This window comes from Rhizobium sp. NZLR1b, from assembly GCF_019685155.1.
Classification (GTDB): domain Bacteria; phylum Pseudomonadota; class Alphaproteobacteria; order Rhizobiales; family Rhizobiaceae; genus Rhizobium.
In genome coordinates, this window is record NZ_JABDWC010000006.1 from 1 (window position 1) to 55380 (window position 55380).

The 55380-nt window shown below is 60.1% G+C and carries 58 protein-coding genes and 6 pseudogenes (1 of these 64 only partly in view); 32 read left to right on the plus strand and 32 right to left on the minus strand.

Annotation, left to right across the window (positions count from 1 at the left end; translation table 11 throughout):
• Positions 1-126: 126 nt before the first annotated feature.
• Together HJB84_RS33525 and HJB84_RS10590 are read right to left on the minus strand one after the other, a co-directional pair.
• Positions 127-531: pseudogene (locus HJB84_RS33525) on the minus strand (MOSC domain-containing protein); the annotation flags it as partial.
• Positions 532-596: 65 nt separating this feature from the next.
• Positions 597-1142 carry a GXWXG domain-containing protein gene (locus tag HJB84_RS10590; protein ID WP_221115881.1) on the minus strand — a complete coding sequence of 182 codons (546 nt, stop codon included), beginning with the start codon at positions 1140-1142 and terminating at the stop codon, positions 597-599.
• 250 nt (positions 1143-1392) lie between these two features.
• On the opposite strand from HJB84_RS10590, the gene HJB84_RS10595 reads away from it, so the two are divergent.
• On the plus strand, positions 1393-1593 hold the full coding sequence (locus HJB84_RS10595; protein ID WP_221115882.1) for a hypothetical protein: 201 nt from the start codon (positions 1393-1395) through the stop codon (positions 1591-1593).
• 1 nt (position 1594) lies between these two features.
• On the plus strand, positions 1595-1801 hold the full coding sequence (locus tag HJB84_RS10600) for a hypothetical protein (protein ID WP_221115883.1): 207 nt from the start codon (positions 1595-1597) through the stop codon (positions 1799-1801).
• A gap of 54 nt (positions 1802-1855) precedes the next feature.
• On the opposite strand, the gene HJB84_RS10605 is transcribed toward HJB84_RS10600, so the two are convergent.
• Complete coding sequence (locus HJB84_RS10605; protein ID WP_221115884.1) at positions 1856-2545, minus strand: hypothetical protein; 690 nt, start codon at positions 2543-2545, stop codon at positions 1856-1858.
• 594 nt (positions 2546-3139) lie between these two features.
• Here HJB84_RS10605 and HJB84_RS10610 point away from each other — a divergent pair.
• The 3 genes from HJB84_RS10610 to HJB84_RS10620 are packed head-to-tail and all read left to right on the plus strand — an operon-like array spanning position 3140 to position 8604.
• Positions 3140-3892 (plus strand): ImuA family protein, encoded by a 753-nt coding sequence (locus HJB84_RS10610; protein WP_221115885.1) that lies wholly within the window; start codon positions 3140-3142, stop codon positions 3890-3892.
• Positions 3813-5324 carry a DNA polymerase Y family protein gene (locus tag HJB84_RS10615; RefSeq protein WP_221115886.1) on the plus strand — a complete coding sequence of 504 codons (1512 nt, stop codon included), beginning with the start codon at positions 3813-3815 and terminating at the stop codon, positions 5322-5324. Before HJB84_RS10610 ends, HJB84_RS10615 begins: the two co-directional genes overlap by 80 nt.
• A gap of 16 nt (positions 5325-5340) precedes the next feature.
• Positions 5341-8604 carry an error-prone DNA polymerase gene (locus tag HJB84_RS10620; protein ID WP_221115887.1) on the plus strand — a complete coding sequence of 1088 codons (3264 nt, stop codon included), beginning with the start codon at positions 5341-5343 and terminating at the stop codon, positions 8602-8604.
• 468 nt (positions 8605-9072) lie between these two features.
• Here HJB84_RS10620 and HJB84_RS10625 read toward each other — a convergent pair whose 3' ends face one another.
• Positions 9073-9645: a TetR/AcrR family transcriptional regulator gene (locus HJB84_RS10625; RefSeq protein ID WP_221115888.1), complete on the minus strand. Its 573-nt coding sequence runs from the start codon at positions 9643-9645 to the stop codon at positions 9073-9075.
• A 134-nt stretch (positions 9646-9779) separates the two neighbouring features.
• On the opposite strand from HJB84_RS10625, the gene HJB84_RS10630 reads away from it, so the two are divergent.
• Entirely contained in the window at positions 9780-10130 is a 351-nt protein-coding gene (locus HJB84_RS10630; protein ID WP_221115889.1) for a DoxX family protein, read from the plus strand.
• 100 nt (positions 10131-10230) lie between these two features.
• Entirely contained in the window at positions 10231-10815 is a 585-nt protein-coding gene (locus tag HJB84_RS10635) for a flavodoxin family protein (protein WP_221115890.1), read from the plus strand.
• A gap of 202 nt (positions 10816-11017) precedes the next feature.
• On the opposite strand, the gene HJB84_RS10640 is transcribed toward HJB84_RS10635, so the two are convergent.
• Positions 11018-11413, minus strand: coding sequence for a DUF1236 domain-containing protein (locus HJB84_RS10640; protein ID WP_221115891.1), 396 nt, complete (start codon positions 11411-11413; stop codon positions 11018-11020).
• A 51-nt stretch (positions 11414-11464) separates the two neighbouring features.
• Between HJB84_RS10640 and HJB84_RS10645 the strand changes: the two genes are divergently transcribed.
• A complete protein-coding gene (locus HJB84_RS10645; RefSeq protein WP_259671063.1) occupies positions 11465-11848 on the plus strand; it encodes a hypothetical protein in 384 nt (127 codons plus the stop codon).
• A 131-nt stretch (positions 11849-11979) separates the two neighbouring features.
• Here the strand turns inward: HJB84_RS10645 and HJB84_RS10650 are convergent, their stop codons facing one another.
• The 9 genes from HJB84_RS10650 to HJB84_RS10685 all read right to left on the minus strand — a co-directional run bounded on the left by HJB84_RS10650 (position 11980) and on the right by HJB84_RS10685 (position 16915).
• A complete protein-coding gene (locus tag HJB84_RS10650) occupies positions 11980-12285 on the minus strand; it encodes a transposase (RefSeq protein ID WP_259671064.1) in 306 nt (101 codons plus the stop codon).
• 193 nt (positions 12286-12478) lie between these two features.
• Positions 12479-12850, minus strand: coding sequence for a hypothetical protein (locus HJB84_RS10655; RefSeq protein WP_221115893.1), 372 nt, complete (start codon positions 12848-12850; stop codon positions 12479-12481).
• Positions 12851-13267: 417 nt separating this feature from the next.
• The gene (locus HJB84_RS10660) at positions 13268-14059 is read right to left on the minus strand and encodes an SDR family NAD(P)-dependent oxidoreductase (protein WP_221115894.1); all 792 of its coding nucleotides are present in this window, start codon (positions 14057-14059) and stop codon (positions 13268-13270) included.
• 318 nt (positions 14060-14377) lie between these two features.
• Positions 14378-14902, minus strand: coding sequence for a cytochrome P460 family protein (locus HJB84_RS10665; protein WP_221115895.1), 525 nt, complete (start codon positions 14900-14902; stop codon positions 14378-14380).
• A 1-nt stretch (position 14903) separates the two neighbouring features.
• The gene (locus tag HJB84_RS33535) at positions 14904-15035 is read right to left on the minus strand and encodes a hypothetical protein (RefSeq protein WP_259671065.1); all 132 of its coding nucleotides are present in this window, start codon (positions 15033-15035) and stop codon (positions 14904-14906) included.
• Positions 15020-15601, minus strand: coding sequence for an aquaporin (locus HJB84_RS10670; RefSeq protein WP_259671066.1), 582 nt, complete (start codon positions 15599-15601; stop codon positions 15020-15022). The genes HJB84_RS33535 and HJB84_RS10670 overlap by 16 nt, the downstream gene beginning before the upstream one ends.
• Positions 15583-15915, minus strand: coding sequence for an SH3-like domain-containing protein (locus tag HJB84_RS10675; RefSeq protein WP_221115896.1), 333 nt, complete (start codon positions 15913-15915; stop codon positions 15583-15585). Before HJB84_RS10675 ends, HJB84_RS10670 begins: the two co-directional genes overlap by 19 nt.
• Positions 15912-16568 (minus strand): nitrile hydratase subunit alpha, encoded by a 657-nt coding sequence (locus tag HJB84_RS10680; protein ID WP_221115897.1) that lies wholly within the window; start codon positions 16566-16568, stop codon positions 15912-15914. The genes HJB84_RS10675 and HJB84_RS10680 overlap by 4 nt, the downstream gene beginning before the upstream one ends.
• Positions 16565-16915, minus strand: coding sequence for an SH3-like domain-containing protein (locus HJB84_RS10685; RefSeq protein WP_221115898.1), 351 nt, complete (start codon positions 16913-16915; stop codon positions 16565-16567). The genes HJB84_RS10680 and HJB84_RS10685 overlap by 4 nt, the downstream gene beginning before the upstream one ends.
• A gap of 176 nt (positions 16916-17091) precedes the next feature.
• Between HJB84_RS10685 and HJB84_RS10690 the strand changes: the two genes are divergently transcribed.
• The 5 genes from HJB84_RS10690 (at position 17092) to HJB84_RS10710 (ending at position 19884) form a co-directional block, all read left to right on the plus strand.
• Positions 17092-17301: a CbtB-domain containing protein gene (locus HJB84_RS10690; protein ID WP_221115899.1), complete on the plus strand. Its 210-nt coding sequence runs from the start codon at positions 17092-17094 to the stop codon at positions 17299-17301.
• A gap of 10 nt (positions 17302-17311) precedes the next feature.
• Complete coding sequence (locus tag HJB84_RS10695) at positions 17312-18058, plus strand: CbtA family protein (protein ID WP_221115900.1); 747 nt, start codon at positions 17312-17314, stop codon at positions 18056-18058.
• A 147-nt stretch (positions 18059-18205) separates the two neighbouring features.
• Positions 18206-18862 (plus strand): response regulator transcription factor, encoded by a 657-nt coding sequence (locus HJB84_RS10700; RefSeq protein WP_221115901.1) that lies wholly within the window; start codon positions 18206-18208, stop codon positions 18860-18862.
• An 81-nt stretch (positions 18863-18943) separates the two neighbouring features.
• On the plus strand, positions 18944-19339 hold the full coding sequence (locus tag HJB84_RS10705; protein ID WP_221115902.1) for a response regulator transcription factor: 396 nt from the start codon (positions 18944-18946) through the stop codon (positions 19337-19339).
• Between the two features lie 137 nt (positions 19340-19476).
• Complete coding sequence (locus tag HJB84_RS10710) at positions 19477-19884, plus strand: DUF6130 family protein (RefSeq protein WP_221115903.1); 408 nt, start codon at positions 19477-19479, stop codon at positions 19882-19884.
• A 279-nt stretch (positions 19885-20163) separates the two neighbouring features.
• On the opposite strand, the gene HJB84_RS10715 is transcribed toward HJB84_RS10710, so the two are convergent.
• From HJB84_RS10715 to HJB84_RS10730, 4 genes are all read right to left on the minus strand, one after another.
• Positions 20164-20712, minus strand: coding sequence for a carboxymuconolactone decarboxylase family protein (locus HJB84_RS10715; RefSeq protein WP_221115904.1), 549 nt, complete (start codon positions 20710-20712; stop codon positions 20164-20166).
• Positions 20713-20765: 53 nt separating this feature from the next.
• A complete protein-coding gene (locus HJB84_RS10720; protein WP_221115905.1) occupies positions 20766-21716 on the minus strand; it encodes a helix-turn-helix domain-containing protein in 951 nt (316 codons plus the stop codon).
• Positions 21717-21767: 51 nt separating this feature from the next.
• Positions 21768-22541: an alpha/beta fold hydrolase gene (locus tag HJB84_RS10725; protein WP_221116022.1), complete on the minus strand. Its 774-nt coding sequence runs from the start codon at positions 22539-22541 to the stop codon at positions 21768-21770.
• 247 nt (positions 22542-22788) lie between these two features.
• Positions 22789-23622, minus strand: a complete 834-nt coding sequence (locus HJB84_RS10730; RefSeq protein WP_221116023.1) for a response regulator — start codon at positions 23620-23622, stop codon at positions 22789-22791.
• 386 nt (positions 23623-24008) lie between these two features.
• Here HJB84_RS10730 and HJB84_RS10735 point away from each other — a divergent pair, with 386 nt between their 5' ends.
• The 6 genes and pseudogenes from HJB84_RS10735 to HJB84_RS10760 form a co-directional block, all read left to right on the plus strand.
• The gene (locus tag HJB84_RS10735) at positions 24009-24983 is read left to right on the plus strand and encodes an alpha/beta fold hydrolase (RefSeq protein WP_405049240.1); all 975 of its coding nucleotides are present in this window, start codon (positions 24009-24011) and stop codon (positions 24981-24983) included.
• A gap of 80 nt (positions 24984-25063) precedes the next feature.
• A complete protein-coding gene (locus tag HJB84_RS10740; RefSeq protein ID WP_221115907.1) occupies positions 25064-26032 on the plus strand; it encodes an MBL fold metallo-hydrolase in 969 nt (322 codons plus the stop codon).
• Between the two features lie 55 nt (positions 26033-26087).
• The gene (locus tag HJB84_RS10745; protein WP_221116024.1) at positions 26088-26717 is read left to right on the plus strand and encodes a pyridoxamine 5'-phosphate oxidase family protein; all 630 of its coding nucleotides are present in this window, start codon (positions 26088-26090) and stop codon (positions 26715-26717) included.
• A 21-nt stretch (positions 26718-26738) separates the two neighbouring features.
• Positions 26739-26898 (plus strand): annotated as a pseudogene (locus tag HJB84_RS10750) (DUF1348 family protein); the annotation flags it as partial.
• 26 nt (positions 26899-26924) lie between these two features.
• Positions 26925-27380, plus strand: coding sequence for a hypothetical protein (locus HJB84_RS10755; protein ID WP_259671069.1), 456 nt, complete (start codon positions 26925-26927; stop codon positions 27378-27380).
• Positions 27381-27432: 52 nt separating this feature from the next.
• Positions 27433-27546 (plus strand): annotated as a pseudogene (locus HJB84_RS10760) (DUF1348 family protein); the annotation flags it as partial.
• A 253-nt stretch (positions 27547-27799) separates the two neighbouring features.
• On the opposite strand, the gene HJB84_RS10765 reads toward HJB84_RS10760, so the two are convergent.
• Entirely contained in the window at positions 27800-29734 is a 1935-nt protein-coding gene (locus HJB84_RS10765; RefSeq protein ID WP_221115908.1) for a PAS domain S-box protein, read from the minus strand.
• Between the two features lie 171 nt (positions 29735-29905).
• Here HJB84_RS10765 and HJB84_RS10770 point away from each other — a divergent pair, with 171 nt between their 5' ends.
• From HJB84_RS10770 to HJB84_RS10795, 6 genes and pseudogenes are all read left to right on the plus strand, one after another.
• Complete coding sequence (locus HJB84_RS10770; RefSeq protein ID WP_221115909.1) at positions 29906-30298, plus strand: DUF983 domain-containing protein; 393 nt, start codon at positions 29906-29908, stop codon at positions 30296-30298.
• Positions 30299-30309: 11 nt separating this feature from the next.
• Positions 30310-30744, plus strand: a complete 435-nt coding sequence (locus HJB84_RS10775; RefSeq protein WP_221115910.1) for a DUF302 domain-containing protein — start codon at positions 30310-30312, stop codon at positions 30742-30744.
• A 76-nt stretch (positions 30745-30820) separates the two neighbouring features.
• Positions 30821-31506, plus strand: a pseudogene (locus HJB84_RS10780) (SDR family NAD(P)-dependent oxidoreductase).
• 274 nt (positions 31507-31780) lie between these two features.
• A complete protein-coding gene (locus HJB84_RS10785; protein WP_221115911.1) occupies positions 31781-32611 on the plus strand; it encodes an alpha/beta fold hydrolase in 831 nt (276 codons plus the stop codon).
• A gap of 184 nt (positions 32612-32795) precedes the next feature.
• Positions 32796-33548, plus strand: a complete 753-nt coding sequence (locus tag HJB84_RS10790) for an SDR family NAD(P)-dependent oxidoreductase (protein WP_221115912.1) — start codon at positions 32796-32798, stop codon at positions 33546-33548.
• A 100-nt stretch (positions 33549-33648) separates the two neighbouring features.
• Positions 33649-39144 (plus strand): AAA family ATPase, encoded by a 5496-nt coding sequence (locus tag HJB84_RS10795; RefSeq protein ID WP_221115913.1) that lies wholly within the window; start codon positions 33649-33651, stop codon positions 39142-39144.
• A 25-nt stretch (positions 39145-39169) separates the two neighbouring features.
• Here HJB84_RS10795 and HJB84_RS34075 read toward each other — a convergent pair whose 3' ends face one another.
• A complete protein-coding gene (locus tag HJB84_RS34075; protein WP_405049241.1) occupies positions 39170-39613 on the minus strand; it encodes a PAS domain-containing protein in 444 nt (147 codons plus the stop codon).
• Between the two features lie 139 nt (positions 39614-39752).
• Here HJB84_RS34075 and HJB84_RS10805 point away from each other — a divergent pair, with 139 nt between their 5' ends.
• From HJB84_RS10805 to HJB84_RS10815, 3 genes and pseudogenes are all read left to right on the plus strand, one after another.
• Positions 39753-40631, plus strand: coding sequence for an MBL fold metallo-hydrolase (locus HJB84_RS10805; RefSeq protein ID WP_221115915.1), 879 nt, complete (start codon positions 39753-39755; stop codon positions 40629-40631).
• 67 nt (positions 40632-40698) lie between these two features.
• Positions 40699-40923: pseudogene (locus tag HJB84_RS10810) on the plus strand (transposase domain-containing protein); the annotation flags it as partial.
• 373 nt (positions 40924-41296) lie between these two features.
• Positions 41297-41516, plus strand: a pseudogene (locus HJB84_RS10815) (hypothetical protein).
• 409 nt (positions 41517-41925) lie between these two features.
• On the opposite strand, the gene HJB84_RS10820 reads toward HJB84_RS10815, so the two are convergent.
• Both HJB84_RS10820 and HJB84_RS10825 read right to left on the minus strand, forming a co-directional pair.
• A complete protein-coding gene (locus tag HJB84_RS10820) occupies positions 41926-42111 on the minus strand; it encodes a helix-turn-helix domain-containing protein (protein WP_221115916.1) in 186 nt (61 codons plus the stop codon).
• Positions 42112-42175: 64 nt separating this feature from the next.
• Positions 42176-42358, minus strand: a complete 183-nt coding sequence (locus tag HJB84_RS10825) for a hypothetical protein (RefSeq protein WP_221116028.1) — start codon at positions 42356-42358, stop codon at positions 42176-42178.
• A gap of 307 nt (positions 42359-42665) precedes the next feature.
• Between HJB84_RS10825 and HJB84_RS33540 the strand changes: the two genes are divergently transcribed.
• Both HJB84_RS33540 and HJB84_RS34080 read left to right on the plus strand, forming a co-directional pair.
• Entirely contained in the window at positions 42666-42848 is a 183-nt protein-coding gene (locus tag HJB84_RS33540) for a hypothetical protein (RefSeq protein ID WP_259671070.1), read from the plus strand.
• Between the two features lie 352 nt (positions 42849-43200).
• On the plus strand, positions 43201-43506 hold the full coding sequence (locus HJB84_RS34080; protein WP_221115917.1) for a hypothetical protein: 306 nt from the start codon (positions 43201-43203) through the stop codon (positions 43504-43506).
• Between the two features lie 143 nt (positions 43507-43649).
• Here HJB84_RS34080 and HJB84_RS10835 read toward each other — a convergent pair whose 3' ends face one another.
• From HJB84_RS10835 to HJB84_RS33980, 5 genes are all read right to left on the minus strand, one after another.
• Complete coding sequence (locus HJB84_RS10835; protein ID WP_221115918.1) at positions 43650-44024, minus strand: thermonuclease family protein; 375 nt, start codon at positions 44022-44024, stop codon at positions 43650-43652.
• On the minus strand, positions 44021-44242 hold the full coding sequence (locus HJB84_RS33550) for a hypothetical protein (protein ID WP_405049242.1): 222 nt from the start codon (positions 44240-44242) through the stop codon (positions 44021-44023). Before HJB84_RS33550 ends, HJB84_RS10835 begins: the two co-directional genes overlap by 4 nt.
• 3 nt (positions 44243-44245) lie before the next feature.
• Positions 44246-45001, minus strand: coding sequence for an SOS response-associated peptidase family protein (locus HJB84_RS10840; protein ID WP_221115919.1), 756 nt, complete (start codon positions 44999-45001; stop codon positions 44246-44248).
• A gap of 411 nt (positions 45002-45412) precedes the next feature.
• On the minus strand, positions 45413-45667 hold the full coding sequence (locus HJB84_RS10845) for a hypothetical protein (RefSeq protein WP_221115920.1): 255 nt from the start codon (positions 45665-45667) through the stop codon (positions 45413-45415).
• Positions 45667-45876: a hypothetical protein gene (locus HJB84_RS33980; RefSeq protein ID WP_311044995.1), complete on the minus strand. Its 210-nt coding sequence runs from the start codon at positions 45874-45876 to the stop codon at positions 45667-45669. The genes HJB84_RS10845 and HJB84_RS33980 overlap by 1 nt, the downstream gene beginning before the upstream one ends.
• Positions 45877-46632: 756 nt before the next feature.
• Here HJB84_RS33980 and HJB84_RS10850 point away from each other — a divergent pair.
• Entirely contained in the window at positions 46633-48408 is a 1776-nt protein-coding gene (locus HJB84_RS10850) for a hypothetical protein (RefSeq protein WP_221115921.1), read from the plus strand.
• A 365-nt stretch (positions 48409-48773) separates the two neighbouring features.
• Here the strand turns inward: HJB84_RS10850 and HJB84_RS10855 are convergent, their stop codons facing one another.
• Complete coding sequence (locus HJB84_RS10855) at positions 48774-49100, minus strand: helix-turn-helix transcriptional regulator (RefSeq protein ID WP_245510236.1); 327 nt, start codon at positions 49098-49100, stop codon at positions 48774-48776.
• Positions 49101-49309: 209 nt separating this feature from the next.
• On the opposite strand from HJB84_RS10855, the gene HJB84_RS10860 reads away from it, so the two are divergent.
• On the plus strand, positions 49310-50245 hold the full coding sequence (locus tag HJB84_RS10860; protein ID WP_221115922.1) for an AAA family ATPase: 936 nt from the start codon (positions 49310-49312) through the stop codon (positions 50243-50245).
• On the opposite strand, the gene HJB84_RS10865 is transcribed toward HJB84_RS10860, so the two are convergent.
• The 4 genes from HJB84_RS10865 to HJB84_RS10880 all read right to left on the minus strand — a co-directional run.
• Entirely contained in the window at positions 50236-51534 is a 1299-nt protein-coding gene (locus HJB84_RS10865) for an epoxide hydrolase family protein (RefSeq protein WP_221115923.1), read from the minus strand. The two genes, HJB84_RS10860 and HJB84_RS10865, sit on opposite strands and share 10 nt — an antisense overlap.
• 179 nt (positions 51535-51713) lie before the next feature.
• Positions 51714-54716, minus strand: coding sequence for a PAS domain-containing protein (locus tag HJB84_RS10870; RefSeq protein ID WP_207584020.1), 3003 nt, complete (start codon positions 54714-54716; stop codon positions 51714-51716).
• A 131-nt stretch (positions 54717-54847) separates the two neighbouring features.
• On the minus strand, positions 54848-55222 hold the full coding sequence (locus HJB84_RS10875) for a response regulator (protein ID WP_207584021.1): 375 nt from the start codon (positions 55220-55222) through the stop codon (positions 54848-54850).
• A protein-coding gene (locus HJB84_RS10880) for a PAS domain-containing sensor histidine kinase (protein WP_221115924.1) crosses the window boundary here: on the minus strand, positions 55219-55380 show its 3' portion. The gene runs 2499 nt beyond the window's last position; only the last 162 of its 2661 coding nucleotides appear in the window; its start codon lies beyond the right edge, outside the window; the stop codon is at positions 55219-55221. The genes HJB84_RS10875 and HJB84_RS10880 overlap by 4 nt, the downstream gene beginning before the upstream one ends.

Genomic DNA, 55380 nt, shown 5'->3' on the forward strand with positions numbered 1-55380 from the left:
TGTTGCAAGCGGCGCGGCAGGTATGGGACACCAGTCGGGCAGGTCGTAACTACATTCCAGCCGCAGGAGTGCGCCAACTACTTCAAATCCTGCGGATATGACCCCGAGTAAAGTGGACGCGCTCTAGGAGCAGGGATTGCGAAGTCCGGTGACTTGCAGTTCGACGTCGGCTCCCAACCTCAGGACGGTGCCACGAGGAAGCGCCAGAAGATCGACGCCGCGCGTCGTCACGTTCTCGCCGAGGTCGGCCGGGGCGACATCGAACCCTTGTCGGCAAGCTCGTCCAGCAGCTCCGGTTGGATCAGATGGACCTGTCTGAGATTTGGCTGGCTCGGGTCGGCTCGTACTCGAGAACGGTGCTTGACCGTCACGCCCAGATGCGCGTCGCCCTCGACGCCGACCCGTCAGGATTCGGATTTCCTTCACTGACCTCTTCGAGAACCGGTGCCGGTCGTCGGTTGCGACTGCGATAACTGTCCGCCTTCCGTAGGAGCCTCCGCGCGTATCATCGACGCGTCTCCATAGCGTCAAGCGCTCGCAAGGGGAACTGACAATGCCGCTTAGAAGGCCGCATCATGATGTCATCGACGCTTTCCCTACGCGTCCGCTATCAACGCCGCCTCCGAGCCGGGAAGGTCGACGCGCCGGAGCCGGAAGAAGTACCGCCGGTCGTCGCCTTCGACGACCATCATGCCTGCAAGTTCGTCGTCACCAATTCGTCGAAAGTAGTCGACGATGGGCTGCCGGTCGTAGACCATCGCGGCCGTCTCTTCGACGTCGACGGCCTGCAGCTTTACCGACGCTGTCGTTCCCCGTGCGCGGAAAGCTTTCTGAAGATATGAAAACCAGTTGCGGGCGACGAACGAGCGCCCAAACCTCGCCAGACGGAGCGATAGCCTGATCGGAAAGAATGACGGCTCTATCGGAACGAGACGGCCGGGCCGCCACTGGAAGAGAAGGGCGTCCGCCCTTAGGTCAGGGTGAAACCTTTTGCCGAACCACTGCAGGTTTTCGAGCACGCCGTCGAGCGGATGTCCGGACGGTATGCCTTCGCCGCGCCAGAGGCCGACCATTTCGGCTGGAAGCACGGGCGGCAGACCGTCGAACCAGGCGATCCTCGTCGATGGCTGATCGTCGGTCATCCTTACTCCAGATGAAAAAGGGGTTGAGGCGATACCGGACAGGTGGGGCGCTCGACTGCCGTTTCGTTGGCCGCAGGGAGAAACCGGAAAAATCGCTGCGTTCACCATCCCTGTCGCGTCCGGTTGACACGGCCCGCGCTCGGAAAAAGGAATGCCGATCAAACGAGATGGTTCCGATTGTCTCTTCCACTAACGAGGAACAAGCAGGGAGTTGCCGAGGTTACCTGTTATCCAACAGGGAGATTTAACGATGGGAATTGACAAACCACAGGACGGTGCTCCGGGCACCACCGACCAGTCGCCACGCTGGGAAGGTCCGCAGGAGAACACGCCGCGCGGCTACATGCCTGCAAAAGATGATCCCGACAGAACGAAGGACGCCAACGGCGAAACCAACGCCGACCCGCAGGTAAAGAAGATCTCAGACGGCCTGAAGCAGAAGGGCGAATGACATGTCAGACGGCGAAAAAGATGCCAAGGGCCAGTATGCCAGGTCGGTCGGGAACCGCAAATCAACGGGCGTCCATAGTGCGAAGCCGACCGTGATCACCGGCTCGGAGGACGCAACCGAACATAAGACGCCTCCGGGGAAGAGGCCCGTCAAGGACTGGGATATCAACTTCGATCCCACCGATGAGAACGAAGGCCGGATGCGGTAGTTGCGTCAGTGTCGAAGCCGCGTTCAGCGCGCGGCTTCGACAGTAGTTGTTCGCCTAGCGGTTGCCCGGCAACACCTGGCTCTGCCGTACGTCGTCGATCGACTGGCTCTGCGACAGCCGATCATCGGCAGTGCGATCGCCTTCTGACACGTCCCGCTGATGACCCGTCGGAATCACGTCGTCGACGACGTCGTTCGGCAGATCTTCGGCGAGATCATATCCCCGCACGCGCGGAGACGTCGCTTGCGTGCTTCTGGTGTAGCGACCGACGCCCGCGGCGCTGCCGGCAGCCGCATCCGCCTGGAAGACGTCTTCCTTCGACGCCGCGGACTGCTGCCCGCCGGCGGTCCAGCCTTCTTCCCGCCAAAGATCCGCCCGTTCGTCGAGGTCGATCGATCCTTCGTCGTCGAGGATGTCGTGGGCAGTGTCGTAGTTGCTCTCGTTAACGGAAACCGAGACCAGGAAGCCGCCGCGGCGAAGGCCCTCGGCATAGACGTCTCGATCCTCGTCAGGGAAGAACCAGTCTCCCAGTCGCGACCAGAATCCAGAGCCTTCTGCTGCGGCTGCGGAACCTTCGCCATCGGCTTCATAGCCGGGCATGAGGCGAACGTCGGCGACGCCTGCCGACTTCAGCTTGTCGATGGCCGTCTCGGCGTCGCTTCTGCTGTCGAAGAATGCGGTCAACGTGTTCTTGGCGGGTCCGCCCGCAAAGTTGGGTGCGCCGTCGTTGTATAGGTTTGTCATTGAGTGCTCCTCCATGGTTGGTGGGGAGCGAACGAGTGTAACAGTCGAATGTTCCGGCAACGCCCTACGGGTCTAGACACGGGGAGCGCGTCCCGTACAGGTCGCCATCCGGATGGCACATTCGTTCGCATCCCATCGCGAACCGACGCCGTAGCCTCGCGAAGCTCGCTCTTGCTCCGAACTGTTCGACGAGGGCCTTGCGCTCAAGGCTGTCCCGAGACGGCATTCGACTTCGATGATCGCCACCCGGACGTCTTTCAATTAAGGCCAGGAGGTTTTCCGGCGCTGTCGTCGTTTTTCCACTTCTTCTCCGATGCTCTTCATGCCCGTCGGCGGCTAGCTGTCCGAAGGGAATTCCACAGGCGAGGCGCCGACGATGACAAAAATATTTTTCAATGACGACGCCCACTTACAGGTCCGGCTACGGTTTTGATTCATCTCGCTAATCTTCTGACTCCCTAATTCTCAGGAATAGATTCCTACTTTTCGCGCGTCTTGACGCCGCGATGATTAAGGAACAGAAAGGGAACAATCAAGTTTCCACGGCATGATGTCGTACCTGTTCCACCGCGATTTAGGAAGGATTCGTGACCGATGTCGGCTGCACGCGAGCTAGCCATCGCCGAGCTGCGCGACCGCATCTCCGCTCTCGAGGGTGGCGTCGCGAAGAAGGCCGGCAGCCTGCCGTTCGGCGTGCCGGATATCGATATGCGTCTTCCGGGAGGCGGTCTGGCATATGGAGCGCTTCATGAATTCGCGGGTGGGGGAAACGGCACCGTCGACGGCGCGGCGGCCGCATTGATCGCCGCCGGGATAGCCGCTCGGACCAAGGGGAAGGTCGTCTGGTGTCTGACGCGGCCGGATCTCTTCATGCCGGCGCTGGCGCAGGCGGGCCTTCATCCGGACAGGGTGATCTTCGCGGAGGCCGACAAGGAGGAGGACGTGCTCGCGAGCATGGAGGAGGCACTCAGCTACGGCGGCCTCGGCGCCGTGGTCGGAGAACTCGTCCGTCTGCCAATGGTCTCCTCGCGACGGCTGCAGCTTGCCGCCGAGAAGACTGGAACGATGGGCATCGCCGTTCGGCGCTGGCGACGGCAGACGGAAGCGAATGACTTCGGTCAGCCGACGGCGTCGACGACGAGATGGAGAGTGAGCGTGATGCCGAGCGATCCCTTGCCGGTGCCCGGCGTGGGACGGGCGAGGTGGCTTTTGGAATTGATGAGATCGCGTGCGGGCGAGTGTGCTGAGTTTGAAGTTGGAGCCTGCGATGACAAGGGTCGTATCCATATATCTACCAGATTTGGCGACAGACAGGATACGTCGGGCCGATCCCGCCATTCCGCCTGAACAGGCGATCGCGGTCATCGCGAGGTCGGGCTCGAAGCGATGGGTCGCGGCCGCCGACGCCGCCGCCATGAAGGCCGGCCTCCGCGTTGGAATGCCCGCCGCCAAAGCCCAGGCGCTGTTCCGGGGACTGACGATGGTCGACGCCGACCCGGTTGCCGACGCCGCTGCCCTCGAGCGCATTGCTTTATGGGCACTCGGAATCTACTCGCCCATCGTGGCGGTCGACGGCACGGACGGCCTCGTCCTCGACACTGAAGGCGCTGACCATCTCCAAGGCGGCGAGGAACTGATGCTGACGGGCGTCGCCAATCGGTTCCGGTCGACCGGCCTGACGGCAAGGGTGGCGATCGCCGACACGTGGGGTGCGGCCCACGCGTGCGCTCGGGCTATCACAAGAGAAACTGTCATCGTTCCCCGCGGTGAGATCGTCCGCGCCGTCGAGAAGCTTCCGCTCGCTCTGCTGCGGCTTCCGCCGAAAGTCGTCGATGATCTCCGGGTGTTGGGCTTCCGGACGATCGGCGAATTGGCCAACACTGCGCGGGCACCGCTCGCCATGCGCTTCGGCCCCGAGCTCGGCAGGCGTATCGACCAGATGTTCGGCCGCACGTCGGAACCGATAGAGCCGGTCCGCAGCCCGGAATGGATCGAGGTGACCCGCCAGTTCGCCGAGCCGATCGGGGCTGCGGAAACCATCAACAGATACGTCGGCCGTCTCGTGATCGAACTGGTCGCCAAGCTACAACGCAAGGGCTTGGGCGTCCGTCGTACAGATCTCATCGTGGAAAAGGTCGACGGGACGCGTCAGGCCATCCGCGCCGGAACCGCCAAGCCGGCCCGCGACGTCGCCTGGCTCACCAAGCTCTTCAAGGACCGCACGGAGAAGATCGAGCCGGGCTTCGGCATCGAACGCCTGACGCTCGTCGCAGTCGTGTCGGAGGCGCTCGAGGAAGAGCAACGCTCGTCGTCCCTGGTCGAAGAGGAGGAGGACGACGTTACGCCGCTGATCGACATTCTGGGGAACCGAGGGAACAAGGTCTATCGCCTCGCGCCCGTCGCTTCCGACGTGCCTGAACGCAGCGTCCAGCGCATCGCCGCGGCCGCCGAGCCGACGAACGAGACATGGCTTCACGACTGGAAGCGGCCGGTGCGCCTGCTGCACAATCCTGACATCGTGGAGGTGATGGCATTGATGCCTGACCATCCGCCAGCCTGGTTCTCCTGGCGCGGCAAGCGCCGCCGCGTGAAATGTGCCGACGGTCCCGAACGCGTCTTCGGCGAATGGTGGGTCCGCACGTCCGAGGTCGAGGCCGTGCGCGACTACTTCGTCGTCGAGGACGATGCGGGAGAGCGCTTCTGGCTCTATCGCTCCGGAGACGGCGTCGACGGGGGTACGAATTCGCACAAGTGGTTCATCCATGGAATTTTCGCTTGAAGGAGACGGACGTGCGATGAGATACGCCGAGCTTCAAGTCACCACGCACTTCTCGTTTCTTCGAGGAGCGTCGTCGGCCGACGAGCTGTTCGCCACCGCGAAGGAGCTCGGCATCGACGCCATCGGTGTGGTCGACCGAAATTCGCTAGCGGGAATCGTCCGAGCGCTGGAAGCCTCCCGCGCGACGGGCGTCCGCCTCGTTGTCGGATGCCGCCTCGATCTAACCGACGGGATGTCTCTTCTCGTCTACCCCACCGACCGCGCCGCTTACTCGCGGCTGACCCGTCTCCTGACGCTGGGGAAGTCGCGCGGCGGCAAGGGCAACTGCATACTATCGCTGGACGACGTCGCACTCTATGCCGAAGGACTTCTCGCGGTCCTCGTTCCCGACCTCCCGGACGAGGCATGCGCCGTCCAGCTCCGCAAGATTGCCGACCTGTTCGGCGACCGCGCCTACCTGACCCTTTCGCTGCGACGCCGCCCTAACGACCAAATGCGGCTGCACGAACTCTCCAAACTCGCTACCCGCTATCGCGTCCGCACCGTCGTCACCAACGACGTCCTCTTCCACGAGCCCGGTCGTCGCCAGCTTCAGGACGTCGTCACCTGCGTCCGCGAGCATACGACCATCGACGACGTCGGCTTTAAGCGTGAGCGCCACGCGGACAGATATCTCAAGCCGCCCGAGGAGATGGAACGCCTGTTTCCCCGCTATCGGGAAGCCCTGGGAAGGACGATGGAGATCGTCGACCGCTGTCGCTTCAGCCTCGAGGAACTGACCTACCAATACCCCGAAGAAGCCATTATCCCCGGCAAGACCGCGCAGGAATCCCTCGAGCACTATGTCTGGGAATGCATCCCGAACCGATATCCGGAAGGCCTCCCGCCCGACGTTTTGAAGACCGTTCGGCACGAACTTGATCTCATCAAGACGATGAAGTATGCGCCGTACTTTTTGACGGTGTTCTCGATCGTGCGCTTCGCGCGTTCGCAGGCAATCCTTTGTCAGGGCAGGGGATCGGCGGCCAATAGCGCGGTCTGCTACATCCTGGGCGTGACGTCCATCGACCCCAGCACGAACGACCTTCTGTTCGAGAGGTTCGTTTCGCAGGAACGCGACGAGCCGCCGGACATCGACGTCGATTTCGAGCACGAAAGGCGGGAAGAGGTCATCCAGTGGATCTACAAGACCTACACTCATCAGAAGGCGGCACTCTGCGCCACGGTCACGCGTTATCGGGCCAAGGGTGCGATCCGCGACGTCGGCAAGGCCCTCGGCCTGCCCGAGGACGTGATCAAAGCTCTTTCATCGGGCATGTGGTCTTGGTCGGAGGAGGTAAGCGATCGGAACGTCCGGGAGCTTAACCTCAACCCTGAGGACCGCCGTCTCGTCCTGACGCTTCGACTCGCCCAGCAGCTCATGGGCGCGCCCCGGCATCTAGGGCAACATCCTGGCGGATTTGTTTTAACGCACGACCGCCTCGACGACCTCGTGCCGATCGAGCCGGCGTCGATGAAGGATCGCCAGATCATCGAGTGGGACAAGGACGACGTCGAAGCTCTGAAGATGATGAAGGTCGATGTCCTCGCCCTCGGAATGTTGACCTGTATGGCCAAGGCCTTCGACTTAATCAGGGAGCACAAGGACGAGGATCTTGACCTGGCGAAGATCAAGCAGGAGGACAGCGCCACCTACGCGATGATCCGGCGCGCGGACACGCTCGGAACGTTTCAGATCGAATCCCGCGCTCAGATGGCCATGCTTCCACGCCTAAAGCCCAGGACGTTCTACGACCTCGTCGTGCAGGTGGCGATCGTCCGGCCTGGGCCTATCCAGGGCGACATGGTCCATCCCTATCTCCGCAGGCGCGAGGGCAAGGAGAAGGTCGAGTATCCGACGCCGGAACTTGAGGCGGTTCTCGGCAAGACGCTCGGCGTGCCGCTTTTTCAGGAGTCGGCCATGAGGGTCGCCATGGTCTGCGCCGGATTCACCGGCGGCGAGGCTGACCAGCTCCGCAAGTCGATGGCGACCTTCAAGTTCACCGGAGGCGTCTCCCGCTTCGAGGACAAACTCGTCGGCGGCATGGTGAAAAACGGCTACACCGCCGAATTCGCGGAGAAGACCTTCTCACAGCTCGAAGGGTTCGGCTCATACGGCTTCCCGGAATCGCACGCCGCAAGCTTCGCCTTGATCGCATACGCATCGAACTTCGTGAAGTGCCATCACCCGGATGTCTTCTGTGCCGCCTTGCTGAACAGCCAGCCGATGGGATTTTACGCGCCCGCGCAGATCGTCGGCGACGCCGCCAAGCACGGCGTCGAGATCCGCCCGGTCTGCATCAACCGGTCCCGCTGGGACTGCACGCTCGAGTGTATCGGGAACACGGAGCGCCACGCAGTGCGGCTCGGCATGAGGATGGTCAAAGGCTTGGCGGTCGCCGACGTCGCCCGGATCGTTGCCGCGCGCATGAACAAGGATTTCGAGAGCGTCGACGACGTTTGGCGACGGTCGAACGTGCCGACCGAAGCGCTCGTTCAGCTCGCCGAGGCCGACGCCTTCCTGGCCTCGCTGAAGCTGCAGCGCCGCGACGCGCTTTGGGCGATCAAGGCGTTGCGCGACGAGCCGCTTCCTCTCTTCGCAGCCGCCGTCGAGCGCGAAGCGGCAGTCATTCCTGAGCAGCAAGAGCCGGAAGTCGAGCTGCGGCAGATGACCGAGGGGCATAACGTCGTCGAGGACTACGGCCACGTCGGCCTCACCCTTCGCGAACATCCGATCGCGTTCCTTCGCCGCGATCTCGAAAAACAGAACATCGTCACCTGCGCGCATGCGATGAACGCCCGCGACCGCCGTTGGGTGTGCACCGCTGGATTGGTGCTCGTACGCCAGAAGCCGGGCAGCGCCAAGGGCGTCATGTTCCTGACGATCGAGGACGAGACCGGGCCGGCGAACGTCGTCGTCTGGTCGAGCCTGTTCGAGAAGCGGCGTCGCGTCGTCCTGGGCGCCAGCATGATGGCGATCCACGGCAAGATTCAGCGCGAGGGCGACGTAGTCCATCTCGTCGCCCAGCAGCTCTTCGATCTAAGCGGCGACTTGTCTGGCCTTGCCGACCGCGACATGGAGTTCAAGCTTCCGACGGGCAGGGGTGACGAGTTTGCGCACGGTTCGCCGGGAAGTCCGGATTCCCGAGACAGACCAAAGCCTGTTCCACAGCCACGGGACATCTTCGTCAGAGACCTTCACATCGACACGTTGAAGGTGAGGGCACGGAATTTCCACTGAGAGAGACCACCAGGAACTCGCCGGCATTCCCCACGTTGAGACTGCGAGGAGGAATACCAATGTCAGTTCCATTCGAGCCTATCGTGCCACCGAAGTTCGTGCCCCCGCTCGACAATCCGCCCGATCGAGGACGAACTTGGCCGCGAAGGATTCGAGAGCCCAAACAGGTTCCAGAAGTGGGTCGTAGTGGTGAGCGTTCAGCCTGCTTTGCGCGGGCGGGATCGATGCCCACCAATCATAAGTGAAACGGAGAGCCACTTGTCGCATCATCACTGGAAAGCCCAATGATGAGGTGATTTCCAATGCAGGCGTTTTATCAGGCCAATGTCCGCGTTGCGCCAATTGCGGTCATTGCTTCAATCAACAAGTTCCTTGTCGGAAATCACCAGGAGTATGTTCGACCGCGCCTAACCCGCCAACGACCTCAAGTCGGGATGCTTATGCTGAAAGGTCTCCCGTACTTGTAGGTCAGCTCCCACGCGAAAACATACCGACGATATGCTTCGCTCGCTCTTTGCGAAACGCCGCCCTGATCCGGCCGTGTCGCTCAAGTTCCGCGAGACCGTGAAGGGTAGCCCAGAAGGCCTCAGTCGCGACCTCAGCGTCAGCGCAAAATGGCTCAACGACTGCCATCATGGCACCGAACGTATCGCGCAAGACCTGAGGTGTATCGGACTTTGCAAACCGCAGACCGCTTGGAAGGATGAACATGGCTTCATACAAAGCCGGCCGTTCAAATGCGAATTCCAGGTAGGCGATCGCAACGTCTTCCATTGCTTCTGCCGGACTTGCGCCGCGGCGGACAGATGCCCGCAGCGCCGGCCCTAGCTCCCCAAACCCGTCCAGCGCGACTGCTCCGACAATTGCGTCGCGGCTTTCGAAATGGGCGTACAGGACAGGCTGGCTGTATTCGATCTCCTGAGCAAGTCGGCGGACGGTCACTGAGACCCAACCATCCTTTTCGGCAAGCATTCTTGCCGCGCCGATGATCCGCTGCTCCCGCGCCGCTTTCTCCCGCTCTTTACGTTCACTTATGCCCATACTTTCACCTTCAACCCGTCATCAAGGATTGTAGCGGCATAAATAATCCGACGCAATGGTTGACATTATAGCGTTGCTATATTTATTATCATCGATATTGTCACGCTGGTGATAAACACCGTTGGGGTTATTCAATGTCTCACTTCATCTCCTTCTCAGCAGGCAACGCTGCCACACTTGTGGCAGCCGCAGCATTTCTTCTCGGCGCGGTCATCAACGCGTTCGGCCGCAAGGGTGTCCAAGAAGAATTCGTTCGGTACGGATTTCCATCGTGGTGGCGCTGGGTCACCGCGATGCTTGAATTCGTAACCTCCGCTTTACTGGTCCTGCGCCCGACTTTCGCAATCGGCGCGGCACTCGGCGCCTGCATCATGGTCGCCGCAATCTTCGCTGTCGTTCGTGCCCGTGATTTCCGCCACATCCCCCCGCCAGCAGCGTTCCTGCTGCTTCTAATCATCGCAGCTTTCTTCCAGTTCTCATCGTAGCTGCGGCGGGAAACCGCCAGCTTCAATCATAGCAACCACCAAATCCAACCGCGCTGAATTCCATCGGCGAGGCGCATAACCACGGCATAAGGAGCCAGTCATGACCACATCGAATTCCGTCCCAGGCACCGTCATCGTCTACCATTCCGGCTACGGCCATACTCAACGCATGGCGGAGGCCGTCGCAGAAGGTGCTGGCGCAAAGCTCCTTGCGATTGACGCCGACGGCAACCTTTCCGACGACGGATGGACGGCTTTGGATGCCGCCGATGCCATCATCTTCGGCTCGCCGACTTACATGGGCGGACCAAGCTGGCAATTTAAGAAATTCGCAGATGCATCCTCAAAGCCGTGGTTTTCCGCGAAGTGGCAGGACAAGGTCTTCGGCGGCTTCACCAACAGCGCCAGCCTCAATGGGGACAAGCTGAATACGCTCCAATATTTTGTCCTTCTTTCGGGACAGCATGGTGGCCTATGGGTAAGCTTGGGTATCAAGCCATCGAACGTGAAGGCATCCGAGCGCGACGATGCGAACCGCATGGGATCATATGTCGGTCCGATGGCGCAATCGGACGCAGATGCGGCACCGGATGAAATGTCTGTGGGCGATCTCGAAACAGCGCGTCTCTACGGGGCGCGGGTTGCCGGTGTCGCTCGGCAGTACAAATCAGCTCATGGGGCATGACGTGGATTGCCTACCACCCTTAACATTGAGGTGAGGGGACCGGCCGGGCAATCACCTTCCGCGCAAGGAGCGCGGCAGGTTTAATCCCAGACCAGGTGTCCGCTTTGGGCCGATTGCGGCCATTGCGCTCGCGGTGTCTAGCGTTTACCTCAGCAGCCCGTCGCTTCCGAACTCCTCCCAAGGGCGGTTGTGGCCCCGCTGGTCATTGGATGACCTGGATGACCTTCCTGGAGGAAGGCTCGACGATGACACGCTGATCGTTGACAATCGCGTATGCATATGTTTGATCATCGGGAATCGACGTCACGACCACGGTCTCCGGCAGGGGCTGTCCGACGACGACCTTCTGCTTCACCACGACACGTTTGGTCGGGGCGGGAGCTTGCTGGACATAGGTCACCACCTTCTGCGGCGGCGGATCAATGACGCTACCCGCCACGCCACCGACGATACCACCGACGGCGGCACCGACCGGGCCGCCGACGACCGCGCCCGTTGGAGCACCACCTGCTGCGCCGGTTACCGTCGATGACTGCGCAAAGGCGGACGCCGATGCCAGCAAGATACTGGCGGCAATTCCTACTGCTTTGATATTCATCTGTTTTTCCTCCTTTTGGGCGGTTGACTGCCTAATGACATCGAGGACGAAATGGACCGCCTCGTGACGATCACAGACGATGATGTCGAAAAGGGTGCGACACGTATCCGCAATATCAGAGACACGAACTATGCCAACGCTAGGCGACGAGGGCAGAAAGTCGCGCCTCCCGAGATTGTCCCGCCGGAAATTGAGCTGGCGCTCGCGCGTGCTAGCGTCGAGCATAGCCGGTCAGGCACACTCGACTGGCTATTCTACCGACGCTGGCGGTTGTCCGAAGGCTGGCTATCAGATGAAGAGACTCGACGAGCGCTCGAAATATTCCACGATTGGCTTGCCCAGAATATGAGACGCGCCGTCATCAGCAAGCGGTACGAAGGCCTCGTCATGGCCGAACTGGGCTGGAAGCCACCGGCCAAAACGTTCGCCTCATAACTCTCGGCAACGATCTGTTCCCCTTGCTCGTCCCTCCACGCGCGCCACCAGCCGCTGGCAAGACCTACCCGGCGCACCGGCTTTTCGTATTTGAGTAAGCTGTAAAATCGACATAGGCCGAAAATCGTCAATCAAGCACTGATCCGGAAGGTGCGATCAGAACACCGCTTACCCTTGATCGGCGGCTCCGAAGCGGGCGGATCGACGATCACCGATGCGAACTCCACCGCATCATCGGGTGCAGGCAGGACCAACTTGCCCTGCCGCGCCATCGTTCTCCAAGTCGAGAGGTGGTTTGGCTTCAGGCCGTGTCGCTCTGCGACCTCATTGACCATCACGCCTGGCCGAAGACTTTCCGAAACGATCTGCGCCTTGACGTCGTCCGGCCAATGCCGATTCACCTCACGTCCAGACTTCCTGGTCGTGAGAACCTCCAATGTACTCTCCATGGAGAAACTCCCGCTGCTCGTCCATGAAAAGGCGATCGCAGATTAGGACGACGGGGGAACGTGGGAGTGGAACACCGGTTACCTATGATCCATCCGCGTGCGCGCCTCATTCCAGTCCGACATCGAGACAATCAAGTTTGGAGCCTTTCAATTCAGCCCTGAAAGGCTCCAGTGCGCCGGGCTACTTGGCGACATGCCAAACTCCGCCGACGCCGTCGCCGGTCATATCGCCAGGCTTCTTGTCTGCGGCGAAGGTGTAAAGCGGCTTTCCTTCGTAAGCCCACATCTCCTTGCCGTCGGCCGCCTTGACGAGTGACCATTCGCCTTCGGCCTTGGCCTTGGCGGCGGCGTGGAAGGCCGGCCATTTCTTCAAGCAGGCCTCGTCGCAGTTTGATTTGCCCATGGCGTCCTTGTCGAACGTATAGAGTGTCATACCTTTGGCGTTTGCCAGGATCTTACCCATTTTCGTGTCGACCATTTTGGCCGGTTCCGCTGCAAAGGCCGAAAAGACGGTTGCAGCCAACAGGCCCATGGAGACGATCAGCGTTTTCATGAATACCTCCAGTTCGGGAGTGCCAGCGGGATGCTGGTAGCGTCCGATGTGAGCAAGAAACGCTCCGGCGAAGTGGCGGTTCCGTGATCTGACTGACGGCGATACAGATTCGGATTTGTCTTGTGACCGGCAGAAGCGCGCGCATTTCCTTGCCCTAAGAGACCGCGCCGAAGGCCAGTATCAAGCCGATCTCGTCATTCTTCGCTGGAATACCCACGCCCCACGTCCGCTACCGGCGTCAGCGGATTGCCGGCTTCGTCGACGCTCGTGCGGATCACCATGTCCCGAGGTCGTCCCTCCACCACGGCCATGGCGTCTGCCGCGTTTATGGGTCGACCTCCGAGAGCCGGTCGCCGCCGTTGTCGAACAAGCGATCGAATAGCGGCGACGGGTAAACGACCAGAGGAGAGGATCGCATCAGAGGGTGTCGATCAGCCCTCCGTCGACGCGCATCGAAGCTCCAGTCGTTGCGGACGCCAACGGCGAGGCCAGGTAGGTGACGAGATTGGCGATTTCCTCGACGCTCGCAGCCCGTTGGATGATCGAGCTGCCGCGATGCTTCTTGACGAAGTCCGCCGCGACCTCCTCGATCGGCTTCCCCGTCTTCGCACGCTCGTCGGCGAGCATCGCCTCGACGCCTTCGGACAGCGTGGGGCCGGGGAGGACGGAGTTCACGGTGACGCCCGTGCCAGCCATGCGCTTGGCGAGGCCGCGGGCAACTGCAATGTCTGCGGTCTTGCTGACACCGTAGTGAATCATCTCGACCGGAATGTTGAAGCCGGATTCCGACGCGATGAAGACGACGCGGCCCCAGTCGAGCTTCTGCATGCCCGGTAGATAGGCGCGCGAAAGCCTGACGGCCGACATGACGTTTACCTGCCAGTGGCGGTCCCATACTTCGTCGTCCGTGTCGAAGAAATCGAGCGGCTGGAAGATGCCGGCGTTGTTGATGAGGATGTCCACATGAGGAACTTTGCCGACCAGGGTGCCGCATCCTTCAGCGGTCGCGACGTCGGCTGCGACGAACCTCACGCTTCCCTTGGCACCTTCGCCTTTCAGGCGGTCCGCCGCTTTCGCTGTCTTTTTTTCGGACCGGCCGTTGACCACCACGTCCGCGCCCGCCCTCGCGAGTTGGCGGACGATCGCGTATCCAATGCCTTCGGTCGATCCCGTGACTAGCGCGGTCTTGCCTGTGAGGTCGATTTGCATCTTCAGCTCCTGTGTGGTTGGAGCACAAAACGTATGAACTGCCGAGCGGTCTCACAACAGTCCAGCATGCGAATAATCCTTTCTGGCAGGGGAAGGAACTGAACGAAACCAATCAGGTTTGTTGTCAACGGGCCGCACACTAGGCTAGCTCCGAGATGGATTATATTAGTCGAAATCGCCGATACGGCCCGACTGGAAGACGATCATTGAATCGCCTTCCTCACCAACGGCGGGCTTTCCGTCCCGCGAGCCGACAAGGACGCCGACATGAGCTCGGGCTAGTTTCTTCGCTTCTTGACGGCCTCGGCGAGAGGCTGCTCACGGCGAATAGTGGCTGAACACGAAGTCCTTCGAGCGGTCCAGTTTGGTATGGCAGGCAAAACAGGACTTCAGGAGCGGCTCACTCTGGTTGGCGACGGCGTTCTCGAACTGGCCATATCCCCAGCCGCCACTCTCGGCGTATTTTTTCGAATCCTTTACGCTGATCTGCACGTTCGTGGGGTCGCCGGCCACGAAGGACTGCGGCGCCGGGAATACCGCATCGTTTTCAGGGGACGACTTATAAACGTACGCCAGGCGGGCAATCACCGTTCCATCCGGGAAGGGCCGCGTGCCGTCGCGGAAGGCCTTCACGGCGATGTCGTTTCCAAGGATCCCGCGGATGTCGTTGTTCTTCCCGGCTTCATGGGCGACCGTTATCATCTGCCAGCCGCGATATCCTTCGGGAAGACCGACCCCGTAGATCGGTGAGACGTTATCCGACACGCCGCTGGCCGCACTGACCGACACACCGATTGCGGCGACACCCGACCCCAGCAAACAGAACGCTGTGGTTTTTCGCATTTCAACCTCCCTCTGGATAGATCGTCGATACTGTCAGCGCTGCGAGGCTTCCTCCAATGATCTGGACGACCACGAAGAGCGTTACGGCCACCACCGACGCCCCCTGGGGCGTTGCGATCAGACTGATAGCCACCGCTGGGTTCGCGATCGACCCCGTCGGCGTCGAGAGGTCGCAGCCAGCAGCCATAGTCCGACTGCGAACGGCCCCACGAGTTTGTTCGTGCTTCGCGAGCAGCAGAAGACGACCGTCATCAAGCCGAACGATGACACGCCTTCGCTCGCCAATAACGAGACCGCTGGAAAATCGAAACCCGGTCGACCAGGCGGGGCACCGAAGACGATGGCGGAAACGAGCACTCCGGCCAGTCCTCCTGCGATCTGGGACACGATGTACCATAGGGTGCAGTCCAGCCTTCGTTGCCCCGAGAGCCACTGCATCAACGTGATCGTCGGATTGAAGTGTCCACCGGAGACCGCGCCGAAAGCCAGTATCAAGCCGATCAGACTTCCTGAGATCGCCATCGCAGACGAAAGCTCCGAGCTGCCGACATGCAGGCCGGACCCGACGACCGCGATCATCAGCATCGCAGTGCCTACGCCTTCCGCCAGCGACCGCCGGAGCAGCGATACGGTGCCGTCGTCCTCGACGAAGCATTTGCGTGAGGACGTCCTGCCAGGCCCTAGGCGTGCGACGCCCATCTCGCCTCCACGACGTCCATCTTCACAGCAAGTTCCTCGGGCGTGAGCAGTCCTTTCTGAAAAGCGATGTTTGCGAAGGCGGCGATCCATCTCTCGTAATAGGAAAGCTTGCCGACCAAGTCGGAGCCCAAGGACTCGACGCCGCGACGTTTCTCCTCGGTGTTGATGATCTTGTGGAAGTCGAGGACGTCCGCCAGCGCGTGGCAACGTTTCTCCCAGGGGAGCAGTTCGTGCTCGACCCTTTCGATCTTCGGCGCTTCCAGGCCCCCAATGTCGTTCGGAAGGCGCTTCAAGAGCTGTTCACTGCCGGTCATACCGCAACTCCCTTCGCTGGCGACTGGATCTGGATGACGCCGATCATCGCGTCGCGGGTGACCAGGGCGGCGAGCTGCTCTTCGTCGAAATCGTCGGTTCCGGCCGGGCGCAAAGGCAGGACAAGATACCGCTGGATGGCGGTCGAGTCGCTCACGCGGATCTCGACGTTGTCGGGAATGTCCGTGCCGAATTCCTCGAGCACCCTCCGCGGCTCGTAGACGGCACGCGCCCGGTAGGGCTTCAGCTTGTACCAGTCGGGGGGAAGCCCAAGGACCGGCCGCGGATAGCAGGAGCAGAGCGTGCAGACGATGAGGTTGTGGACCTTCGGCGTGTTCTCCAGCACGATAAGTTCGGTTTCGTCGTAGAAGGTAATGCCGAGTTCTTCGCAGCCGGTCCTGCCGTTCTTAAGCAGGCGGGCCTTGAACTCCGGATCGGTCCAGGCCCTTGCGACCACCTTCGCACCGAGTGCCGGGTTGCGGGAATCGAGCACTTCGATCTGCCGTCGGATTTCGCCGGCAGTGAAATATCCTTTTTCGATCATGAGCTCCTGAAACGCCGTTTCCATAATGTCGTAATAGCCGGGCGCTTCCGCCGTGACGATCGGAGCGTGATCGTGGTCATGTCCATGGGCGTGGTCTTCGTGCTCGGTCATTCTGAAGCTCCTTCCAGCCATGTTTCGAACACTTCAATCCGGAGGCCGTCGTCGGGCGAACCCGCGTAGTCGCTCCAGATCGACGTCATCGGTACGGCAATTCGATAGTAGTGACGAACGGCGCCCGCGTTCCGGCCGAACGCCTCTTCCTCGTTGTTGACGGCCTTCGGCGCCATGATCGCCTCGACGACCGCGGCCTTGCCACGCAGGTAGGTCGGCACCCGGTAGTGCCCGACCGGTGCCCGATCCGAAACTTTGACCGACTGCCCGACCGCGAAGATGGGCAGCTCGCCGAAGGCCGGCACGACGCCTTCGATCTTCCTCGTTGATGTATGGGCGGACTTCATCCGATCCTCCGATCATTCTCGCCGAACACTACGAGGACCACGCCGGGTGATATTTCGAATTCGTGCGATGGCATGATCGACGACGACGTGCTGGTTATCGGACGGTTTCGATAAACGGCTCGCCTTGCATCTGGTCTGATGCCAGCAGTTTGCATGCCTCACAAAGGAACCTTCCGATGACCCACATCGTCGTCCATCCAGCACCAATCCCATCGCCCATCTCCCCACAGGAACTCCTGCCCTGGACCGTCTTCGTTGGCCTCCTCCTGCTGATGGCACTCTACTTCGTTGGCGCGGAGCAGGGCGCAACCTCGCTCATACAGGGCGACGCCGTTCACGAGTTTGTACACGACGGCCGGCATCTGCTCGGCTTTCCGTGCCATTGAGGTGACCGCCATGGTTCAGAGACTTCTGCTAGCGGGAATGCTGTCTGGCCTGCTCGTCGCGCTGTTCGCCTTTTCATTCGCGCGCGTCTACGCGGAACCGACAATCGAACGCGCGATCTCCCTTGAGGAGCGCGGCACTCACGAACATGAAGCTGCCAAGGCGGGCGCGATCTCTCGAAGTACCCAACGTAACGCCGGCCTGCTCACGGGCCTCGCCGCATACTGCACGGCCCTCGGTGGACTACTGGCGATAGGGTTGGCATGCGTGCATGGCCGTCTGAGCTGCCGACCACAGTCGGCCGTCTGGACACTAGCCTCGGCAGGCTACGTCGCCCTCGTGCTGGTGCCCCAGCTCAAATATCCCGCGAACCCTCCCGGCGTCGGGAGCGCGGAGACCATTGCCTTCAGGACCGAACTGTACTTCGTCGTGATCATGGCAGCGGCCATGTGCATGGCGGCGTCGGCATGGATGGCCTACCGGACGAGACTGCGTACGGGGCAGGCGACGATGGTCTTGATCGGCATTGGGATGTTCGTACCTCTTGCGGGCTTGTTGATGGCGATGATGCCTGCGATCGCGGAAACGCCACACGATTTCCCCAGAGGCCTCCTGTTCGAATTTCGCGTACATGCTGCACTGCTGCAGTTAATCGTCTGGGGAGGGCTGGGCGCACTGTTCGGGCAGGCGGCCGAATATGTGGTCCAGCGCGATAGCCGGATGGAAGGCGTTGCGAGCCATGAGATACCGAACGCCTGACCGCGTTCATAACTGGCTTTCGTCGGCACTCAGGATTAGCATCCCGGCTTGGGATTGCGGAGCAGTGGCACCGATGAATGAAGTCTCGGCCGCTGGAGTCCGGAGGAACGGTCTTCGAATTCGCAATACCGTACGCAAGGGGGGAGAATGAACCAGAAACAGCGTGAGGAGCCCTCCGCGCAGGTCGTCGTTATAGAAGACGACGCCGGCGTGCGCGAGTCGCTTGTCGGCCTGCTGAGGTCGATGAAGTTCAACGTGACCGCGTTTTCCTCAGCAACCGAATTCTCATCGAAAGGTCAGTTGGGGTCAGTCGGCTGCATGATCCTGGATGTGCGGCTCCCCGGCCAGAGCGGCATCGAGTTCTACGAGGAGGTGCAGACCCGCGGTTTCCACAGGCCGGTGATCTTCATGAGCGGCCATGCAGATGTTCCGATCGCAGTGCGGGCGATGAAGGCGGGCGCGGTGGAATTCCTGACGAAACCGGTACGCGAGCAGGACCTCCTGGATGCCGTCCACGCCGCGATGAAGCGGGATAACCGCTCGACGATGAAGGAGGAGGCTGCTGCCAGCGCCCGAGCGAACTACGAGACGCTGACAAAACGCGAGCAGGAAGTTCTGATCCGGGTGGTGGAGGGCCAGCGTAACAAACAGATCTCCACCGCGTTAGGAATCACGGAGGCGACGGTCAAACTGCATAGAGGAAATGTTATGCAAAAGATGCATGTCCAGACCCTCCCGGAACTGGTTCGGCATTATGACCTGCTCGAGTTGGAAGAGCAGGCGAACACCTCGACTAAAGGCTAGTTCTAATAGAATTTTTTGAGACGTTAGTCGCATTGCGAGCGTTAAATCCCGGCCATAGGATTACAGCGATTGGATCGATTGATGGTTGATGCGTCGAAGACCTCCCTGGTAGTTTGCGTAGAAGATGACGAGCCGGTCCGTGACGCGCTCAGAGGACTGCTGCGCGCCAACGGCATTCGCGTTGCCGCCTTCGCGTCGGCCGAAGAATTCCTCGCGTCCACGGAGCTGCAGACTGCTGCCTGCCTGGTTACCGATATCCAGCTCGGCGGGATTTCGGGACTGGACCTGCTGGACAAGCTGTCCGGGATGACCAGAAGGATTCCTTCAATTCTAATCACCGCCCACTCCGACGTCGCGGTCGGCGACCGCGCCAGGAATTCAGGGGCGTCGCGTATTTTCCTGAAGCCCGTCAGTCCGACCGACTTGCTGGAAGCGATCAGGACGGCTCTGGCGAGCGGTCCTGCTTCCACGCCGTAAGGGCGGTCGTCACAACTAGTCGCACCGGAACCAACGGCACCTCACGAGATCTAACTCGACTTCATCGCCCGCTCCGGAGGAAATTGAGGGCGCGGTGGACGGACGCGCGATCGAAGAAACGAGCCAGGAAGCCCGCCATGACGACGCCTGCCAGGAGCGCCTCTTCCCAGACGGCCAGAGACATCATCGGACCTTCTCCGCTAATCGCCATCGAGGACGAGCCGATGCCGAAGCTTATCGTGGATTCACCGCTTCCCCAGCCATTGTCCCGTGGCCTCGCGTTCATCCAATATCGGGCGGAGAACATCCGCATTGTCCCCGTTTTCGGAGAAGGCGCGCTGCAGGTCTCGCCCCGCGTAGGGCACGTCCATGTGACCGTCGACGATCTGCCATGGCACTTCGTCGACGCCAGTGGCGAGACGTTGATCGTCGTCGGCCTTCCGGCCGGGGAGCACAAGGTTCTCGTGGAACTGGCCGATCCGAGACATCACGTGATCACGGCGGAGATGGTTAGCTTTTTCGTGCCCGAGAAGAAGAAGGTTTGAAGGACTCGAGCTCCCAAGGCGATCACATGCGGAACGTCGCCGATCTCAGTGGTATTGCCATCACGGTAAAGTAGGGGCCGTCGCTCTGCTCGTCGTCCCTTCAGTCGGCCCACTACGCTGAATACAAAGGTCGGCTTTCAGCGCTACGATCTAGGAAGCGGCCGTTCCACTCCTTGATGGGATAGGCTATCGAATACCGGGCGAACGTGCCGCGACGAATCCCCGGAAGGCCAGATGCCGTCTTCCAGGGATAGGGTCTTCTCAGAAAAATGGATCGCCTCAGGCGGCTTCGCGCTCGACCTTCGGGAAGTCGACGTCGGTTTGGAAGACTTCGTTTATGTAGTTCGTGAAGGTGTTGGCCGCGACATGCGCGACGATCTCAAGAACCTCGCCGTCATCGAAGCCGGCAGCCTTCAGCCCCTCCACTTCCTGTTCGGAAACGCCGCCCCTTGCTTCGGCGACCCTGACCGCAAATTTGACGGCGGCGTCGGCTTTTGCGTCAGAAGACCCACCGTGACGGGCGGCAGCGATTTCCTCAAGACTGAGCTTGGTTACGTGGGTGCCGGTGTAGGTATGGGCGGCAAGGCAATATTGGCAGCCGTTCTTCTGGGCGATTGCCAACGCGATGCGCTCGCGGATCTTCTTGTCGAGCTTGCCCTTGCCGAGCGCTCCGTTGAGGGCCGCGTAAGCTTCTAGCACGGCGGGGCTGGTCGACATCATTCGGAACACGTTGGGCAGTGCGCCGATCTGCCTCTTGATCGCCTCCAGCGTCGGCTTGGAAGCTTCAGGCGCCGCGTCGAGTGTCGCGGGAATTGGAATTCGAGCCATCTTCAATCTCCTTTGTTGCTTCAGGTCCTGGTTGTTGTGCGTGAAGCCGGTTCTTAATGCAGATCGTGCGGAAGGTATCCTTCCGGCTCTCCCGGCAGGTGTTCGATGACGGCTGCGGCGTCGACCACATGCTCGAGGCTGCTCACCATTGCGGCGGACCGGCGGGACTCCCGCCATTTCCGCGGTGTGATCGCGGTGATCCTCTTGAAGACCGTGGTGAAATGCGGCTGGTTTTGGAAGCCCGTCTGCAAGGCGATCTCGACGAGGGCCAGATCGGTGCAAATCAACAGTCTGGCTGCGGCCTGAATTCGCATTCGTAGAAGGAATTCATGGGCGCTCATCGAGGTGGCCGCCTTGAATGTGGCCGCGAAATGCGCCCTCGAGAACCCGGCGACGTCCGCCAGCTCTTCCAGCGACATCCGCTGATCAAGACGGGATTCCGCATATCGTCTAACGCGACCGAGACGCCACGCCGAGAGGGGGTGAACGCGGGGTAGCGATCGATAGCGCTCGAACGCCATCCGCGAGAAATCCCTGGTGAGTTCGCTCCTTCGCGCGGGCGAACTTTCGGAGATCTCGCCGACCAGCTCCGCCAGCCGGATGTCACGGATGTTGAACCTTCCTCCAACCACGGAGCAGGGGCGCCAATAAGGCTCTCGCAGGAACGTGAGCACATAGAGACAGGCATCGGACTGCAGCTCGACGGCGATGGGGTCGGGGCCTTCCACGAAGGTGACGCTGTCCTCGATCATCAGCCCCTGAAAAAGCACGCGCCCCTTCTGCTCGAGGCGCAGTTCGGAATCGCGAGCCGCGACGACGAACGTCCCGACGCCGGAACCCAGCGAGGTTGTGATCGCCCGGTTTCCGTTTCCCCGTGTCAGCTTCGCCAAGGAGATGTTCGGGTCGGCGGCGCTGAAGTGCTCGACATGCAGGCAGTCGTCGATGGTTTCGAAGACGTCGCGTATGCTGCCCAAGCTCACCTTGATGGCGATATCGGTCTGCATTGGCTGCTCCTCATAAAAAGGGCACGAATTTGCGGTTGTCGTGTTGCCGGGTTACTTGTCGGCGGCGGCCCGCTCGATCATCGCGGACACCAGATCGGGATGGGAGATCATCACGACATGCGATGCGCCCTTCACGCCGACCGTTTCCTTGGCGCCCGCCCGCTTCGCCATGAATTCGTGAAGGTCGGTCGGGATGTTCTTGTCGGCGGTGCCATAGATGAAATGCGACGGCAGCTTGTGCCAGGACGGATCGCCGGAGGGGTCGTTCAGGGCCTCTGCCGTGACCGGGCGCTGTTCCGCGCCCATCAGCTCTGCCTGTTGCTCCGGCACATCTGCGGCGAACTGCTTCCAGAACTTGCTCTGCAGGATATAGAGATCGTGCTTTCCGTCAGGCTGGACGACAGGCGGCGCTAAGGCGTCGCCGAGCGTGCCAGTCGGGAACTTCTTGCCAAGGCTGCCGGCGCTCTCTCCGTTGTCCGGCGCGAGTCCCGCGACGAAGACGAGGGATTTGACGTTCGTTCCTTCGATGGCGACGTCGGTGATCACCGAGCCGCCGTATGAATGGCCGACCAGGACGACTGGCCCGTCGATGGACTTCAGAACTGCCGACACGTAGTCGGAGTCGTACTTCAGTCCCCGCAGCGGGTTCGCTACTGCGACGACAGGATAGCCGTCCTTCACCAGCTTGGCGGCGACGCCGTCCCAGCTCGCCGACTCCGCGAAGGCTCCGTGGACAAGGACGATCGTCGGCTTCGACGCCGCCATCGCGCTTTGGCTTACGATGAGAGCCACGACCATTGCTGAACTCGACAACCACTTGTTCATGCGAAGAACCTCATACTGGGCGCCTGCAAAAGTGGGCATGCGCACTCGGTTTATGTTCCCGCGAGGCTACTACGCGGCACCGTCCAACAGTGTGAGTTATCGAGATGGCGTGTGAGATTTAGTTTGGCGATCTGTGGCGCGTTCGGCGTGAGCTGGGGATGCCGAAAACGTCAAATCCTATGCCCAACGGAAGAAGGCGACCTTCACGGCCGCCTCCAATCTTCAACGCTCGCTCTTGCCTAAGCGGTCACGCGTTGATCGCCACGTCCACCGCCGATAACAGATCCTGATGCCGCACTGGCTTCGTCAGGAACTCGACCGCTCCCGCCTTCATCGCACGCACCGACATCTGAATGTCCGCATGACCGCTGATGAAGATGATCGGGTATCGTATTCCAGTCTTCAGGAGATCGGCTTGAAAGTCCAAGCCGCTTCTGCCGGGCAGGCAGACGTCGAGGATGAGGCAATCGGGCTGAGGTGAGTGCCCACTCTCCTGGTATTCCTTGACGGATTCAAAGGATGCGACGCCGAGGCCGACCGATCTCAGCAGTGTTGAAATCGAGCGCCGAACGCTTTCGTCGTCCTCGATCAGGACGATGTAGGGCGCCGCGGCCCTCGTCGCGGCGGGGGTGTCGATCTCAGGAATGGTCGTCGACCTCGTCGCATCGAACCGCGCTTCGTCTTCGGGCAACACGTCATCCCTGATCAGCATGTAGCCTCTCCTGACGATTGTCTTGATCATGTTGCCTTGGCTACCCAACGCCCGCCTCAAGGACTTCACCTGGAAGCGGAGATTGCATTCCTCAACCACCATCGACGGCCACACCTCGTTCAAAATCTCGTCCTTGCTGGCGATCCTGCCGTTGGACCTCAGTAAGACCATCAGAAGATCGAACGCCCGACCGCCTATTTCCTGCGGACGCCCGTCCAGCAGAAGCTGACGGGAATGCGGGATTGCGCAGAACCTGCCGAAGCGGATCGCGCCGTCCAAGACTTCGCGCTTCCTCTCTCTGGAAGGGTGGGGCAGGTATGTGTCTACTGGGTTCGTTTGGTCGAGCGTCTCGGCGAACTGGACTTGCATGGCTGACTTCCCCCGTCGGCTGCAATTGTTCATCGCGCTGCTGAAGATCGAACTCTTACAAATTTGGTCCCGCTCTAGGGAGGCGATCTCCAATTGCGTGCGATTTCAGGGAGAGCCTAGCTCTCGCCATGCACGCAAACAATCCGACCAATGGCCAGTCAGCCCCAGACAACGTCGTGAAGAACTAGACCAAGGTCTAGGAATCCGAACGACTTGGTGAAGTCGCCTGGCATGTCGTCTCACGCAAACTCACGACGCCTTACGACAACTAGCTCGTCGTTTCCGATCGCCGGGCGTAGCAATGATCGGGAAATCAACGACGTCAGGAGCGGTGTTCTCGCGCCCCTCATTCAAAGAAACCGGAGGCTGAAATGAACAGATCCATCATGAGCAGAACCGCCTTGGCCATAGCGATCGCGTTGTCGGCATCGACAGCCCTGCCGGCCACGTCTTACGCAGCGAAGAAGATTGTCGCCACACACAAGCTCGTCGTCCCGCAGGTCACCTATCACACGGTGGACGTCGACGGCACGAGCATCTTTTACCGCGAGGCCGGGCCCGCCGATGCTCCCGTCGTCCTCCTGCTTCACGGCTTCCCGACGTCTTCGCACATGTTCCGGAACCTGATTCCGATCCTCGCCGACAAGTATCATGTGATCGCGCCGGACTACCCAGGTTTCGGCCAGAGCGCTGCGCCCGACCATACGAAGTTCGCCTACACCTTCCAGCACTATGCGGACATCGTCGACGGTCTCCTTGGCAAGCTGGATGTCAAGGAATACGCGATGTACGTGATGGACTACGGCGCTCCGGTCGGATACCGGCTGGCGCTCAAGCATCCCGATCGCGTGTCGGCGCTCATCGTCCAGAACGGCAACGCGTACGAAGAGGGGCTCAAGGAGTTCTGGGACCCGATCAAGGCATACTGGAAAAACGACACTCCCGAAAACCGTCAGGCCTTGATGGTATTGTTCAAGCCCGAGACGACAGAATTCCAGTACACCGATGGAATGAGCGATCTCGCGCACATCGATCCAGACAACTGGGGCCACGACCAGCCGTTGCTCGATCGTCCTGGAAACAACGACATCCAGCTAGACCTCTTCCACGACTACGGCACCAACGTTCCGCTATATCCGGAATTCCAGAAGTTCTTCCGGGACAACAAGCCGCCGACGCTGATCGTCTGGGGGAAGAACGACAAGATCTTCCCGGCCGACGGAGCGTCTCCATATCTGCGCGACCTGCCGCACGCCGAGATGCATCTGCTCGACACGGGCCACTTCGCACTCGAAGACAAGCTGCCCGAGATGGCCCCGCTCATTCACGATTTCCTCGATCGAAAACTCAGCCGCGACTAGATCAAGACCTCGCCACCACGCACCCTCCCTGCGTGGTGGCACCCATTCACCGCGAATGGCACAACACGATGGAGCCGGAAATGAACAAGCACGATTACGCACTTTCGAGACGTGGCTTCTGCCTCTGCTGCCTCGGTGGCGCGACGTTCGCGACAACGGGCGGATGGCTCACTCCGTCCGAGGTTTTCGCGGCCGCCAAAAGTCTCGTCGTCCAGATCCGGGAGGCCGCGGCCGCGACGGCCATCACCACGACCAAGCTGCCGGGTGGCATCAGCGCGCTGTCCGGCTCCGGCGGCAACATGGGCGTCCTCGTCGGTGACGACGGGAAGCTCCTCGTCGACGCCGGAATCACGGCGACCCGCCCGCGCATCGCGAAGGCGCTCGCCGATCTCGGTCCGCAGCCGATCAAGCATCTCATCAATTCGCATTGGCACTTCGACCACACCGACGGCAACGAGTGGCTCAATTCGCAAGGCGCCATGATCATGGCCCACCCGAACTCGCTGAAACATTTGACCGTCGCCACCCGCGTCGTCGACTGGGACTTCGACTTCCCGGCATCACCAAAGGGAGCTCTACCGACAATGCTGATGAAGGGCGACGAGGAGACGTTGAAGTTCAATGGCCAGACGATCGCGCTGAAGTACTACGGCCCCGCCCATACGGACAGCGACATATCGGTCTTCTTCCAGGAGGCGAACGTCGTCCATGTCGCCGATACCTTCTGGAACGGCGTCTACCCCTTCATCGACTATTCGACGGGGGGGAGCATAGACGGTCAGATCAATGCGGCCGAGGCGAACGTCAAGATGGTGGACGACCAGACGGTCGTCATTCCGGGCCATGGCGAGATCGGCAACATGAAGGACTTGATCGCCTGGCGCGACATGCTCGTCGGCTGCCGCGAGAACGTGGCCAAGCTGAAGAAGGACGGCCGTAGCGTGGAGGAAACCGTCGCCGCCAAGCCCACCGAGAAGTGGGATCCCGTCTTCGGGAACTGGGCGATCTCGCCGGCGCTCTTCACCCGCCTTGTCTACGAAGGCGTCTGAGCGGAAACTCCTCGCGGCGGCTCGAAGTGCCGGTCAACAAGGAGGGCGGGCGACCGTGGAGACGGAAAAAAATATCTCGAGCGACGTCGCGTTCTCGCCGTCGGTGAAGGAGATTCAAACAAGGAAGGGATCGCGCCGGTCCTACGCTCGTGTCGAAGAGCGTGGATGGGCGACGGCGATCACGCCCGACCTGAAGGACTTCATCGAAAAGCAAATCAGCATTTTCATGGCCACCGCCAACAAGGAGTGCCAGCCGTACATCCAGCACCGGGGCGGGCCGCCGGGATTCCTCCGGGTGATCGACAAGACTACGTTGGGATTCGCCGACTACATCGGCAATCGTCAATATATCACGCAGGGAAACCTCGTCGATAACGCCAAGGCGCAGCTCTTCCTCATCGACTACGGCAGTCGGTCGCGAGTGAAGATCTGGGGGACGGCGCGCGTCGTCGAAGACGATCCGGCGCTCCTAGAGCAGTTGATGCCGAAGGGATACCAGGCGAGACCCGAGCAGGTCATCCTCTTCCATGTCGAAGCCTGGGACGCGAATTGCCCGCAGCACATACCGCTCAGGTTCGAGGCTGACGAAGTCCTGAAAGCGATCGAGAGCAGGGATGCGCGGATCAAGGAACTGGAGGCCGAGATCGCTACGCTCAAATTGGCGAAATCTTCCGACGTCCAATAGTCTCATTCAAAGGGTTCACACATGACCCGCCCGCCGCTACCTCCATTCACCCTGCAGTCGGCGATCGAGAAGGAGCGGCTGGCTGAGGACGGCTGGGACACCCGCGAACCCCTCGAAGGTTTTCTTTGCCTACAGCGTCGACAGCCATTGGCGGAACCGCGCTGAGTTCTTCGTCGGGCGTACCGTAACCGGTGTTCCGATCACACCTTGAAGGCGCAAGTCCGTCCGCACGCCAAAGCGCCCGCGATATTGCTTGCGATGCACGCACGACGCGATTTAGGTTTCGATGAGATGAGTAAATTTTGGCACCGGATCACGTACTTTCGTCATCGCAGCGAGCTGTGGGCACTTGGTTTGGCGATGCGGGTGCCGGTGCTAGCGATGCTTCCGATCGGAATCCTACTGGGTTTCTGGTGGGTCATTGCCCCACTGCCTATTGTTCTTCCGATTATTCTACTGCTCGATAGCCTCGGCCATTTTGGCACAATGGTCTCGGCTGTCTTCGGAATTCCGGTTCTTGTGGCGCTGTTCCTTGCCACCCCATGGTTCTTTGGATGGTACGGTATTGCAGCCAGTCTGATGTTTGGTCGATTCACGACCGCGAAAGCCAAGGAGAAAGCCTTGGCAGAATCAATTCATGCCTATCGAACGAAAGCCGTTTGACTCCGAGCTATCCTTCTCTTGAACGGAGCCAGAAGACTCAACCTGGACCCCGACATGTCGTGGGGCGAAGGAGCTCGACTACCGTCTGATCAAGGAATTGTGGGCGTTTTCCGGAAACCGGATAGCGGTTCGCTTCGCCTACGAGCATCACGACGACAGCAATCACCTGGTTCCGGACCGAACACCTTTTGGCGAGCGTGGGAGTTCCTGACGCAGCGGTGAGAGGCGTTTCGACCGCGGGAAAGGCCGCGTCGCTCTTCGCATCCGTCGTCCTCGGCGCCGAGATCGTTCTGACGAACCTTGGAGGCTCGATGTCCGGACCGATTAACGGCGTGTTTCGTCTTTCAGTACCGTTCGTGAGCCTGGGGTTCGAACAGGGGCGATCCATCTCTCCTATACGAGCTTCGACCCACGCCCAGCTATTCTTCAGGAGTTGCGGATCGCTCTTGCGAGGATGGGGGAGGCGGCAGGGTGAAGCTGAACGTGCTTCCCGTGTCCTTCTCGGCCGTAACCCAGATATGGCCGCCGTGCGCCTCGATGATGGATCGGCAGATCGAAAGCCCCATACCAATGCCAGTCGCCTTGGTGGTAAAGAACGCCTCGAACGCCCGATCGGCTGTATCCGGATCGAGCCCGACGCCGTTGTCCGAAATGCTGACCTGGATCAAGCCGTTGCTCCGGCTCGTGACGACGTGAAGCACTCGCCGCTCGTCTGCCGACGCCGCCATTGCGTCCGCGCCGTTCATGAGCAGATTGATCAAGACTTGCTGGAGCTGGATCCGATCCCCGTTAACGGCATCCGCTGTACTATCATAAGCGGTTTCGACAAGGACGTCTTTCTGTCGGAGTTCGCTCTTGGTCAACAGCAGCACTTCTTCGATCACGCCGCGGATACTTAGCGGCTCGACCTTCGGCCGCGAATTCCGTGCCAATGCAAGGATGCCGCTCAGCACCTCACCCGCCCGATGGCCGTCGCGCAGAACCCAATCGATCGCCTGCACGGCCTCTTCGATGTTCGGGGGACTGGCTTTCAGCCAGCTCATGGATGCCGCCGCGTTTGTGACGATAGCCATGAAGGGTTGGTTCATTTCGTGCGCGACGGACACCGCCAACTCACCGATGGCGGTCAGGCGGCTCATGCGGGCCAGATCCTCCTTCGACTTTCGCAGGGCGTCCGAAGTCTCGTTTCTCTGAGTTATGTCCCTGAACACGAGCACCGAACCCTTCATCTCGCCGCGGGAATCAATAATTGGCGCGCCGGATAAGTCGATGACGACTTCCGAGCCGACCTTTGACCGGAGCGCGTACTGGTTGCCTATCGCAAGATCGGCCTCACGACCGAGAATTACGGAGACCGGATCGACGACGAGTTGGTGAGCTTCGTCGATCAGCTTAAAGATGTCTTCGACAGGTTTGTCGGCGGCCTCCTGCTGCGTCCACCCCGTCAGCTTCTCGGCGACCGGGTTTAGAAATGTCAGCCGTCCCTGGTCGTCCGTCGATATCACGGCATCCCTGATACTCGACAGCGTCGCCGCATATCGTTGCTCACTCTCCTGAATTCGGTTTTGCGCAATCTTCAGGTCTTCGACGTCTGTGTTCAGGCCGTACCACTTGATGACCTTGCCGCTCTCGTCGCGGATCGGCACGGCCCGTAGGAGGAACGTGCGCGACGCGCCGTCGCGACGCACCATGCGGGCCTCGACACCTCCCGCCACCTCGTTGGTCAGTAGCCCCGTCCATAACACTTGGACTCGTTCGCGGTCATCAGGATGGAAGACCTGCATGTATCCAAACCCCATGGACTCTTCTTCTGTGAGTCCGAAGTAGCTCAACCACTGTTGATTGACGGCCTCAAGTCTCCCGTCCGGACTCGTGTGCCAAGCATGGGCCGGAAGCATGTCCCATGATAGGCGCAATTCCCATTCGGAAAGACGAGCCCTTTCCTGCGACTGGCGAAGCTCGGAGTCGACGGTCGCCTTCTCGATCCGCAAGGCGGCATATGAGGCCAAGTTTTCGAATGCATTGGTCAGGTCCCCTTCGATCGCCACGAGGGTGGAGCTTCCAATCTTCAAGATGCCAAGGACCTCCTCTCTGACCAGGAGTGGGACCAGCAGCTCACAGGGCAGGCCGGAACCGACGTTGCCCGCCACGGCGACCGGCATTCTGGTTTCCAGGAGCGAGGACATGACCGAGGAAGGAAAAGGATCGGAACCGTCTTCCGGGAGGAAGACCACTTCCGCCCATTCGACGACCTCGAACTTCAGGCAGGCATTCGCAAGCACATCGGCGACACGGTCGCGATCCGCATCGGCAGACAGCGCTCGCAGCAATCGCATGCCTTCCGTTGCATCCATGGTCCGTTCCGCCGGAGATGTCCTTGAGGCGCAGAGTAGCAGGACGCGGGATATCGGCAAGTTGCCTGAAATTTCGTCAGAGTACGATAGCGTGCAGGCCATCGCGGATGGCCCTCGACAGCAGGTGAAACGAGTGACTTAATGAGCCCGATGCGGTGAGCGGGGGCAGACATGGAAGATCCTTATCCGCCATTGTCGCCGCTCAAGACGGGCGTTCGCGGGCTGTGCCCCCGATGCGGCCGCGGGCATCTGTTCGACGGCTTCCTCACTTTGCGCAAGAAGTGCGAGGTCTGCGGCCTGGACTACTCGTTCGCCGATCCCGCCGATGGGCCGGCGTTCTTCGTGATCTGCTTCGCCTGCGTTCCGACGGTACTGCTGTCGGTCTGGCTTGCGGTTGCGCACCAGGCGTCGATCTGGACCCAGATTTTGGTGACGGGGCCATTCATGATCCTGACGTGCATCCCGCCCTTGCGCCCGCTCAAGGGATGGCTCGTCGCCAGCCAGTATTTCTACAAGGCTGAGGAGGGCAAACTGTCCCGGCGGGACGACGCCGGCCAGGAATAGAGGAGTATCATATGCGTTTAAAAGCCATCGAGCACCGCACGACCCACGCCTTCCAGGAGGCGGTGGAAACGGTCGTGAGTGCGATCGGGAAGGCTGGGATGACTGTATTGGCCGAGATCGACCACGCGAAGGCGGCACGAGACAGCGGGCTGTCGATGCCTGAGACGCGTGTGATCCTCTACGGCAATCCAAAGGCGGGAACGCCAGTCATGCTGGATACGCCGCTCACCGCTCTCGATTTGCCGTTGCGAATGCTCGTCCGGGAGCTTCCTGGGCGCAGTTCAGCAGTCGCCTTTCACCCGATGGCGGAGATGTTCGAAGCACTCGGGGTCAAGCGCGAAGTCGCAGCCCGATTTGATGTGGTTCAACAGGCGATCGTCGGCGAGGTCTGCGGTGGCTGTCCCACGGCAACTCGCGACCGGGATAGCGCTTCATCTGACTCTTGAGAAAGGAGAAGTCGATGAGCAACTATAGGAAAGTGGCGCTCGTAACAGGTGGCTCCCGAGTTCTCTAGGCGCCGCGGTGGCTCTTGCTCTCGCCGACGAAGGCGCCGACGTCGCGATCACGTACGAGAAATCAAAGGAGCGTGCGGAAGCCGTCGTCGCGCAAATCGAACGGCGGGGCCGCCGCGCGGTGGCGATACAATCGGACCAGGGCGACCCGTCGAATGCCAGGCCTTTGATCGAGAAAGTTGTCGAGCGTCTCGGAAAGCTGGTCCTCGCGAACAACGCCGCCGTCGCATGGCAGGGGGCAAGGATCGACGATCCGGAGATTGACAATTCCGCGATGGACCGGCAGTGGGCGAACAACGTGAACGGCGTCGTCGCCAACATCAGGGCGCGTCGAAGGTTCTCCCCGAAGGCGGCCGTATCATCTCGGTGGGTTCCGGTGTCGGCACTCGCGCGCGCTTTCCTGGAACGGCGGACTATGCGGGCACCAAGGCAGCCGTGATCGGCTACTCGAAAGGCGTCGCCCGCGACCTCGGGCCACGAAAGATCACCGTCAACATCGTACAGGCGGGCGTCATGGCGACCGACATGCTGGCCGGTTCCGAAGACGAGCTGCCCGCTGGTATTCTGGACCTTCATGCCCTCGGACGGATCGCGACAGTCGAGGAGGTTGCTGCCGGCATCGTCTTCCTCGCAAGCCCTACCGCGAGCTACGTTACGGGTTCGGTTCTGGACGTCAACGGCGGCTATCTGGCGTAGCCGGCTGCCTGATCAAAACAGACGTTTTCGAAAGACCGACTGCTATCAGGACGTGACAATCGTTCCGTTCCAAGAGGCGGCCGGTACGCGCCGATAGTTTGCCTTAGCCGCGAACCACGAACTGGAGGTTCTCCCGATGACATCGACGTCAGACGTTTCCCTTACGAGACGAGAAGCTCTTCTTGCGGGATCCGCCACTGTGGTCGCACTGGCAGTCAGTCCGTCGGCATCAGCCGCCACCAAACCGAAACAATCAACAATGGAGAACAAGTTCATGGGTACTGTGAAGGTGAAGGACGGAACCGAGATCTTCTACAAGGACTGGGGACCGAAGGACGCGCAGCCCGTCGTCTTCCACCACGGCTGGCCGCTGAGCGGCGACGACTGGGACAACCAGATGCTCTTCTTCCTTAATGAAGGATTTCGGGTCATCGCGCACGACCGTCGCGGCCATGGCCGTTCCTCGCAGAGCCGGACCGGGCATGAAATGGACACCTACGCGGCCGACGTCGCCGAACTGGCGGAAGCGCTCGATCTCAAGAATGCCGTTCACATCGGTCACTCAACCGGAGGCGGCGAAGTCGTCCACTACGTCGCGCGGGCGAAACCGGGCAGGGTTGCCAAGGCGGTCATCGCCGGCGCAGTTCCCCCGGTCATGCTAAAGTCGGACAAAAACCCCGGCGGTCTGCCGATCGACGTGTTCGACGGCTTGCGCAAGGCGCTGGCCGCCAACCGCGCGCAGTTCTACATCGACGTTCCGACCGGTCCTTTCTATGGGTTCAACCGCTCGGACGCCAAGATATCGCAAGGCCTGATCGACAACTGGTGGCGGCAGGGTATGATGGGCTCCGCCAACGCCCACTACGAATGCATCAAGGCTTTCTCGGAGACGGACTTCACCGAAGATCTGAAGAAGATCGAGGTGCCCGTATTCGTCATGCATGGCACGGACGACCAAATCGTCCCCTACCAGGATGCTGCCCTGTTGTCGGTCAAGCTGCTGAAGAACGGCACTTTAAAGACCTACGATGGATATCCGCACGGAATGCTGTCGACCCATCCGGAGGTGCTGAACCCGGACATTGTCGCCTTCATCAAAGCGTAAAAAGGACGGCGGGGCCGGCGAGATCCCGGCCCCGCTCCTGGTTAAGGTCCTCCACGATTAGGCGACGACTTCGTTCGCAACTCTCCTCACGCAAACTCACAAGCTCTTCCCGCAACTTCTTAGCCTTCCCCAAGTCCCGAGAGTACCTTCGCAGCCATCACAACAGGTCACGCCACCATAGGAGATGAATATGCGACTCCAGGGAAAGATCGCCGTCGTTACCGGTGCCAACAGCGGGATCGGTCTCGCGAGCGCCAAACGATTTGCGGAGGAAGGCGCGCGGGTTTTCATGACCGGCCGCCGAGCGGAGCAGCTCGACACCGCCGTCCGCGAAGTTGGTGGCAACGCCCGTGGCGTCCAAGGTGACATCGCCAACCTAGGCGATCTTGACCGGCTCTATGAAATCGTAAAGGCCGAGGCCGGCCATCTGGACATCGTCTTTGCAAACGCCGGAGGCGGGGAGTTCGCACCGCTCGGCGCGATAACCGAGGAGCACTACGACCGGACCTTCGACATCAACGTCAAGGGCACGCTTTTTACCGTTCAGAAAGCCTTGCCGCTCTTGAAGGACGGCAGCTCCGTGATCCTTACGGGTTCGACGGCGGCGTCGACGGGCATTCCCGCGTTCAGCGTCTACGGCGCGACGAAGGCCGCCATCCGCAGCTTCGCTCGCAACTGGATCCTTGACCTCGCACCTCGGAAGATCCGTGTGAATGTTCTAGCTCCCGGCGCGACGTCGACGCCCGGCTGGCACGACCTGGCAACGTCGGAGGAAATGAAGAAGGAGATGATGCGTCTGACCCTGGCGGGTATCCCCCTTGGGCGTATGGGCGACCCACGCGAAATCGCCAACGCCGCGCTCTTCCTTGCCTCGGACGAAAGCAGCTTCGTCAACGGATGCGAACTTTTCGCGGACGGCGGGTCGGCGCAGATATAGGCTCCGCCGCCTCACTAGGCGCCGGAATTTTTTGCATCGCCATCGTCGAATGTTCTAGGATCGCGAGCCGGCTCGAAGCAAGGCCGATCGGAGCATCGTGATGGACGTATCTCGATACCAGCGCCAGCTTCTGCGAGAGGACGACAGCTTCGTCCTTTTCCGCGGCATTTCCGAGGATGGAAACACCTCCGTCCTTATGAAGGCCTCGGTTTCGATCGACGCTTTACACGAAGGAATGCAACGCCTCGAGCGTGAAATGTCTTTTGCGGATCGGTTGGATTCAGAGTGGGCGGCGAAACCGCTCGCTCTCGAACGCCACGGCGGACAGAGCTACCTCATTCTAACAGACAGCGGCGGCATGCCGTTGAGCAACTCCGTAGAAGCGGCCCTCGATATCGGGCCCATCCTCTCGGTCGCGGTGAACGCTGCCGCGGCTCTGCGCAAGGCACACGCTCGGGGCATCGTCCACAAGGATCTCAGACCCGACAACGTGCTCGTCGACGCCTCGGGAAAAGTATGGCTCACCGGCTTCGGCATGGCCGGTCCTGCGAGCGCCGCCAGCGTGGTATCCGGAGGCCTTCAGGGAAGCCAATCAAATTCGCTGCCCTACATCGCCCCCGAACAGACGGGCCGGGTAAAGCGGTTGATCGACGCCCGTAGCGATCTCTACGCGCTGGGCGTGGTGTTCTACGAGATGATCACCGGGGAACTGCCGTTCGTGGCGGTCGATGCGGTGGAATGGGTTCATGCGCATGTCGCGCGACGGCCGATCCCTCCGCATCAGCGAAACGAGACCGTTCCGCCCGTCCTGGAGCGCATCGTCCTCAAGCTCCTCGCCAAGAGGCCGGAGGACCGATACCAGACCGCGACGGGTCTGGAAAGCGATCTCCAGAGATGCCTCGACAGTTGGAACTCGACCGGTAGCGTCGCCGACTTCGAAGTGGCTTCCAGAGACGCTGCGGATCGTCTTCGAGTGCCAGAGGGGCTGTATGGTCGGTCACGTCAGATAGGCGCCATCAGGGCGGCTTTTGATCGGGTGAGATCGCAAGGCGCTACCGAGGTCGTCCTGGTTTCCGGCCCGGCCGGCGTCGGGAAATCGTCCGTCGTGCACGAGCTGCGAAAGTCGCTGGCCCAGACTGGCAGCCTGTTCGCATCCGGTAAGTTTGACCAATACACGCGCGACATTCCCTATGCGACGATCGCGCAGGCATTCCGAGGCGTCGTCCGCCAGATCCTAGGTTCCGGCGACGCCGACCTGGAACGCTGGAGGAAGGAGCTTGTCGAAGCCTTAGGGCCCAATGGCCGGCTTATGATCAATCTCGTGCCAGAACTCGCCCTGATCATCGGGGAGCCGCTGCCGGCACCAGATCTTCAGCCTCACGAAGCCAAGGCCCGGTTCCACCTCGTCTTCCGGCGGTTCCTTGCGGTCTTCGCCCGTCCCGAACGCCCGTTGGCGTTGTTCATCGACGACGTTCAGTGGTTGGACGCAGCCACGATCGAGCTGATTGAAACGGTCACTCTCGATCAAGAGGTGAGCAACCTGCTTCTCATCTGCGCCTACCGCGACGACGAAGTACCGTTAGAACATCCGTTCAATGCGACGCGGCACTCGATGCGGGAGAACCTCGACAAGCTCGAGGAATTGAAGCTGGGCCCGTTGACCCCACAGGACGTCGGAAATCTGCTCGCCCACATGCTGCGCTCGGACGTCCGCTCCGTAGGTCCTTTGGCAGGTCTTGTGGTCGACAAAACTGAAGGAAATCCTTTCTTCGTGCTGCAGTTCCTCGCTTCCATGGAGGAGGACGAACTGGTCGTGTTCGACGCCGACAGGGGCGTGTGGCGATGGGACTCCAATCGAATACGGAACACGCGCGTCACCGACAACGTGGCCGAACTCGTTGCTTCCAAACTTAGCCGCCTCCCACGTCTGACGCTGGAAACAGTCAAATTGCTGGCCTGTCTCGGGAGTGGGGCTTCCATGGCGACATTGAGCATCGCCTCCGGCAAGTCCAAAAGGCAGATCGTCGCAATCCTGTGGGAAGCAGTTCAAGCAAGGTTTCTGCTGCGTGTTGACGACGCCTTCGTCTTCGCTCACGACAGGATGCAGGAAGCAGCCTACCTGTTGGTGCCGGCATTAGATAGGCCGGTCGCCCATGTCCGGATCGGCCGCGCGTTGATGTCGAGCCTGACACCGTCGGGAGTGCGAGAGCGCATATTTGAAGTGATCGACCAATTTGCCCGAGGACTTGGGCAGGTCACATCGGACGGCGAACGCGAACAGGTCGCCGAACTGTTCCTTGAAGCGGGGATCCGGGCAAAGACCTCCGTCGCCTACCCGTCGGCCCTCAGATATTTCCGCACGGGTCTAGGCCTTCTGAAACCGTCGCACTGGGAAAAGCGCTATGACCTCATATTCGCACTCGAACTCCAGCAGGCGGAATGCGAATACCTGACAGGCGATCACGCCGTCGCCGACGACCATCTTCTCGCGTTGTCTCTGCGCGCGAGGGACCGTGTAGACGGTGCGGCGGTGGTGCGCCTTCGGTCGTCGCTTTACGTTACCCTCGGAAATCAAGCGAAGGCGGTCGACGTCGCTCTCGCCTATCTTCGCGACTTCGGCATCGATTGGTCTCCCCATCCGACCGAACACGAACTGCGGCTAGAGATCGAGTCGTTGCACGGGCTGCTCGCGGGCCGTCCTATCGAGCAGCTCGTAAACCTCCCAAGAATGACGGACCCCGACTGGCTCGCCGCGATGGACGTCCTTGCATACACGATCCTTCCGGCCATCTTGACCGATGGCAATCTTGAAGACGTGATCTACACGCAGATGGTCTCGCTGAGCCTGCAGCACGGCAATTGCGACGCCTCCTGTTATGCCTACGTGTCGATCATTGTGGCGCTGGGCCTTCGTTTTGGGGACTACGATTCCGGCGGCCGCTTCGGTGACGTGGGCCTCGCACTTGTCGACGAGCACGGGATGGACCGCTTCAAGACGCGAACCTATACCTGCTACGCCTGCTTCGTTGTTCCTTGGACAAGACATCTTCGCATATCGGAGACCTTCAGCCGAAAGGCCATTCAAGCCGGCGTCGCGGCCGGCGACCTGGTGTTCATCGTCACGACCGCGCAGATGCTGGTCTCGCACCTGCTGGTCGCGGGCGCCGATTTGGCGCTGGTGGAGGAGGAGGCCGAAAGGTTCCTGGCGTCGGCGCGAAGGACCGGCTTCAGCCTTGCCGCGGACTCGGCGATCGGCCAAATACTTCTTGTTCGCGAGCTGCGCGGTCGCGACGGGCCGGAGACGGCGGGTGGATCGGTGCTTCCTGACAAGGTGTCCTACCAACAGCATCTGCAGGATGCTGGCGCGCAACTCGTCCTTCCACTTGCTTGGTATTGGATCCAACAAATGCAGGTGCGATTCATCGCGGGCGACTACGCTTCGGCGATAGAGGCCGAGCGCGAAGCTCGCAGCGTCGTGCAGGCCACCAGGTCTTTCATCGACATCGCCGAATACCGGTTCTACGCCGCGCTTATCCATGCGGTCGCCTGTGACGCGGCAACTGGCGACGATCGGCAAGAGCACTTCGAGGCGATACGGCGACACCAGAAACAGATCGATGCATGGGCGGAGAGCGGCCCCGAGAACCATGGAAATCGTCGTGCCCTCGTGGCTGCCGAAGTCGCACGGCTCGAAAACCGCGACATGGAAGCACTCGAGCTTTATGAAGAAGCCGTTCGCTCGGCGAGGCAGTACGGCTTCATTCAGAACGAAGCCATCGCAAACGAACTGGCGTCGCGGTTCTGCATGGAGCGCGGCCTGAAGACGAGTGCGACGGCATTCCTTCGCAACGCGCGGTCTGGCTATCTGGCTTGGGGTGCGAACGGGAAGGTCCGGCAACTCGATCTCGCAAATCCAGGTCTGAATCCGGACGCTAACGGGAAAGCGCCGGCAGCCGGCTCGGAGGTGCGGCATCTGGATATGGCCGCCGTCGTCGCGATGTCTCAGGCCGTATCTGGCGAAATCGTTCTCGACCGCCTCGTCGAACGGCTGATGGTCACTGTGGTTGAACATTCCGGCGCGGTCCGAGGGCTTCTCCTCCTTCCGAGACAAGGAGAGATGAGCATCGTCGCGGAGGCGCTTACCAAGGACGAGGGCGTCTTGGTCAAGTTCGAGGGGTTCGAGAGGAAGCTCCCGGAAACGATTGTAAGTTACGTAACCAGGACACAAGAAGTAGTGCTTCTCGACGACGCCCGGAGCGCCGAGCTGTTCTCATCCGACCCCTACGTGGAAGAAGCTGATTCAAGTTCGATCCTCTGCCTTCCGCTGGTGAAGCAGAAGCAACTGGTCGGAGTGCTCTATCTCGAGAACGGCCTGTCGTCCCATCTGTTCACCCATGACCAAGTGGCAGTACTTCAACTTCTTGCCTCGCAGGCAGCAATCTCGCTCGAAAACGCCGCATTGTATCGCGAGGCACAACAAACCCAGGAACAGGCCCGACGCGTGGCCGAGGAACTTCGCCTTTCATACGATATGATTCCGGCGTTGGCATGGAACATCAGTCCCGAAGGCCTCAATCCCGTCTTCAACAAGCAGTGGCACGACTATACCGGAATGACCGCCGCGACGGCTCGAGAAGCGTGGATAGAGTCGTTCCATCCAGAGGATCGAGAAAAGGCGTTGCAGAAGTGGACCGAGTGTCTCGAGACAGGAAACGCTGGCGAGGCAGAGCTTCGACTCATTCGACATGACGGTGTTTCTCGCTCTTTTCTCGTGCGGGTAAGGCCGGTGCGGGATGAAGGTGGATCAATCCTGAAGTGGGTCGGTATGAGTACCGATATCGATGATTTCAAAAGGATCGAGGAGGCTCAGGAACTGCTTTCCCGCGCTGGACGCCTGACGGCGTTGGGCGAACTCACGGCATCGATCGCGCATGAGGTCAACCAGCCTTTGATGGCCATCGTGATGAACGCGGCGACCTGCCTGCGCTGGTTGAGCGATGACCAGCTCGACGTCGAGGAGGCCCGGCAGGCAGCCGAGCGGATCATTCGCGACGGCCATCGCGCCGGAGATGTCATTACGAGTATCCGCGCGCTCGCGAAGAAGTCGCCGTTGGCCATGGAGGAGGTCGACGTGAACGCGATGATCGAGGGGGTTCTTGTACTGACCCGCGGTGAGCTACAGCGGCACGGCATAAATCTCGAAACCGAACTGGATATGAATACGGGATCGACAGTGGGGGATCGCACCCAGTTGCAGCAGGTCGTCCTCAACCTGATCCTCAATGCGGTCGAGGCCATAGGATCCTCCGAAAGCAGACCGCGGCGCCTGCAGGTGCGTTCCGGGAAGTCGAGCGACGGATATCCCCTCGTCGAAGTTGCCGACAGCGGACCTGGCGTGGACGCGGCAACGATGGAGCAGATCTTCGACGCGTTCTTCACCACTAAGTCGGGCGGTCTTGGCATGGGTCTGTCAATCTGCCGCTCGATCGTGGAAGCCCATGGGGGCCGTCTCTGGGTGACGCCGAACGAACCGGAGGGGAGCGTCTTCTTGTTTACCCTGAGGGCGGCGCGGAATGGGTATCGAGCGCAGGAATGACTGTGGCAAGCATCGGCGCGACGTCCTATTTCCTAGGCAATCCGGACCTGACGCTGCTCGTGTCAGGACGAGGACCGCCCGTCTGCGAAAGCAGATCGACGGGGTATATGATGCCTGCGAACTGGGACGGTTCCCGGTCACTGCCGCGAAAACAACGGGCGAACGAGCCCACCTGTCGGAATTTGCCGTCGGCGTGCCGCACACGGTACTCGCATTGATACGACGCACCGCTCGTAATCGCGGCGTGAAACTCCAGCGCCACCATCGAAAGATCGTCAGGATGTACGCGGCTCAAATAGGCCGTCATCCTCAGGCCGCTCAATTCGGTCTCGGAGTTGAACCCGAAGAGACCCGCGATCGCGCTCCGAACACCAGATCCGACCGCACGTTCCAGGTGAAGATGCCCGCTCCGCCGAAATCCTGATAACTGGTGCAGCGCAAACTCTTCACGACCACGGCGGGATTCCAATTGCAGGAGTGTGATCAGATTTTCCTACTCGTGGAAGTGCAACTTCCGGACGACGGCCCTCACAACATCTCACGGGAAAACACTCGCGTTTCGTCCTTCGAGACGGCAAGATCCGTGAAACTTATCGAAGGACACCGACATGACTTCCGAGAAGGCGATCCTCCCGCCCGGCGTGCTCGCAGGCGGCTTTCACAAGCTCCGCCACGGGAGCTTCGAAATCACCGTTCTTAGCGACGGCTACATTACCCTGACGTCGGATATCCTCATGCCTGACGGCAATCCGGAAGTCAGGCGACGCATTCTCGGTCGGCTCGGTGGCGACGCCGACAGCGCGCCGCTGCAGACGAACATCCCGCTCATTCGGCACGGAAGCGATCTCATTCTCGTCGACACCGGGGCAGGGGTGAATTTCCAGCCGAGCGACGGCCGGCTCGCGGAGAACCTGTCTTCGGTCGGCGTCGATCCCGCGTCCATCACAAAGGTCATCTTCACGCACGTTCACCCCGACCACTCCGGCGGCACCACGAAGGTCGACGGATCGCTCCTGTTTCCGAACGCGCACTACTACGTCAACGAAGCCGAGTGGTCGTTCTGGACTGATCCCGACTACGAAGCGAAGATGCCGGAACCGCTTCATGTCTTCGCGCGGGGCGCCCAGCGCGATCTGTCCGCCGTCGAAGACCGGCTGACGATGGTGAAGCCTGGGGACGAGGTCGTTTCAGGAATGAACGTCGTCAGCACTCGCGGGCATACGCCGGGGCACATCTCGCTGGAACTGGCGGGAGACCAAAACTTGCTGATCGCAGGTGACGTCATCCCGAATAATATCGTGTCCTTCGAGAACCCGCGGTGGCATTTCGGGTTCGACACGGAGCCGGAGATCGCGCTAGCGAACAGGGCGGCTATGTTGGACAAGGCTGCCAACGAGAGGCTTCGGATGCTCGGATATCATTGGACATATCCGGGCGTCGGCTACGTGGAGCGGAATGGAACGGCGTATCGGTTCGTCAGAGGGTAGACTGTTCAAAATGGCCCGGTCAAAAGTGCCGCGGGTTCCGCATTGGGGACAGCGCTGAGCCTGACAACGGGGCATTGCGCTCAATCGGAAGAACGCTCTCTTCGCCGGGCACGACGCGGGAGTAGAGAATTGGGCGACCATCGCCTCGCTCATCGAGACGTGCAAGCTCAATGCCGTCGATCCACAAGCCTACCTGACCAGCACGCTCACCGCTATCGTAAACGGCCATAAGCAAAACCGGATTGTGGGTCTCCTGCCGTGGAATTCCCCTCTCAGGATGATACGTGCGTAAAGGCTCCTGTCGGCGCGAAGCGGACGTTAGCTGGCGTTGCTACCTGCGTCAGCCGCAGTCACCGGTTCTCGGTCAAAGCCGTAGGCTCGCTGCACTACGGCAACACGAATTTCGTATCTTGAGTACCAATCTTGGCGACCTCGTCGTTGTGCTTCAACATGATCAACGACGGCTTTCCATGCGCGGATGCTCTGTTCGAAGTCCGTGCCCCCGCTCGACAATCCGCCCCGGATCCTGATCGCATTCCTGGCGAAGAGCCGCTTCCTGATCCTGAACCTGACGAAGGCGCCGCACCGGCAAGTCGGGCATCGTCACATTGTCCGACCTTGGGGATGCTCCGCCAGGGTGTTCCTCTCCAGTCGGAGAACCAGCGATGAACCGCGACTGGAAAGATGGTCTGCGTGAGCGGCTGGAGGATTTCGTCGACTCCCTGGTCGTGCAAGGCGCGAAACAGGCGGACGTCTATGAACGCGATCGTCGAGGAGGTGGGACATCTGCGAACTGCATACGAGCGAGATCCTGATCCCGCCGAGGATCGCCCCGGCGCCGAAGCCGAGGAGCCGTCGAACGAATGGCCAGGCGCATTGCCTTAAGGACAATAAAAAAGGCCGGGGCGAATTCGCACCGACCTTCTCAACGTCGCATCTCACACCAGTGCCAGTACATCCGTGGTCAAAAGCAGGATAACGACTTCGGCTATCGCGAACGCTCTCGTGGAGCACTCATCAACGACGCCGATGACCTACATGTAGACGATGATTGATGTCTTCGATGACGCGCTCCGCCGGTTCGTCCATAGCCTCTACCTTCCCTGTCTTCGTAAGAAGACCGCGCAGTGCTTCCGATGTAGTCACGCCCCGTTCGAGAAGACGACGCCGCTCGGCAAGAGCTAGCCGCTGCACACAGTTCGCGGCGCGCACGACGCGCGGTGATGGATGAAGACTGCTGTGGCCTCTGCGAAGAATGCCTGTCACAATGAACTACGCCGGCGTCATCAGCGGGCTATTTCAGCGCTTGCACGATCCGCTCGAGGTTATGCGCCGGCACGTCGTCACCGCGCTCGGCCGCTGCGATCTCGGCGGTCGTCAGGCCTGTGGTGATCGCCAGCTCTTCCAAGCTGTATCCCTTGGCAAGTCGTCCTTTGCGCAGAGCATTTGCCGCCTCGAAATTCTTCGATACGTGATCCATTTCGTTATCCGGTTTTTTGAGATTGCATGGTTGAAGGGGACGTCGCCCTGGACGAAACCGCTGTTTACTTCTGCGGCGTCGCCCCGGCCGCTGCGAGCCTAAGCCTGCGCAGCCGTTCGGTCTTCGCCTCGCGGCGGCGGCGTTCCTCGTCTGCTGCTTCTTGCGCGATCGTGTTGGTGCGCTCGACCGCGGCCGCGCGCTGGCCGACGGTCAAGGTTCGTTTGATCCTTGAAACCATGATGTCCATCTATGGGAGTGGTTCACGATATATGGTTATCCGCGCCTGAATTCACAACACATGGCTGCCCTTCGCCGCACGCGTAGATCGGCCTATTGAAGCGACCGGTGTCCATCATCATCTACCGTTCACACCCGTATCGATGACCGCGCCGCGACTATCCCCTCTGTCGAACGTGCGCAGTCGTCCGGGATGGGAGGGCGCTCCCCGGCGACGGGTCGAGCGCCCTTTGTGTTCAGTGAGCCATGACGATCGAGATACGTTGTGATGAACGATCCACGGTAGGCAGCGTTGGACGAGCAGGAGGAGATCCACGATGGCCACGAACGATACAAACGCCACTAGAGAGCAGCGTCGCCCCAGCGACGTCCATCCGACAGCGTCGAACCCCGAACCCGCCGACGAGGAATCCAAGGCGCCTCCGACTGTTCAGCCGGCTGGCGAGAAAGACGAGAGCGAAAGGCCTATTGTGAACCCCGTGACAGGCGTGCCGATGTAGAAATTCATGAGACCACAACTCGACCAGGAAGATGAGCATCCGCGACCGAGACGATCTCGTTCGCCTTCGACAGGAATGATCGTCGCCGGCTCCTCGTGAGCAACTCTCGTGTCTGTCAGATGCGACGTGAATGAAAGCCCACGCGGCATGGATTTTCTATTTTCGAAGAATCGGCTGAACGTCGCCATTTCTCGAGCGAAATCCTTGGCGATCGTCGTTGGGAGTCCGGCCCTAGGAAATGCCTCGGTTTCCAATCTGAGGCAGATGGAACTCGCTGCACTGTTCTGTCGTGTATTAGAGAGGCTGCCGCGTGAATGATCGACAGGAACGTGCGGGGCCGGGACAGACCTTGATGGAAATGATGGAAAGAAACAGCCACAACGCCAGCTATGTCCGGCAGGTCATCAACAGCTTCCTCGAATGCCTCGACGGAACGGCCGGTCGGGAAGGGGTGGTCGTCGCACTATTGAATGTGCTGTCCGTCCAATTTCTCGGAGAGATGGTGCAGCAGTACGTCGCGACCCGGCGAGTTCTGAATCGCGTCGACAGCCGTCGTGAGGGCAAGCTGCCCCCCACTGCTCTGAATATCGCAATGATGCCGAGAGCACCATTCTGTCACCACATCGACGACGAGTTCGATATCATGATCGGAAAGTGAGGCTAGCGCTTGAAACATCAGCGGCTCCTTTTCGTTCTAGACGACCTGGACTCCTACTTCCAGATGCCAATCGACGGATATCTGTTCTAGTTTCGGCGATCTAACCTGAACATCAGATGAAAGCATCGGGAAAGGAACGACGCTCAATCACGCCAGTCGTTCCTCCGTTTCGGGTTCCACACCCGAGCAAAGCCTTCGTGCAGCAACTTCTCGCCGATTTCTTCACCATTCGTCCGATAGATGTTGACGAGCGGCCGGTGCGTTTGTGTCCTGTCCACCGCGCCGCTGAACATCACCCGCAGGCCCTTTTCAGCCAGCAGCTCTTTTAGTCTCCCTTTGGCGATCAGCGCCAGCTTCCGTTCCTTCATGCACTTCGCGTGCGATCCGATCTCTGGCGTATCGATGCCCGAGACGAACGGAACTCCTTCCCCCAGAAGTCGCATGTTTTGCCCGTCGCATTTTACCGTGTCGCCATCGACGACGGTCAGTGACGCGCAGATGATCAAGCCTGCAATCATTGTTTTTCCGCCTTGTCCGACGCGTTGAGCCTTTCCCTAAGCGCCTTCTCTTGCTCATAGGTCTTGTGGGGATAGTGGCCCCAGCACCACCAGCGCGAAGGGACCGCCCTGGTTGGGCTAAACCCGAAACCGCCCCATTCCTTGCACCCGTCCTCTTCGCAATAGTGGACGTACATATGTGATGCGCTATTCAGCGCTGGCCTGTCCGTGTCGCTCATGGGTTAGAACAAGGTAGGTTCAAAATCAGCAACCGGCGGCACCTGAATGCTCGGCAGCAAGATGATCTTGTCGTCCGGTAGTGGGCGCTGCAGCGTGCTTGCCTCTTCCCAAGGTGCCGTAAGCCACATCTCGACTTCGGCTTCGGTTGAAAGGATCACGGGCATCGCCTTCTGATGAATGGGCGCGACCACAGCATTGGGCTCGGTTGTAAGAAAGCCAAAAAGGTCGGCCTTAACTGGTCCCTCTTTGATTTTCCGCACGCTACTCCATTGCGGCACCCAAAGCCCGCCGAAGAACATCAGCGGTTCGTCAATACTTCCGCTAAACCACGCGTTTCGCGTTCTGCCGCCATCAGGCTTGTTCGCGGGGTCCGGCTCGGCAAAGCGGGTGAACGGTACCACGCAACGGTTCTCGACCCCTAGCCAGCGCATCCAATGCTTGCTGCGCACGTTGCGGACATTGGTCGTCCCACCGTCCGGCTCCATTTTCAGCAGTTCGTCGAAATCAACCGGCTTCCCCTTTTTCCGCAACCCGACGGCGCGTTTCGCCGCCGCGTCAAGGAGAGCTTTCGAAGAACTTGGCAGCCCCCATCGGACGTTCGCCAGTTCTCGGCCGGCGGGCGTGTTGCGGACGATTGGCGCCATTCGGTCGGGCCAGATCTCTTGAAGCGGCTCCATGTTGCCGGCGCTGTCGATCATCGCGCGGGTGATCGCGCGGATGGCCTCCTGATTACTCAGTACCCGGTAAAGATTACACACGTTCCCTCCCTTGGCGTCTATGCGCCTCTGCCGGCTGCTAAAGGGTTTCGTCTCGCCAAACAGGCTTCCTGAGGTTTCGCATTCCGGCCAGGCGCCGGATCGGAAGCTTTCCGACGTCCCATGATGACGGGTAGTAGACGTTCACTTCGATGTAAGCACTCTTATTGCATTCTTGGCAGACAAACCTCAGGCGATTCAAGGTGGTATTCTTGCGGAGCTTAAGAATGTCATCCGGCAGGAAATGGCGCGTAATATTGCAAAGGCCGCACCGGACAACCAGTATATGCCCCACCTGCCGCGCCTCCTCCAAAGACCAGTGCGACAGCTTCTTCGAGATATTCATTTCGGGCATTGTCAGCTCGGGCGGCTCGATCGAAGGGGTGCGCGCTGCGTGGTTGCCATTTCGTCGTCTCACTGCGGCAGCGGTTGATGGCGCACGGTCTCCTCTGCGCCGTCGTCATCGGGCACGTAGGTGATCCACTTATCCAAAACCTTGTCGACCTTCTCCATCAGGCGGAGGAGCTTCATGGACTTGCGAAATCCACCTCGCTCATTGAGCGTGTCGAAGCCTTCGAGGCCGATGTAGATCATGAATTCCTTCAACTGCTCGACGTCCTCTTTGGTGATTTCGAGCTCGTCGTTTACTTCTCGCGTATAGGTCTGCATCACTTCGGCCTTTCGTAAGTTGGCGTCCAACCCCTGGTAAAGCCGACGCTGGAGGCTGCGGCCGTCAATGCGAGCTGAAGGCGGAGATGCTGACAATCGAGCAGCACTGTCGAAATGGCTGCGCGAGGATCTTCGTCGTGCCAGGCCAGCAAGGCTTCCACCTCCCTTTGGATTTCTATGTTCGGGGCTTGGGCTAATTGCGGGCGCACGTTCTCATTCTCCTTGAAGAGCTCAAATCGACCTTGTTTTCAGATTGGCGGCCGCCTTGCCGATGTTCTTATTATGTTCCTGTAGGCCGATGAGTCAATATCAATCTTGGAGCAAGTGCGATCGGGAGAGATCGCAGCGACGACGATGGAGGTGGTGGACCGCACGACCGCTGCGAACAGGGGGTGCAGCAGTACAAGATACTGAAGCCGTGCGGCCTGTCGTCAAAACTTATAACTACCTGAATAGGTTCCTGGATCAGGAGTTTCACGCGAACAAAAAAGCCCCGCTGGTTGGCGGGGCTAGTTTGACAGATGGAAAGGTATCTGCGCCGAGTTGCTTGGGAGCGGACCTAGCGCAACCACGCATCTAACTCACGTCTCTGATCAGAGTTCCCAGGAGATCACAAATTTTTTGAGATCTGCCGGAAAAAAGCCCCGCATTCTCGCGGGGCTCAAGTTTCCGATCGGCTCGAAAATAAGACCCGAGCCCGACGGAAAACACCCGAATTGAGGTAGCGAATGCCACCGATCTCCGCCGGACGTCCGGGGGCAGGCTGAGGTGCGCCAACGCTGATCATTGGCCACCGAACGTCGATGTTGATCTGCGTACTCGATATTAACCTTTTGTTGTACTTGTCGCATGATGCCACTCTACATTAGCTAGTGCGAATTCTATGCTAGCATCGCCTGATGTTGGCAAAGGGAAGGTTCGGGCCATCGAGAGGCCGAAAGCATTGAAACGGGGGGTACGCCGATATGCCGAAACCATTCAAGCTTGCTATTCTCCGCGCTCGTCACGACCCGGCCTATCAATATATTCCAGACCAGACTTGCATCGAGATGGTTATGACCGGCACACAGTCGGTCCTGCGTTATTGGTCCGATACCACCCACGGTTATTTCGACTTTCTCAACAGCGCGCTGTTGCCTTGGGTCGAGGTCACGCTCACGCCGCCTAACACCGATCGCGGAACCCAAGTCACCGCCGCGATCCAGGCCGTGCGCGCCGCGAACCCCGGCTTTGACCCCCTTGCGGGTTTCGATGGGGTGCTACTGTTCACGTTGCCCGGCGGGCAGATCATCAGTGGCAGCTTTTCGGGATGGGACGGCGGTTCCGGCAAACTCGGTGACGGCCGACCCTATTCGACGATACCTGTTATCCCCTCCACGGGTGTATTCACCTGCCACGAGCTCGGGCACACGCTCGGCTTCGAGCATACCTTTGGCATCGACAACAACGGCACCGACTGGGCACCTGGCGACGCGACCATCATCGTCGGCCCCGAATATGGAGCGCCGCACGACATCATGTCGGCGGAGTCCTTTGGCACGCGCTATCTCGGTACCGGACCCAAGTGGTCCGGTAATCCGACCTATCGCGGCGACTACATACCCAACTGGCCGGCGGACAGCTTCCGTTGGCGCGGTCCGCATATCTCGCGTGCAAACCTCCACCATTTCTATCCGGACGCCTTCGTCGGCGGGCGGGTGGTCGAGCACCCGTTTCCCGTCGCGGGGCAATCGGGGAGGGTGCGCCTGGGGCCGCCGAGCGCAAGAGGCGGCGCGACGCTCCTGATCCTGCATCCACCCGGCGAACCAGGCACCGGAGTTGGCCGTGTCTATGTCGAATATCGACCCGCGCGGGACTGGGATGTCGGACTGAAATACGACTTGTCCAACCTCTCCCAAGCGGGTTTAGTCGTGCACACGCTCGAGACTGTAGCGCCTGGAGTCGAGCGGGTCTGGTATCGGGGCGGCGTTCCCATGAATGGCATCGACTTCGACTTCCAACTGCCCGGAAGCGCGCTCACGATCACGCTCGAGGCTTTCGAGAACGACGATAATGGCTGTTGGGCCGACATATCCTGGGCGCTGGGATCGACTCGCTCCGCTACCATCCAGATCGGCGATCCCATCAGAACGCCTCTTGGCCAAAGCGGTTCGAAGGAGGGGCGAACCCCGTGTGGCGATGTCACCACCAAGGTAACTTGGTCCACCTCGACGCTTACCTTTTTTTCTGTGCGTACCCTTGGCTTCGGCGGATCGCCGCTCCCCGGAACCCAACCGACCATCGCCTGGCACGTCGACGGAACGCCGGTGTCCGCTCCCTCGGGCACTGTCGACATTCTCTTCAACGGGTCGACCTTCACTCTGGAATACACGATTGATCCTCTGACCTTTGAGCTCGGTCTGACGTCGCGCGGCGGTGAACGGTTTGGAGCTTCGGTCGACGTCATCGCATCGGAAGCCGGCGGCGGGCCCAGTTCATCCGGGTCCGCTCGGTTCGAGGCGGAAGGATGGCATGAGGAATATACTCCGGAGAGCGTTGCGGTCATCGCCCGATGCATCGACCGCCTGAATCGTTATGTTGTGGTCGAAGACGGGCCGATCAGACCGCATGGGCCTGGGCCCGTCGAACGTCCAGACCCGATACACATCCGCCGATTTGCCGAGGAGATCCGCTCTGGCGGCCTGGTGCTCCACCCACGGACCCAGATCCAGGTCGATCAACTAAGCCGATTTGGGTTATAGGTGACTGTTGTGGCTGCGGGCGTTCTTCCTGCGGCGTTTCTTAGCCTTTGTGTCGAAACCACTTTATAGCGAAACAAAACCCGGCCTAGAGCGTAACTAAATCACGTATAGCGAAACTGATTCACCCATTCCGAAACTGTTTTCAGCCGGCGCTTAAAACCGTAAGGCTATGAAATATCACTATTTTTCAAAAATCGATCATTCGGACTAATAACTGCGGTTTTGGTTTTCATTTTCGCGCCGAAACTTGCGCGCTTTGACGACAAACGAATGCACCGTAGTTGCTTTTAACTTCTAGCACGAGTCAGCGCCGAGGTGTCGCAGCTTAGACAGAGCGCTTTTTCAAAAACGAACTGACCTGGTCGTCAGGTCTCGGTTTCGGTCGGCGGCGGCGCCTCGTCTTCCGGGGGCGATTTGCCAAGATCTTCAAACCTGTTCAGTTCGCGCGCGTATCCAGCGGTATTATGATTGAACACGCCCCATCCGCGATCGCCGATAGGGGCTATGAATTCGATACCGCTCTGCTCATAGAAGTGCTGAACCAGCAATGCGTACTGAGGCAGATCGCGCACGCCCCGCTCCACGCGGTAGACCGTCGCCCGTGAAACGCCTGCATGCTTCTCGACCTGCTCCTGGCTAAGACCAAGAAACTCTCTTGCGACCTTCAGGATTTCCGGCGGCACCATCAGCATAAGGATTCAATGCCATGTATCCACAGGCGCCGCAAACTGACGGAAATAAATGTTGACGTCGAGAAGCTGACGCCATCCATTGGATGCGAAATGCATCCAATGGAGTCGTTTTTATGCCGAATCCTTCGTCAGCCATCTCCCAGTCAATCCGGACGTCTCGAATCAGGTCGCCGCCCCCGTACCGAGTTCGGCCGTTGGAGGCTGCCTAAATGCATCATCGCCTCGACGCAAAGGTCTTTCTGGAGACCAGCAGGGACGCTGCAAAGTTCCTTATGCTTTGCTCTCTGCGGCAAGCACTTCGTGGAACAGATCAGTTTCGGGAAGACGCGAAAGGGATCATCGTCTGTCTTGTCGACAAGGAGTGGATCTGGCCCGCGAAATCGGCCGCGATGCTGCTCATGACCGGCGGCCGGGACCGCTCGTACTACGACGACTTCCGGCGTCCGGTGCACATCATCGGAGAGGCGGCACGTCGCACGCCGGGGAAGGTCGTAGAGGACTTCACGGTGTTCCGACCCGAGCATCAGGCAATCTACCTTGCGACGTCGCTCGACGGCGTCAAGCATTCGCTTCAGTTGGCCGCAGATGTGATCGTGGACCTCGATCATCCCACGGCGAGGCACATCATCGCCGCGAGAAAGCTGCTCGGAGTGGAGGATGTCGACCTGCCGCTTGCCGAGGTGATCGCCCGCCAGCCTGCTGAGATCGTAATCGGTCTCACCGCGAGACAGTCGTTGAAGGGGCTCGACCCGGCTACGCTGACGAAGTCCACCGTGGCACTGGTTCGCTCCCCGAAGCTCTCCGATCTGCCTGGTTACGGCCCGGCCCGCGCGTGGGTCGATGCGATCAAGCAGGACGTGGCTGACTGGCGCGACGACAAGGTTCCCTGGTCGGACGTGGACAGAGGCGTCCTGCTCGTCGGCCCGCCCGGAACCGGCAAGACCTTGTTCGCTTCGGCGCTCGCCAACGAACTAGGACTCGATCTTGTCCCGACGTCGGTCGGCGCCCGCTCTCGTCACCGAGGTCTCGTCCATGATCGGACCCGAGACAGATCGGCAGATGTGAGATTTCTATGCGGTGGACACGAAGTGTCCGCCGCATTAGTCAAGTCCGGCGACGGCGCCGCCGGACAACTTCAGATCTGATCCCGCAGAGACTTGAAAGAGTCCCTGAGTTCGGCTGTAAAAAGCTCCGGCTGCTCCCAGGCGGCGAAATGCCCGCCCTTCGCCGGGCGGCCGTAGTGGATGAGTTTCGGATAGGCCTTTTCGGCCCAGCTCTGCGGCGCCTGATAGATTTCATCCGGGAAGGCGCTGACGGCGACCGGGATTTTGATGCCGCGCGGATCGAAGAAGCCGCCGGCGGGGAAATGCGCGTTGTCCCAGTAGAGCCGAGCCGAGGAGATCGCCGTATTCGTCAACCAGTAGAGCGTGACGTTGTCGAGCACGTCGTCGGGCGTAAGGCCTTCCTTCTCGCCGCCGAAGGAACGAGCGATCATCCGGTAGCTGCGGATGTCGTGATCGAGCATCCAGGAGGCAAGTCCAATAGGCGAATCCACAATGCCGTAGAGCGTCTGCGGCCGATTGTTCATCTCGATCGCGTAGCCGAGCCCGTTCTTGTAGAAATCGTCGAGCTGCCCATAGGCCCGCTTCTCGTCGTCCGAGAGGCTCGCAGGCGCCGGCGCGCCCGATGACAGCAGCTTGGCGATATCGGCTGGCACGGTGGCCGCCATGTTGGTGTGGATGCCGATGAGGCCCGCTGGCTCCTGCACAGCCATCAGCTCGGTGACCGCATTGCCCCAGTCGCCGCCCTGCGCGACGTACTTCGTATAGCCGAGGCGCTGCATCAGCACGGCCCAGGCCTTGGCGATGCGCGGCGGATTCCAGCCCGTCTCCCTGGGCTTAGCCGAGAAGCCGTAGCCCGGAAGGGAAGGAATGACGACATGAAAAGCGTCGGCTTCGGTGCCATCGAAGGCGGTAGGATCGGTAAGGGGCTTTATGATCTTCATCTGTTCGATGACCGATCCAGGCCAGCCATGGGTGATGATTATTGGCAGCGCATTTTCGTGCTTCGACTTGACGTGAATGAAATGAATGTCGAGGCCGTCTATCTCCGTAAGGAACTGCGGAAGGGAATTAAGCCGAGCCTCGACCTTTCGCCAGTCGTGGGTCTTCCAATGGGCGGCGAGCTTCTTGATCGTGTCGAGCCTGACGCCCTGGCTGTCGTCTGTGACGTTTTCCTCGTCCGGCCAGCGGGTGGCGGCAACGCGTCGATGGAGATCGGCGAGTTGATCCTTGGACGCGGTAAACTTGAAGGGTCGGAGCTCGGATACCGTACCGGTCGCTGCGAACGCTTTGGGAAACACCCCGATTGCACTGGCGGACGCCGCGACTGCAAGCAGTGTTCGACGGGTGACTTTTTGCTCTACTCGGGACATGGCGTCCTCCTTGCTCGTGCGTTGTTTGACGAGGAGGAAATTCGCATCGAAGGAGTTCTGCAACAATTGCACCAAGGTATGGCCGACACCTTTGTATCGGGTGGTTCCCCCGCCTGCTCGACTGTCGTGCGGAGGTGGACCGGATCAGAGCTGCCGGAGCGGGGGGAGATTCCAGCTTTTCATTGCGAGGCTGCCGTGATGCTTGCCTCTTCGGCGGACGGTACGGAGAAGTGCATGGTAACGCCCGGCCCTTGGTTAGGCTCAGCCCAAAGGCGACCACCATGACTCTCGATGATGGAACGACAGACTGAAAGACCGATCCCCATCCCATTGTTCTTCGTCGTGTAGAACGCTTCGAAGATCCGCGTACCTCCGTCTGGGTCGAGACCAATTCCGTTGTCGCTGACCGCAACGCTTATCTGCCCATCACCGCCGAGCTCGGTTTGGATCTCGACCGATCTCAGCCGATCCTTCACGCCAGATACCGCGTCAATGGCGTTGCGAAGCAAGTTGTTGATCACTTGTTGAAGTTGGACTCGGTCGCCGTTGACGGGGGGAAGGGAGGTGGCGAAGTGCGTTCGAATAGCGACGCCGTTGCGTCGCTGATCACCTGCAGACAAGGCGACTACCTCACTCACCGCGTCGTTTATATCGACGTCTTCGAATTCGATGTTGCGCTTACTGAATAACGCCCGCAGTCTGGCGATTACCTCGGTGGCACGATTGCCGTCCCTGATCGTGCGCCGCGCCGTCTCAAGGGCCGTTTCTATGTCGGGCGGTGTGGCTGCAAGCATCCGCAGACAGGTGTTCGCGTTCGTGATGATGCCTGACAGTGGCTGGTTCACCTCGTGCGCGATCGCCGCCGACATCTGGCCGAGGCTGAGGATGCTGGTCACTCGCGCAAGCTCTGTGCGCAACTGATCGCGCGCTTCCTCCGTCAAGCGCCTTTGTGTCACGTCTTGGATCGCTCCAAGGCATTCCCGATTTCCATTCCGGTGAATTATAACCTCGCCGATGACGCGAACGTACTTTATGTCGCCGTTGCGGGCGAGAACGCGGACCTCGTATTCCGAGTCCTGGTCGCCTTCGCGTACGGCGCCGATCTTCCCGGCAAAGAGCGCAACGTCGTCCGGGTGTATCCGCTCCGTTATCCGGTCAAACGTCACGACTTCGTCTTTTTCGAATTCGAGGATTCGAAGCCATTCGTCGGACAAGATCAGCTCGTCGGTTTCGACATGCCAGGAGAACGTACCCGTCCTGATCAAGCGCTGGCCTGCAACGAGAAGGGCCTGACTTCTACGCAGTTCATCTTCGGCCTGCTTGCGATCGTCGATGTCAGTCAGTAGTCCATACCATCGGACGATCTTGCCCTCTGCGTCACGAAGTGGCTGTCCTCGCACCTGGAACCATCGGAACACGCCGTCGTGTCTTCGATAACGGCTTTGGTAGTCGTAAGGATTGCCGCTCTTGAGTGCGCCCAGGAAGGTATCGATATTGACTTGCACGTCATCGGGGTGAGTTATGCCGTTCGTTGACCAGTCTTGCACCTCGTCGAGAGAGATTCCGAAATAGTCCAGTAGCTGTTGGTTGCTCCCGTCGAGCGTTCCATCAGGCTGCGAAAGTATGATCATGCCCGGAACCATGTTGACGATATGGCGGAATTCCCTCTCGCTGTTAGCAAGCGCGACTTCGGCGTGCTTCCGGTCGTCGATATCATTCAGCAGGAAGTACCATCGTACAACGAGGCCCTCGTGGTCGCGCACGGGAGTTCCCCGCACCTGGAACCAACGATAGACGCCGTCGTGCCGACGGAGCCTTTCCACTACCTCGTACGATTGACCAGCGGCGACTGCCTCGGCGAATCTAGCCACGCCCCGGTCACGATCGTCAGGATGAATGATATCGTTGGTCTTCCACTTTTGATGCTCGTTGAAGTCATAGCCGAAATATCGCAAGGACTGATCGTTTACGCTCTCCACAGCCCCGTCGGGCCGGAGCACAATGATGAGGCCTGGGATCGAGTTTACGATCAATTGCAGCTCGATCTCGCGCTCGCGCAACGCCTCCGCCGCCCTGCGCCGATCATCGATATCAGTCAGCAGACCATACCAGCGGACGATCCCGCCATTATTGTCTTTGACCGGGTGGCCGCGGACCTGGAACCAGCGAAATTCGCCATCATGGCGACGGAAGCGCGTCTCGAAGTCATACGGCTCTCCCGTTTTGAGCGACGCCGTAAATGTCTCGACACAGTGCTGCAGGTCGTCGGGGTGCGTGATACCATTGGTCGCCCAGTTCACAACCTCCTCAAGGGGCAGTTGGAAGTAGTCGAGAAGCTGTTGATTTGCGCCGTTCAACTGACCTTCGGGCGTAAAGAGCGCGACCATTCCTGCGATAGTGCCGACAATCAAGCGAGACTCGCGTTCACTGTTTGCGAGAGCTACCTCGGCCCGTTTTCGGTCATCGATGTCGATCAGCAGATGCAGCCACCGCTGGATCGCACCAGACCTGTCCCGCAGCGGTAGACCCAGTACGTTATGCCACCGATAAATTCCGTCGGCGCGAAGATGGCGGCTCTCAACGTTGTAAGACGTGCCCGCCATGTGAGCGGCGATCTGGGCTTCGATGGTTTCCTTCAAGTCATCCGGGTGCACGACCTCCGAAGCCTTCCAGTCCTTTAGATCCGAGAGGCTTAGCCCAAAATAGGAGAGGGTCAGTTGGTTGAGGCCTTCGACTTCCCCAGTCGGTGTTGTCACGGCCACGGGTAACGGGATGCTATCGACGACGAGCTGGAAATCGAGTGCGGCCTGCGACCTTTCCCGTTTTTGAACGACGGGTTCAATATTGGTCGCGACCGCGCACCAATTCAATACGCCGTGGGGAGCGTCTTCCAAAGGGGCCCACTGGATGAGGAAATGGTGAAATTCGCCTGCGGCGTGCCGAAGCCGCGCTTCGATCGTTCCCTGTGTCTCTGCGTGTCTAACGCTCTGCAGATGGGCGGTGACCGCGCCAACGTCGGCCGGGTGCACAGCATCCTCCCAGCGCCAAGACTCTCCGGACGCCGGTCGCAGCCCCGTGAACTCTACCCAGCTTCGGTTGACGAAATCGACTTGGCCATCCTCCAGCATGGTCCATGCCATGCCCGGCAGCGCATCGAAGAATTGAAAGACGTTTATCCCCATCGCCCACTCAAAGCCCACTTTCCGGGCGAGAGCCTACAATATCGATCCGTTGACGGCTACTGCGCGGCAATAGACACTTTAGTACCTACGCCTATGTCGGATTGCAGGCATTCCAGGTCCGCCACCCTCGATCAGTCTAACAACGATGCGAGGCGCAATGCATCCTGAAGTTCGTCGGCACTGAAGGGCTTGAACAGACAGTCCGAGGCACCTTCGCGTATCAACCTCGCCCGCACGTCCTCATCCCTGATCGCCGTTATGAAAATGATAGAAATCCTTTGGCCTCTCCGACCGAGTTCCTGCTGAAGCTCCGGCCCGGTCATGCCAGGCATTGCCACGTCGAGGATCATGCCGTCGCTGGTTTGTGGCGACTTAGAATTCAAAAAAGCCTCAGCGGACGCAAAAGCTTCCACAGACAGACCGAACGAGCGGAGGAGATCCGGTAGGGCTTCGCGGACGGATTCGTCGTCGTCGACGACCGAGACATGTTTCTTGCTGGTAGTCATAAATTCCTCCGCATATCACTTGCCGTCGGTACCGCCGACCGACCGATACTTTCCCCGTCGCCGCTCGGAGATGTCGGGAGCGAAAATCCTACGGTAGCACCATGGTCAGCGTTTGGTGCAGCCCACAGCCGGCCTTGATGGTTCTCTATAATCGAACG

Excerpts from the sequence above, each read along its gene's own strand:
- HJB84_RS10845 (WP_221115920.1), bottom strand. The coding sequence starts at position 45,667 with ATGCAGACCTATACGCGAGAAGTAAACGACGAGCTCGAAATCACCAAA.
- HJB84_RS10870 (WP_207584020.1), bottom strand. The coding sequence starts at position 54,716 with ATGGGGATAAACGTCTTTCAATTCTTCGATGCGCTGCCGGGCATGGCA.
- HJB84_RS10595 (WP_221115882.1), top strand. The coding sequence starts at position 1,393 with ATGGGAATTGACAAACCACAGGACGGTGCTCCGGGCACCACCGACCAG.
- HJB84_RS10705 (WP_221115902.1), top strand. The coding sequence starts at position 18,944 with ATGGTTGATGCGTCGAAGACCTCCCTGGTAGTTTGCGTAGAAGATGAC.
- HJB84_RS33550 (WP_405049242.1), bottom strand. The coding sequence starts at position 44,242 with ATGAGCGACACGGACAGGCCAGCGCTGAATAGCGCATCACATATGTAC.
- HJB84_RS10795 (WP_221115913.1), top strand. The coding sequence starts at position 33,649 with ATGGACGTATCTCGATACCAGCGCCAGCTTCTGCGAGAGGACGACAGC.
- HJB84_RS10600 (WP_221115883.1), top strand. The coding sequence starts at position 1,595 with ATGTCAGACGGCGAAAAAGATGCCAAGGGCCAGTATGCCAGGTCGGTC.
- HJB84_RS10860 (WP_221115922.1), top strand. The coding sequence starts at position 49,310 with ATGCATCATCGCCTCGACGCAAAGGTCTTTCTGGAGACCAGCAGGGAC.
- HJB84_RS10850 (WP_221115921.1), top strand. The coding sequence starts at position 46,633 with ATGCCGAAACCATTCAAGCTTGCTATTCTCCGCGCTCGTCACGACCCG.
- HJB84_RS10655 (WP_221115893.1), bottom strand. The coding sequence starts at position 12,850 with ATGAAAACGCTGATCGTCTCCATGGGCCTGTTGGCTGCAACCGTCTTT.
- HJB84_RS10675 (WP_221115896.1), bottom strand. The coding sequence starts at position 15,915 with ATGACCGGCAGTGAACAGCTCTTGAAGCGCCTTCCGAACGACATTGGG.
- HJB84_RS10785 (WP_221115911.1), top strand. The coding sequence starts at position 31,781 with ATGGGTACTGTGAAGGTGAAGGACGGAACCGAGATCTTCTACAAGGAC.
- HJB84_RS10765 (WP_221115908.1), bottom strand. The coding sequence starts at position 29,734 with ATGGATGCAACGGAAGGCATGCGATTGCTGCGAGCGCTGTCTGCCGAT.
- HJB84_RS10625 (WP_221115888.1), bottom strand. The coding sequence starts at position 9,645 with ATGGGCATAAGTGAACGTAAAGAGCGGGAGAAAGCGGCGCGGGAGCAG.
- HJB84_RS10875 (WP_207584021.1), bottom strand. The coding sequence starts at position 55,222 with ATGACTACCAGCAAGAAACATGTCTCGGTCGTCGACGACGACGAATCC.
- HJB84_RS10680 (WP_221115897.1), bottom strand. The coding sequence starts at position 16,568 with ATGACCGAGCACGAAGACCACGCCCATGGACATGACCACGATCACGCT.
- HJB84_RS10605 (WP_221115884.1), bottom strand. The coding sequence starts at position 2,545 with ATGACAAACCTATACAACGACGGCGCACCCAACTTTGCGGGCGGACCC.
- HJB84_RS10610 (WP_221115885.1), top strand. The coding sequence starts at position 3,140 with ATGTCGGCTGCACGCGAGCTAGCCATCGCCGAGCTGCGCGACCGCATC.
- HJB84_RS10805 (WP_221115915.1), top strand. The coding sequence starts at position 39,753 with ATGACTTCCGAGAAGGCGATCCTCCCGCCCGGCGTGCTCGCAGGCGGC.
- HJB84_RS10615 (WP_221115886.1), top strand. The coding sequence starts at position 3,813 with ATGACAAGGGTCGTATCCATATATCTACCAGATTTGGCGACAGACAGG.
- HJB84_RS10710 (WP_221115903.1), top strand. The coding sequence starts at position 19,477 with ATGACGACGCCTGCCAGGAGCGCCTCTTCCCAGACGGCCAGAGACATC.
- HJB84_RS10685 (WP_221115898.1), bottom strand. The coding sequence starts at position 16,915 with ATGAAGTCCGCCCATACATCAACGAGGAAGATCGAAGGCGTCGTGCCG.
- HJB84_RS10645 (WP_259671063.1), top strand. The coding sequence starts at position 11,465 with ATGGACCGCCTCGTGACGATCACAGACGATGATGTCGAAAAGGGTGCG.
- HJB84_RS10820 (WP_221115916.1), bottom strand. The coding sequence starts at position 42,111 with ATGGATCACGTATCGAAGAATTTCGAGGCGGCAAATGCTCTGCGCAAA.
- HJB84_RS10620 (WP_221115887.1), top strand. The coding sequence starts at position 5,341 with ATGAGATACGCCGAGCTTCAAGTCACCACGCACTTCTCGTTTCTTCGA.
- HJB84_RS10635 (WP_221115890.1), top strand. The coding sequence starts at position 10,231 with ATGACCACATCGAATTCCGTCCCAGGCACCGTCATCGTCTACCATTCC.
- HJB84_RS33540 (WP_259671070.1), top strand. The coding sequence starts at position 42,666 with ATGGCCACGAACGATACAAACGCCACTAGAGAGCAGCGTCGCCCCAGC.
- HJB84_RS10855 (WP_245510236.1), bottom strand. The coding sequence starts at position 49,100 with ATGCTGATGGTGCCGCCGGAAATCCTGAAGGTCGCAAGAGAGTTTCTT.
- HJB84_RS10865 (WP_221115923.1), bottom strand. The coding sequence starts at position 51,534 with ATGTCCCGAGTAGAGCAAAAAGTCACCCGTCGAACACTGCTTGCAGTC.
- HJB84_RS10630 (WP_221115889.1), top strand. The coding sequence starts at position 9,780 with ATGTCTCACTTCATCTCCTTCTCAGCAGGCAACGCTGCCACACTTGTG.
- HJB84_RS34080 (WP_221115917.1), top strand. The coding sequence starts at position 43,201 with ATGGAAATGATGGAAAGAAACAGCCACAACGCCAGCTATGTCCGGCAG.
- HJB84_RS10665 (WP_221115895.1), bottom strand. The coding sequence starts at position 14,902 with ATGCGAAAAACCACAGCGTTCTGTTTGCTGGGGTCGGGTGTCGCCGCA.
- HJB84_RS10825 (WP_221116028.1), bottom strand. The coding sequence starts at position 42,358 with ATGGACATCATGGTTTCAAGGATCAAACGAACCTTGACCGTCGGCCAG.
- HJB84_RS10725 (WP_221116022.1), bottom strand. The coding sequence starts at position 22,541 with ATGAACAAGTGGTTGTCGAGTTCAGCAATGGTCGTGGCTCTCATCGTA.
- HJB84_RS10715 (WP_221115904.1), bottom strand. The coding sequence starts at position 20,712 with ATGGCTCGAATTCCAATTCCCGCGACACTCGACGCGGCGCCTGAAGCT.
- HJB84_RS10695 (WP_221115900.1), top strand. The coding sequence starts at position 17,312 with ATGGTTCAGAGACTTCTGCTAGCGGGAATGCTGTCTGGCCTGCTCGTC.
- HJB84_RS10790 (WP_221115912.1), top strand. The coding sequence starts at position 32,796 with ATGAATATGCGACTCCAGGGAAAGATCGCCGTCGTTACCGGTGCCAAC.
- HJB84_RS10690 (WP_221115899.1), top strand. The coding sequence starts at position 17,092 with ATGACCCACATCGTCGTCCATCCAGCACCAATCCCATCGCCCATCTCC.
- HJB84_RS10730 (WP_221116023.1), bottom strand. The coding sequence starts at position 23,622 with ATGCAAGTCCAGTTCGCCGAGACGCTCGACCAAACGAACCCAGTAGAC.
- HJB84_RS10590 (WP_221115881.1), bottom strand. The coding sequence starts at position 1,142 with ATGACCGACGATCAGCCATCGACGAGGATCGCCTGGTTCGACGGTCTG.
- HJB84_RS10640 (WP_221115891.1), bottom strand. The coding sequence starts at position 11,413 with ATGAATATCAAAGCAGTAGGAATTGCCGCCAGTATCTTGCTGGCATCG.
- HJB84_RS10835 (WP_221115918.1), bottom strand. The coding sequence starts at position 44,024 with ATGATTGCAGGCTTGATCATCTGCGCGTCACTGACCGTCGTCGATGGC.
- HJB84_RS10720 (WP_221115905.1), bottom strand. The coding sequence starts at position 21,716 with ATGCAGACCGATATCGCCATCAAGGTGAGCTTGGGCAGCATACGCGAC.
- HJB84_RS10670 (WP_259671066.1), bottom strand. The coding sequence starts at position 15,601 with ATGGGCGTCGCACGCCTAGGGCCTGGCAGGACGTCCTCACGCAAATGC.
- HJB84_RS10770 (WP_221115909.1), top strand. The coding sequence starts at position 29,906 with ATGGAAGATCCTTATCCGCCATTGTCGCCGCTCAAGACGGGCGTTCGC.
- HJB84_RS10660 (WP_221115894.1), bottom strand. The coding sequence starts at position 14,059 with ATGCAAATCGACCTCACAGGCAAGACCGCGCTAGTCACGGGATCGACC.
- HJB84_RS10700 (WP_221115901.1), top strand. The coding sequence starts at position 18,206 with ATGAACCAGAAACAGCGTGAGGAGCCCTCCGCGCAGGTCGTCGTTATA.
- HJB84_RS10735 (WP_405049240.1), top strand. The coding sequence starts at position 24,009 with ATGAGCAGAACCGCCTTGGCCATAGCGATCGCGTTGTCGGCATCGACA.
- HJB84_RS10740 (WP_221115907.1), top strand. The coding sequence starts at position 25,064 with ATGAACAAGCACGATTACGCACTTTCGAGACGTGGCTTCTGCCTCTGC.
- HJB84_RS10775 (WP_221115910.1), top strand. The coding sequence starts at position 30,310 with ATGCGTTTAAAAGCCATCGAGCACCGCACGACCCACGCCTTCCAGGAG.